General features: G+C 54.3%; 63 protein-coding genes, 1 other RNA gene and 1 pseudogene (2 of these 65 cut by a window edge). 33 read left to right on the top strand and 32 right to left on the bottom strand.

What is annotated here, in order from left to right:
• The 10 genes from EUU23_RS02635 to EUU23_RS02680 form a co-directional block, all read right to left on the bottom strand.
• Positions 1-735, bottom strand: partial view of a type I secretion system permease/ATPase gene (locus tag EUU23_RS02635; RefSeq protein WP_218939487.1) — the 5' end (the start) only. 918 nt of this gene lie to the left of the window's left edge; only the first 735 of its 1,653 coding nucleotides appear in the window; the start codon lies at positions 733-735; the stop codon falls past the left edge of the window.
• Positions 736-938: 203 nt separating this feature from the next.
• On the bottom strand, positions 939-1,625 hold the full coding sequence (locus EUU23_RS02640) for a calcium-binding protein (protein ID WP_160352567.1): 687 nt from the start codon (positions 1,623-1,625) through the stop codon (positions 939-941).
• A gap of 170 nt (positions 1,626-1,795) precedes the next feature.
• Complete coding sequence (locus EUU23_RS02645) at positions 1,796-2,563, bottom strand: sulfotransferase family protein (protein ID WP_160352568.1); 768 nt, start codon at positions 2,561-2,563, stop codon at positions 1,796-1,798.
• The gene (locus EUU23_RS02650; RefSeq protein ID WP_160352569.1) at positions 2,560-4,017 is read right to left on the bottom strand and encodes an oligosaccharide flippase family protein; all 1,458 of its coding nucleotides are present in this window, start codon (positions 4,015-4,017) and stop codon (positions 2,560-2,562) included. Before EUU23_RS02650 ends, EUU23_RS02645 begins: the two co-directional genes overlap by 4 nt.
• Positions 4,018-4,027: 10 nt before the next feature.
• A complete protein-coding gene (locus tag EUU23_RS02655) occupies positions 4,028-4,897 on the bottom strand; it encodes a glycosyltransferase (protein WP_160352570.1) in 870 nt (289 codons plus the stop codon).
• Between the two features lie 104 nt (positions 4,898-5,001).
• On the bottom strand, positions 5,002-6,462 hold the full coding sequence (locus EUU23_RS02660) for a hypothetical protein (protein WP_160352571.1): 1,461 nt from the start codon (positions 6,460-6,462) through the stop codon (positions 5,002-5,004).
• The gene (locus EUU23_RS02665; protein WP_160352572.1) at positions 6,392-8,035 is read right to left on the bottom strand and encodes a glycosyl hydrolase; all 1,644 of its coding nucleotides are present in this window, start codon (positions 8,033-8,035) and stop codon (positions 6,392-6,394) included. Before EUU23_RS02665 ends, EUU23_RS02660 begins: the two co-directional genes overlap by 71 nt.
• Positions 8,032-9,171: a glycosyltransferase gene (locus tag EUU23_RS02670; RefSeq protein ID WP_246156049.1), complete on the bottom strand. Its 1,140-nt coding sequence runs from the start codon at positions 9,169-9,171 to the stop codon at positions 8,032-8,034. The genes EUU23_RS02665 and EUU23_RS02670 overlap by 4 nt, the downstream gene beginning before the upstream one ends.
• Positions 9,122-11,347, bottom strand: coding sequence for a GumC family protein (locus EUU23_RS02675; RefSeq protein ID WP_160352573.1), 2,226 nt, complete (start codon positions 11,345-11,347; stop codon positions 9,122-9,124). Before EUU23_RS02675 ends, EUU23_RS02670 begins: the two co-directional genes overlap by 50 nt.
• 15 nt (positions 11,348-11,362) lie before the next feature.
• Positions 11,363-12,634: an outer membrane beta-barrel protein gene (locus EUU23_RS02680; protein WP_160352574.1), complete on the bottom strand. Its 1,272-nt coding sequence runs from the start codon at positions 12,632-12,634 to the stop codon at positions 11,363-11,365.
• A 74-nt stretch (positions 12,635-12,708) separates the two neighbouring features.
• On the opposite strand from EUU23_RS02680, the gene EUU23_RS14260 reads away from it, so the two are divergent.
• The 10 genes from EUU23_RS14260 to EUU23_RS02730 all read left to right on the top strand — a co-directional run bounded on the left by EUU23_RS14260 (position 12,709) and on the right by EUU23_RS02730 (position 19,774).
• The gene (locus EUU23_RS14260; RefSeq protein ID WP_160352575.1) at positions 12,709-13,221 is read left to right on the top strand and encodes a DapH/DapD/GlmU-related protein; all 513 of its coding nucleotides are present in this window, start codon (positions 12,709-12,711) and stop codon (positions 13,219-13,221) included.
• A gap of 56 nt (positions 13,222-13,277) precedes the next feature.
• The gene (locus EUU23_RS02690; protein WP_160352576.1) at positions 13,278-13,814 is read left to right on the top strand and encodes a hypothetical protein; all 537 of its coding nucleotides are present in this window, start codon (positions 13,278-13,280) and stop codon (positions 13,812-13,814) included.
• Between the two features lie 517 nt (positions 13,815-14,331).
• Complete coding sequence (locus EUU23_RS02695; protein ID WP_179956500.1) at positions 14,332-14,592, top strand: DUF1902 domain-containing protein; 261 nt, start codon at positions 14,332-14,334, stop codon at positions 14,590-14,592.
• The gene (locus EUU23_RS14330) at positions 14,593-14,790 is read left to right on the top strand and encodes a type II toxin-antitoxin system HicA family toxin (protein ID WP_160352577.1); all 198 of its coding nucleotides are present in this window, start codon (positions 14,593-14,595) and stop codon (positions 14,788-14,790) included. It abuts the gene before it with no gap.
• A gap of 260 nt (positions 14,791-15,050) precedes the next feature.
• Positions 15,051-15,743 carry an N-acetylmuramoyl-L-alanine amidase gene (locus EUU23_RS02705; RefSeq protein ID WP_160352578.1) on the top strand — a complete coding sequence of 231 codons (693 nt, stop codon included), beginning with the start codon at positions 15,051-15,053 and terminating at the stop codon, positions 15,741-15,743.
• Positions 15,744-15,749: 6 nt separating this feature from the next.
• Positions 15,750-16,119: RNase P RNA component class A (gene rnpB / locus EUU23_RS02710), an RNA gene on the top strand.
• A 464-nt stretch (positions 16,120-16,583) separates the two neighbouring features.
• Positions 16,584-17,216: a Yip1 family protein gene (locus EUU23_RS02715; protein ID WP_160352579.1), complete on the top strand. Its 633-nt coding sequence runs from the start codon at positions 16,584-16,586 to the stop codon at positions 17,214-17,216.
• A 109-nt stretch (positions 17,217-17,325) separates the two neighbouring features.
• Complete coding sequence (locus EUU23_RS02720; RefSeq protein ID WP_160352580.1) at positions 17,326-17,859, top strand: J domain-containing protein; 534 nt, start codon at positions 17,326-17,328, stop codon at positions 17,857-17,859.
• Between the two features lie 40 nt (positions 17,860-17,899).
• Positions 17,900-18,292 (top strand): hypothetical protein, encoded by a 393-nt coding sequence (locus tag EUU23_RS02725; protein ID WP_160352581.1) that lies wholly within the window; start codon positions 17,900-17,902, stop codon positions 18,290-18,292.
• A 51-nt stretch (positions 18,293-18,343) separates the two neighbouring features.
• Positions 18,344-19,774, top strand: coding sequence for a PepSY-associated TM helix domain-containing protein (locus tag EUU23_RS02730; protein ID WP_160352582.1), 1,431 nt, complete (start codon positions 18,344-18,346; stop codon positions 19,772-19,774).
• An 11-nt stretch (positions 19,775-19,785) separates the two neighbouring features.
• Here EUU23_RS02730 and EUU23_RS02735 read toward each other — a convergent pair whose 3' ends face one another.
• From EUU23_RS02735 to EUU23_RS02785, 11 genes are all read right to left on the bottom strand, one after another.
• Positions 19,786-20,190, bottom strand: a complete 405-nt coding sequence (locus EUU23_RS02735) for a SufE family protein (RefSeq protein WP_160352583.1) — start codon at positions 20,188-20,190, stop codon at positions 19,786-19,788.
• 27 nt (positions 20,191-20,217) lie between these two features.
• A complete protein-coding gene (locus tag EUU23_RS02740) occupies positions 20,218-20,460 on the bottom strand; it encodes a hypothetical protein (protein ID WP_160352584.1) in 243 nt (80 codons plus the stop codon).
• A 33-nt stretch (positions 20,461-20,493) separates the two neighbouring features.
• Entirely contained in the window at positions 20,494-20,751 is a 258-nt protein-coding gene (locus tag EUU23_RS02745) for a hypothetical protein (RefSeq protein WP_160352585.1), read from the bottom strand.
• 2 nt (positions 20,752-20,753) lie between these two features.
• Entirely contained in the window at positions 20,754-21,038 is a 285-nt protein-coding gene (locus EUU23_RS02750; RefSeq protein WP_160352586.1) for a hypothetical protein, read from the bottom strand.
• Between the two features lie 9 nt (positions 21,039-21,047).
• Complete coding sequence (locus EUU23_RS02755; protein WP_160353505.1) at positions 21,048-21,347, bottom strand: hypothetical protein; 300 nt, start codon at positions 21,345-21,347, stop codon at positions 21,048-21,050.
• A 45-nt stretch (positions 21,348-21,392) separates the two neighbouring features.
• Complete coding sequence (locus EUU23_RS02760; protein ID WP_160352587.1) at positions 21,393-21,683, bottom strand: hypothetical protein; 291 nt, start codon at positions 21,681-21,683, stop codon at positions 21,393-21,395.
• Positions 21,680-21,838, bottom strand: a complete 159-nt coding sequence (locus tag EUU23_RS02765) for a hypothetical protein (RefSeq protein WP_160352588.1) — start codon at positions 21,836-21,838, stop codon at positions 21,680-21,682. The genes EUU23_RS02760 and EUU23_RS02765 overlap by 4 nt, the downstream gene beginning before the upstream one ends.
• Positions 21,839-21,862: 24 nt before the next feature.
• Positions 21,863-22,243, bottom strand: coding sequence for an envelope stress response membrane protein PspC (gene pspC, locus EUU23_RS02770; protein ID WP_158898957.1), 381 nt, complete (start codon positions 22,241-22,243; stop codon positions 21,863-21,865).
• Position 22,244: 1 nt separating this feature from the next.
• On the bottom strand, positions 22,245-22,535 hold the full coding sequence (gene pspB / locus EUU23_RS02775; RefSeq protein WP_160352589.1) for an envelope stress response membrane protein PspB: 291 nt from the start codon (positions 22,533-22,535) through the stop codon (positions 22,245-22,247).
• Between the two features lie 4 nt (positions 22,536-22,539).
• Positions 22,540-23,223, bottom strand: coding sequence for a phage shock protein PspA (gene pspA / locus EUU23_RS02780; RefSeq protein ID WP_160352590.1), 684 nt, complete (start codon positions 23,221-23,223; stop codon positions 22,540-22,542).
• A gap of 112 nt (positions 23,224-23,335) precedes the next feature.
• Positions 23,336-23,629, bottom strand: coding sequence for a hypothetical protein (locus EUU23_RS02785; RefSeq protein ID WP_160352591.1), 294 nt, complete (start codon positions 23,627-23,629; stop codon positions 23,336-23,338).
• 64 nt (positions 23,630-23,693) lie between these two features.
• Between EUU23_RS02785 and pspF the strand changes: the two genes are divergently transcribed.
• Positions 23,694-24,731, top strand: coding sequence for a phage shock protein operon transcriptional activator (gene pspF, locus EUU23_RS02790; protein WP_160352592.1), 1,038 nt, complete (start codon positions 23,694-23,696; stop codon positions 24,729-24,731).
• A gap of 299 nt (positions 24,732-25,030) precedes the next feature.
• Here pspF and EUU23_RS02795 read toward each other — a convergent pair whose 3' ends face one another.
• From EUU23_RS02795 to EUU23_RS02820, 6 genes are all read right to left on the bottom strand, one after another.
• A complete protein-coding gene (locus EUU23_RS02795; protein WP_160352593.1) occupies positions 25,031-25,594 on the bottom strand; it encodes a urate hydroxylase PuuD in 564 nt (187 codons plus the stop codon).
• Positions 25,595-25,653: 59 nt separating this feature from the next.
• Positions 25,654-26,283, bottom strand: a complete 630-nt coding sequence (locus tag EUU23_RS02800; protein WP_160352594.1) for an inner membrane-spanning protein YciB — start codon at positions 26,281-26,283, stop codon at positions 25,654-25,656.
• Positions 26,280-27,209 (bottom strand): signal recognition particle-docking protein FtsY, encoded by a 930-nt coding sequence (gene ftsY, locus EUU23_RS02805; RefSeq protein ID WP_160352595.1) that lies wholly within the window; start codon positions 27,207-27,209, stop codon positions 26,280-26,282. Before ftsY ends, EUU23_RS02800 begins: the two co-directional genes overlap by 4 nt.
• Positions 27,206-28,459, bottom strand: coding sequence for a tRNA (N(6)-L-threonylcarbamoyladenosine(37)-C(2))-methylthiotransferase MtaB (gene mtaB / locus EUU23_RS02810; protein WP_160352596.1), 1,254 nt, complete (start codon positions 28,457-28,459; stop codon positions 27,206-27,208). Before mtaB ends, ftsY begins: the two co-directional genes overlap by 4 nt.
• Complete coding sequence (gene dapF, locus EUU23_RS02815; RefSeq protein WP_160352597.1) at positions 28,456-29,262, bottom strand: diaminopimelate epimerase; 807 nt, start codon at positions 29,260-29,262, stop codon at positions 28,456-28,458. Before dapF ends, mtaB begins: the two co-directional genes overlap by 4 nt.
• Before the next feature lie 71 nt (positions 29,263-29,333).
• Positions 29,334-30,989, bottom strand: a complete 1,656-nt coding sequence (locus tag EUU23_RS02820; protein WP_160352598.1) for a putative bifunctional diguanylate cyclase/phosphodiesterase — start codon at positions 30,987-30,989, stop codon at positions 29,334-29,336.
• A gap of 276 nt (positions 30,990-31,265) precedes the next feature.
• On the opposite strand from EUU23_RS02820, the gene ffh reads away from it, so the two are divergent.
• The 11 genes and pseudogenes from ffh (at position 31,266) to EUU23_RS02875 (ending at position 38,716) form a co-directional block, all read left to right on the top strand.
• On the top strand, positions 31,266-32,753 hold the full coding sequence (gene ffh, locus EUU23_RS02825; protein WP_160352599.1) for a signal recognition particle protein: 1,488 nt from the start codon (positions 31,266-31,268) through the stop codon (positions 32,751-32,753).
• A gap of 46 nt (positions 32,754-32,799) precedes the next feature.
• Positions 32,800-33,237 (top strand): annotated as a pseudogene (gene rpsP, locus EUU23_RS02830) (30S ribosomal protein S16); the annotation flags it as partial.
• Between the two features lie 224 nt (positions 33,238-33,461).
• Positions 33,462-33,941 (top strand): ribosome maturation factor RimM, encoded by a 480-nt coding sequence (gene rimM / locus EUU23_RS02835; RefSeq protein ID WP_160352601.1) that lies wholly within the window; start codon positions 33,462-33,464, stop codon positions 33,939-33,941.
• A gap of 31 nt (positions 33,942-33,972) precedes the next feature.
• The gene (locus EUU23_RS02840) at positions 33,973-34,242 is read left to right on the top strand and encodes an AbrB/MazE/SpoVT family DNA-binding domain-containing protein (RefSeq protein ID WP_160352602.1); all 270 of its coding nucleotides are present in this window, start codon (positions 33,973-33,975) and stop codon (positions 34,240-34,242) included.
• Entirely contained in the window at positions 34,239-34,616 is a 378-nt protein-coding gene (locus EUU23_RS02845; protein WP_160352603.1) for a PIN domain-containing protein, read from the top strand. Before EUU23_RS02840 ends, EUU23_RS02845 begins: the two co-directional genes overlap by 4 nt.
• A gap of 4 nt (positions 34,617-34,620) precedes the next feature.
• Entirely contained in the window at positions 34,621-34,899 is a 279-nt protein-coding gene (locus tag EUU23_RS02850; protein ID WP_160352604.1) for a hypothetical protein, read from the top strand.
• Positions 34,896-35,735: a tRNA (guanosine(37)-N1)-methyltransferase TrmD gene (trmD, locus tag EUU23_RS02855; protein ID WP_160352605.1), complete on the top strand. Its 840-nt coding sequence runs from the start codon at positions 34,896-34,898 to the stop codon at positions 35,733-35,735. The genes EUU23_RS02850 and trmD overlap by 4 nt, the downstream gene beginning before the upstream one ends.
• Positions 35,736-35,742: 7 nt before the next feature.
• Entirely contained in the window at positions 35,743-36,135 is a 393-nt protein-coding gene (rplS, locus tag EUU23_RS02860) for a 50S ribosomal protein L19 (protein WP_160352606.1), read from the top strand.
• A gap of 101 nt (positions 36,136-36,236) precedes the next feature.
• Positions 36,237-37,262 carry an aspartate-semialdehyde dehydrogenase gene (locus tag EUU23_RS02865; protein WP_158898929.1) on the top strand — a complete coding sequence of 342 codons (1,026 nt, stop codon included), beginning with the start codon at positions 36,237-36,239 and terminating at the stop codon, positions 37,260-37,262.
• Between the two features lie 15 nt (positions 37,263-37,277).
• On the top strand, positions 37,278-38,060 hold the full coding sequence (locus tag EUU23_RS02870) for a dimethylarginine dimethylaminohydrolase family protein (protein WP_160352607.1): 783 nt from the start codon (positions 37,278-37,280) through the stop codon (positions 38,058-38,060).
• Positions 38,057-38,716 (top strand): 2-hydroxychromene-2-carboxylate isomerase, encoded by a 660-nt coding sequence (locus tag EUU23_RS02875; RefSeq protein WP_160352608.1) that lies wholly within the window; start codon positions 38,057-38,059, stop codon positions 38,714-38,716. The genes EUU23_RS02870 and EUU23_RS02875 overlap by 4 nt, the downstream gene beginning before the upstream one ends.
• Here EUU23_RS02875 and EUU23_RS02880 read toward each other — a convergent pair.
• From EUU23_RS02880 to EUU23_RS02890, 3 genes are read right to left on the bottom strand one after another with little or no spacing between them, the layout of a single operon-like run.
• A complete protein-coding gene (locus EUU23_RS02880; protein ID WP_160352609.1) occupies positions 38,713-40,269 on the bottom strand; it encodes a DHA2 family efflux MFS transporter permease subunit in 1,557 nt (518 codons plus the stop codon). The two genes, EUU23_RS02875 and EUU23_RS02880, sit on opposite strands and share 4 nt — an antisense overlap.
• Positions 40,244-41,290: an HlyD family secretion protein gene (locus EUU23_RS02885; RefSeq protein ID WP_160352610.1), complete on the bottom strand. Its 1,047-nt coding sequence runs from the start codon at positions 41,288-41,290 to the stop codon at positions 40,244-40,246. The genes EUU23_RS02880 and EUU23_RS02885 overlap by 26 nt, the downstream gene beginning before the upstream one ends.
• Complete coding sequence (locus EUU23_RS02890) at positions 41,283-41,723, bottom strand: MarR family winged helix-turn-helix transcriptional regulator (RefSeq protein WP_160352611.1); 441 nt, start codon at positions 41,721-41,723, stop codon at positions 41,283-41,285. The genes EUU23_RS02885 and EUU23_RS02890 overlap by 8 nt, the downstream gene beginning before the upstream one ends.
• A 128-nt stretch (positions 41,724-41,851) precedes the next feature.
• On the opposite strand from EUU23_RS02890, the gene EUU23_RS02895 reads away from it, so the two are divergent.
• The 4 genes from EUU23_RS02895 to EUU23_RS02910 are packed head-to-tail and all read left to right on the top strand — an operon-like array spanning position 41,852 to position 45,585.
• Positions 41,852-42,613: an alpha/beta fold hydrolase gene (locus EUU23_RS02895; RefSeq protein ID WP_160352612.1), complete on the top strand. Its 762-nt coding sequence runs from the start codon at positions 41,852-41,854 to the stop codon at positions 42,611-42,613.
• Positions 42,607-43,170, top strand: a complete 564-nt coding sequence (locus EUU23_RS02900) for a GNAT family N-acetyltransferase (protein WP_160352613.1) — start codon at positions 42,607-42,609, stop codon at positions 43,168-43,170. The genes EUU23_RS02895 and EUU23_RS02900 overlap by 7 nt, the downstream gene beginning before the upstream one ends.
• The gene (locus tag EUU23_RS02905) at positions 43,170-43,697 is read left to right on the top strand and encodes a hypothetical protein (RefSeq protein WP_160352614.1); all 528 of its coding nucleotides are present in this window, start codon (positions 43,170-43,172) and stop codon (positions 43,695-43,697) included. The genes EUU23_RS02900 and EUU23_RS02905 overlap by 1 nt, the downstream gene beginning before the upstream one ends.
• Positions 43,698-43,752: 55 nt before the next feature.
• Complete coding sequence (locus tag EUU23_RS02910; protein ID WP_160352615.1) at positions 43,753-45,585, top strand: M2 family metallopeptidase; 1,833 nt, start codon at positions 43,753-43,755, stop codon at positions 45,583-45,585.
• A gap of 18 nt (positions 45,586-45,603) precedes the next feature.
• On the opposite strand, the gene EUU23_RS02915 is transcribed toward EUU23_RS02910, so the two are convergent.
• Together EUU23_RS02915 and EUU23_RS02920 are read right to left on the bottom strand one after the other, a co-directional pair.
• Positions 45,604-47,049, bottom strand: coding sequence for an AMP nucleosidase (locus EUU23_RS02915; protein ID WP_160352616.1), 1,446 nt, complete (start codon positions 47,047-47,049; stop codon positions 45,604-45,606).
• Between the two features lie 107 nt (positions 47,050-47,156).
• A complete protein-coding gene (locus EUU23_RS02920) occupies positions 47,157-47,636 on the bottom strand; it encodes a peroxiredoxin (RefSeq protein ID WP_160352617.1) in 480 nt (159 codons plus the stop codon).
• A gap of 258 nt (positions 47,637-47,894) precedes the next feature.
• Here EUU23_RS02920 and EUU23_RS02925 point away from each other — a divergent pair, with 258 nt between their 5' ends.
• From EUU23_RS02925 to addB, 7 genes are all read left to right on the top strand, one after another.
• Entirely contained in the window at positions 47,895-48,383 is a 489-nt protein-coding gene (locus EUU23_RS02925) for a hypothetical protein (RefSeq protein WP_160352618.1), read from the top strand.
• Positions 48,384-48,495: 112 nt separating this feature from the next.
• Positions 48,496-49,890, top strand: coding sequence for an adenosylhomocysteinase (ahcY, locus tag EUU23_RS02930; protein ID WP_179956502.1), 1,395 nt, complete (start codon positions 48,496-48,498; stop codon positions 49,888-49,890).
• A 116-nt stretch (positions 49,891-50,006) separates the two neighbouring features.
• Positions 50,007-52,367 carry a PAS domain-containing sensor histidine kinase gene (locus EUU23_RS02935; RefSeq protein ID WP_160352619.1) on the top strand — a complete coding sequence of 787 codons (2,361 nt, stop codon included), beginning with the start codon at positions 50,007-50,009 and terminating at the stop codon, positions 52,365-52,367.
• Positions 52,364-52,795: a tRNA (adenosine(37)-N6)-threonylcarbamoyltransferase complex ATPase subunit type 1 TsaE gene (tsaE, locus tag EUU23_RS02940; protein ID WP_160352620.1), complete on the top strand. Its 432-nt coding sequence runs from the start codon at positions 52,364-52,366 to the stop codon at positions 52,793-52,795. Before EUU23_RS02935 ends, tsaE begins: the two co-directional genes overlap by 4 nt.
• A complete protein-coding gene (locus EUU23_RS02945; protein ID WP_160352621.1) occupies positions 52,779-53,771 on the top strand; it encodes an aminoglycoside phosphotransferase family protein in 993 nt (330 codons plus the stop codon). The genes tsaE and EUU23_RS02945 overlap by 17 nt, the downstream gene beginning before the upstream one ends.
• The gene (locus tag EUU23_RS02950) at positions 53,768-54,496 is read left to right on the top strand and encodes a nucleotidyltransferase family protein (RefSeq protein WP_160352622.1); all 729 of its coding nucleotides are present in this window, start codon (positions 53,768-53,770) and stop codon (positions 54,494-54,496) included. Before EUU23_RS02945 ends, EUU23_RS02950 begins: the two co-directional genes overlap by 4 nt.
• Positions 54,483-56,110 carry the 5' portion of a double-strand break repair protein AddB gene (gene addB / locus EUU23_RS02955; protein WP_160352623.1) on the top strand. 1,348 nt of this gene lie beyond the right edge of the window, so only the first 1,628 of its 2,976 coding nucleotides appear in the window; the start codon lies at positions 54,483-54,485; its stop codon lies beyond the right edge, outside the window. The genes EUU23_RS02950 and addB overlap by 14 nt, the downstream gene beginning before the upstream one ends.

Here is a 56,110-nt window from a genome sequence, read left to right on the forward strand (position 1 = left end):
GCCAGATGCATTGTCATTGATGACCAGCCATGCGCCGCAAGCAAGTATCAGCGACTGGAGAAGCATCCTGAACGTCTTGCTGAAGGTCCGCATGGCGCTTAACCGGGCTGAGATTCCCGCATTTGTGCCGTGGTACACTTCATTAAACCGATTCCAGCCTGCCAACGCATATTGCCGCATGCCTAGTGCATGTATGACCTCCGCGTTTCGGCGACATGATTCCAGATATGTGCCGCGTTCGGCACCGCGTCTTGTCGATATGTCGATCTGCGACATCGTCATCCGGTCGGTAACAACGGTCAGGATCACCAATATCACCGCACCTGCAAGGCTTACCAATCCCAGCAAGGGATGGAACGCAAATAATATGGCCAGAAACAACATAACCCAAGGTAAGTCGAAAATTGCCATCGGCCCAGGGCTTGCCAAGAACTTTCCCAAAAGGTCGAGGTCGCGAGAGGGGAGGGGAGCATCGCGTCTCTCAGTTCCGCGCAATTTTGACGCATGCATAATGCCGAATACGCGATCCGACAGCGACTTTTCGAATATCGCTCCACATTGGGCCGTCAACTGATTGCGTAAATGCTCAATAATCGCTTGAAAGGCAAATGCGATAATCACCAATATGACCAAGCCGACCAAGCTGGGGACGCTTCGACCGGGCAGCACTTCATCATACACCAGCAGCATGAATATCGCGCCAGACAGCATCAGGACATTCAGCAAGGCGCTCATGCCCAAAAATATTGCAAGCACACCCTTCCGGCCCGAGATAGCTGCATAAAGCTCAGGTGAATATGTTAAACCAAAAGTAGATCGGCGCTTTACTTGGGTCACAGGAGCATGAAGCTCTTTCGTCTTGAGAAATGGCAACGCAGCCATTCACTTCCCATTGCTATCAGGCCAGGACCGGATGAAGGTCCTGGCCTGCATAAGCATTAAATGATCAAATCGGAGAGTGATACACCAGTCGCTTTGTTCAACTGAATCTCAAAGTCGACGACTGAATCGCCGTCAGTATCGATTGCGATCACGGTGCTTGCGCCGCCTGCAAAGCTTTGGAACGAGATTTGTGACGCGTCCAGGTTTAACGAAGCCAAATTGATCTTGTCTTCTCCAACCGAAAAGTCGGTGATGACATCGCGAAGTCCGGCGCCTGCTTCGGAATCACCAGCTCGGAAAAAGAAGATATCGCCCTCGGTTCCGCCAGTCATGACATCACGGCCAAGGCCGCCGGTTAAACGGTCGATTCCTTCGCCGCCAGTCAAGACGTCATTGTCGTTACCGCCAAGCATATAGTCTTCGCCATTGCCACCGTTGAGAATATCCATTCCATCGCCACCGGCCAATCGGTCGCTATCGTCGCCGCCGAACAATTTATCGTCGCCAACGCCGCCGCTAAGATTATCGTTGCCGAAGCCACCAATCAAAGTGTCATTGTCAGCACCGCCGAACAATTTATCGTCGCCATTGCCGCCAATCAACAGGTCGTTACCATTACCGCCAATTAAAACATCATTGCCTTCGCCGCCGGAAATTCTGTCATCGCCAGCAAGTCCATTGATGATGTCGTCTTCTGGAGTGCCAACAATAATGTCGTCACCGCCGGTTGGATCATTAGCCATATTCGAGTTCCCTTGTTAAAAATAAAGATAAAAATTCGCGTGTATACATGAATACAAATAATTCTTGACAAGCATCGCCACAACGATGCCAATTCGCTAGATATTTTTGCGGACCCTGTTTTAACTTCACCTCGGGGTGATAGTTCAACTATTCGTTAACCAGAATTTCGTTACATCTGCGTGACAACAGACAGAGCATGTTGATACAAACTGTCTAATTCCGTGATCCTACTTTCAGGCAAATTTATGTTATGCGCGACATCGGTAGAAGTTGTTGAAATATTATCAGAAATAATTTTATTATACTTGTGAGATGTAAGCGGATCACCGGCTCCATGGCCTAATTTATTCTTAGGCTGTTCATATTTATTGGTCAAAGCTGGTTCAAGGCCGATCATGTTTGATATCTGATCTAACATATTATCCGTATCTGATGTCAATTGCTGAAATGAAATTCCGATTTTTTGACTGAAAGGGAATTTTTCCCAGTTACGTATCAGGGTAGATAATCGCTCTTCATAGTAATCTGCTATGAAAACATCGTTGGAATACTCGTTTGAGCCTATTAATTTGAACAATTTGCCTATGGATTTTATTGTATTTATTGGTTCTCTAATGATAAAAATCGCATAGCTGTTAAAAAAATGATCACTTACATCTGAATCATATCGGGAGTGTAGAATTTTATCGAATAGATATTTAGAACTGGAGAGATGGCCATTTCGTTTGATTTGATTAAGGATTAGCAATCCAAGTGCGGACCGGTCTTTGTAGCGAATATGCGCTTCACCATAGCCGCTGATTTGTTCGTGACTGCATAATATATGCGAAAGCGCGGTCGACCCGCAGCGCATATGACCCAATATAAACACCGCTTTGTCAAACTGACATCGACGATCAATCAGGGCAGTTGCGCCGCCGGCCAACTGCTTGATCATGGGGCAACCCGGCTCGGCTTCGCATCCGGCAAATGACCGAGGCTTCCAATTGCTGTCAAAATCCTGGTGCGGACAATAAAAGCACCCGTCATGGAACCCGTGGCCGCCGCAATCAGACCCCAGAATACAGCCTGTTCTCTTGGTAAATCCGGAAGAAGCTGATCGAACAATGTTAACGCCAAGACAGTACCAATTACAGGCGGAGCGCTGGTTTTAATCATATCAAATATTGCTTCAGCGCCAGCTTTTGACAGTTTTAAAACCATTGCGCCGTAAATCAGGCTCATCGTTGCGGTGGCACACCCAACTGCAATCGCAACCCACACCGGGCCGAACGGTGCCACAAACCATGAAAGCATGATAACGGCGAGTGCAACGCATATCTGAACGCGCAACATCTGTTTCTGCCGGTCATGGCAAACCAGGAATGAGGTTGTGACAGCGTCCAGCAACATAAATGATTTAACGGCACAAAAACTGACTACGATCGGAACGGCGGGGGTCCATTTTTCACCCAAAGCCAGAGGAACTAGATCGTCAGCAAGAAATGCAAGAGTGATTAGGCCCGCCCAACCAATTGCGCCAACGCCGGAGAGCATTGTGAGCCAAGAGGAATCGAGGCTTTTTTCCCGGACGAGCCGCGCCGAAAGGTTTGTTTGGGAAATTTTTTGTAATGGCTGGGCAAACAGATCGGTCAGCGTGGATACGATCCGGCTGGACGCGCGATATAGACCCGTGGCAGCCGGAGATAGTAAAATACCCAAAACCACGTCAGCGCCATAGGTCGACGAAAAATTCAGCAAAACCGCATAATATCGCTCTTTAGACCAGAGGAACACTTCACGGACATGTGTCCAACCATGCCCCAGGGCAGGGCGATGGGTCGTGCCAATGGCATATAAAATGAATAATATCAGCAGACGGGCATAGGTTTGTGCAACAAGTGATACGACGCCATATCCTTTCAGGAGCAAGAACACCGCCAGCGCGGCACCGATGCAATCGCCGATCAATGTACTAAGATAATAGCGTCTAACCCGCAGATCGCGCAACAATACAGCTTCATACCAGGCGGTTATCGCGACCAGGAAAATCGAAGGCGCTAGTAACGCAATAAGTCTGCTGACATCATTTGTTTCAAACATCCGAAAGGCGATCAAATATACAAGCGCAAGAAGGCATGAAATGGCGGCAGCTAAAATAATATTTGCCCTGAGGCACGTTGAATAGAGCGATGGCGTATGCGGTGTTTTGAGAAGATATTCATAAGGGCCAACATAAAATAATGCACGCGCGACAATCAGGAAGAGTGAAGCCAAAGCATAGGAGCCAAATTCTGATATTGAGAGTTGGCGCGTTGCCACAATAGTGACACCGAATAATAGAAACTGCACAGTTGCACGGGATAGGAAGCCAATTCCACCGCTGACTATGCCTTCTTTGTTTGACGCCATGGCAATTCGCCTAGAGTTGTAAAATACGCTGCGGATGGAGCCGACCTGCACACAGATCGTAAAATGCCACCGCATTGCCCTGCAGGCGGCCAAATCGGTCTACATGTGGTTCGGGATAGAAACTGCGCGCGAGATTGGCGATGAAGTTCCTGCTCATCAAGCGCCACGCAAGTTTTGGAGGAATGGTCTTTTTGTGCAGCAGATAAACGGGGTTTGCGATTTGCGAATAACCAAGTCGTTTCCCCGATGTCCTGCCACCTTTCATTCCAAGATGCACACCAGTGAGCAGATTGGTATAGATCAAAATACCATTGCGTCCCAGTTGGAACGAGAAGTCGACATCTTCTTGCCAGCCATAAAGCGGCAAGGTTTCGTCGAACCATATATTTTCAGCAGCCGACATACGGACACACAGATTGCATCCATAAAGGGCGGGCAGGGACCGTTCTTGTATGATGTCGGCCGGTTGATGTGCGTCGACCATTGCCGCGCCCTGGTCGAAAGAAATTCCAGAGCTTTTGATGCCATCGGCCAAAAGCTTCCCAGTCGCGCCGACAAGATTTGGACGAAGTGTGAAAACTTCTTCCAATGCCTCCAGATAATTATGCGCCGGGACGAAATCATCATCAAAAAAGACCACAATGTCGGCACGACCAGCGATATGGCGCAGTCCCGCATTGCGTTGCCTGGGCAATCCTTTTTCGGCAAAGATAATTTCTAACGGCAATTCCGAATTCTGCTCCAGTTCGCCGACATCAGCAGATGTTGACGCACTAATTACTATGCCATCGGGCTGTCGTGTTTGCTTCGCCAGTTGATTCACCGTTCGCTGCAACAGATCAGCACGCCCTACAGTCGCGACAATTACAAAGACCCGCACTTTTTATGCCCCATTTTTCGAATCGTGTGTCCGTTTTGCCGATTGTTGTTACAAAACCGCGTCTCACGGGCCGATTTGGGACGAGTGGAGTTTAGGGTCGGGGCCTAAGAAACCTGGTGTTCTGGAGGAAGGCGTCGCAGGGCCAGAGCGAACCCGCTGAAAAAGCCCCAGATGAACCCCGGGTCGGGCGAGGCTGCGGAAAATGTTGCCGGTATCAGCATAACGATGGCAGCCCACGACGCAGCCACGCCCGTCGCCCGACGCGTGTCATCAACACGCAGATAAGTGGAGCGGTAATGCGGTTTGAAAACACGGATAAGATGCGCGAGCAAGGCCGCGGTGCCGATCAATCCGGTTGATCCGATGACTGCGGTGACGATACTGGAAGAACGAAAACTTCCTGGACCAACGCCCAATCCACCGGTAGCCCAAAAGGCTTCAATTCCTTGTTTCGCCCAAAAACTGCGCTGCAATGCCGATGCACTCGACGCCTTGTCCAAGGTAAATTTAGCGACAAAGTCGGCAAAAGATGCCGCTGCGTCAGGATTGAATGCCAATAGAGCAAGTATTGCCGCAATGCCGACCATACCGCCGGAGAGCAAAAGCAAGGCTTTCCGCATGGAAACAGAGCCTGGAAAAAAGAGCATTCGAAACCCGATGATCAATCCATAAGCCGCAAGGCCGATATAGGCTGTGGTCGATGTGGAAATAAGCAGGGCGACAACCAGCAATGCCGCGCTTCGACCTGTCCATTTCGGCTCGACATTGCGAAGCCAAAGCTCTGTCACAAAAACGAGCCAGGCAAAGCCATAGGCTGCGAAAACCGCCGGCTCTGGCCAAATCCCGTTCATTCGGACAAAGCCGTCAAAGGATTGATCGAGCTGTGCATAGAAACCGTTGCGGAAAAATTTAAGCACAGATACCCAGGCTGTCCCTGCCAGCAGCACGCTAGAAAGTCCAAGCAAGGCATGCACCGCGCACACGATAGCTGCGGTGCGGGCTATCGCAATTTCGGATTTTTGTCCCTGACTGGCGATATGGCCCGCTAGTGCCGCAATCAAGGTGGCTAAAAGATAAACCGCAGACGTAATATTCTGGCTACTGAAACCGAGTGGAAAGGCGGCGAAAATATATCCGTTCGGAATGGGTCTAAGGGGTGTAACTGCGATGGTGCCTGCAAAAATATTGGGTAAAATGAACGCTCCCGCGACGCCATAGAGAATGAATATCGCCAAAAAGGACAAGTCCTTTGCCGCGATCTGGAATTTTTGGGCCTGTCCCGGACCGGGTAAAACGGCCTTTAAAAACAGGAATCCCAATGCAAAAATGGCAGGCTGTATCGTGGATCCCCCCAAAGCGGTCAGGATGATGGCGGCTGATCCCCCCATAAGCGAAAACAGCAAAGTCATACGCAGCATCGCCAAAATGCCAGAGCGCCAAAGAAGAATAAGCGCTATCCCTGCTACAAGCGCTCCAAAATGTGTGGGAAGCATTTCAGCAGTCCGTTGCGTCGGCGGCAGAAAGAGAAATCCTGAACCGATATGCCATTCGGTCACCCCCAGCATTTGCATTGGGGTTTATGACAAGATCGACATTATCGCCGGATTTAAGCGCAACCGCAACGTGCGACGTCCGCTTTCCAGACAATATTCCCACAGATCCCGACCAAAGTGGTTTTCCGTTTTGCTTGATTTCGACTGTCACGCCGTCTCCAAATTTCCCAACAGGGTTTAGGCAAAATGACGCTATAGCGTTAACCGAACGATCCGCCGTGTAACGAACCAGAGCGCTATATTGCCCTGCTGGACCGATGCCTGCGGGGTTTACGATCATTTGCGGCACGGTCTTACTGCCGAGATAGCTTGTCCATTTCCAATCAATCGGGACCAACGGAACAATTGCACCAGTCTTGCTGATGGCAAACCATGATAGCGGCCCGCTTGCAAAACCATATTCACTGTCTGCCAGAATTTCGGCCCGACCAAATTGGATGTTTGCAATGCCATCAACGATGATCGGCATATCAGATAATTCAAGAACGGTTGGAATGAGGGCACCTTCGGCATTACGAAAACGCGCATTGGGTCCGGCGATGATCGTGCGGCGCGAACCCCATAATATATGGGTGGAAGGTCCGAAACGAAAATGGAATAGCGTGGGATCGCCATGATCAACACGGATTGCATTTCCGAGCGGGGCAAGGTGATTTGCTGCATAAGCAAACGCTCGTGAACCGGGCTTTTCTTCACCCTTTAACGTCAGCAGTCCCATGGTTGGAAACCATGATTGGTCGATCAAGGCATACCAGTAGTTATGCCTTACCCCGGCACCTTGCATCAATGAAAGCATTTTTAGAAAAAATGGAGCTGCATCGGTTGGGCGTTCAAAGTCGCGGCTGAATTCGGTCACCCAAATGGGCCGGATTTTGCCAGCAGCGAGCAATGCATCATTTAGACGCCCTATTTCCCAATCAACAGCTTCGGGTTCTTTGCGATACGGGTGAATGGCAACACCATCCATATAGTCTAGCGCCCCTGCCGCAAATAGTGACTTTAGGAAACCTGTTCCGATCGCGTTTGTCGAACCACCTAGAATTGCGATGCCCGGGTGGCCGGGTTTGACACGTTGATATACTGCCTTCAACAAAGCAGTATGCGAAGCAGCGCGCGCCGTTGCGGCCGGGCCTGTCATTCCTCCACGGCCATTAATCTCATTGCCGACTTCAATGGCAATCACGCATCCTGAATATCGGTCGGCAATCGCTTTAACAAAATTTGCGAATGCTGATTGGGCATTTGGCGAATGCGCCGTGAGTTTATTGTCATATAGCGGATTTCGAGGTTCCAGGCCGAGCAGCACTGTCATATCGGCAGCACAGGCGCTCGTTACATGCTGTGTCTTTTTGCTGGAGAAATCATAGACACCAGGACTTTTCTCGATATCGGGCCAATGCAAAGAGTCACGGATGGATCCCACGCCGATTGATTGGGCTCGTTCGATCAGCGAAATGGGCCAGCCTTGACTAAAATGCGTGGTGACGCCGAGGGGGCCCGGCGCATTTTGTGCCTGAACACTCTGCACATGCGCGCTTGCCGATAGGATGAAGGTAAGCAGCAAAACGAAGCGCGATATGGTCATCCGCTGGCCTTCCGGACTGCCTGGATAAAGCCTCTGTCGAAATTGTCAGGCGAAAAACGCGATGCATTCTCCACGGCTTTATCTGGATCAAAATGAGGTATCCAGGCTTCAAAAGCCTCTACAGCCTCCATTATCGATTCCGCACTTTGGGTTTGAAAGAACAGACCTGTTTCTTCTGGAATGATGGAGTCATTTATTCCTCCGCGGCCGAAGGCGATTACCGGGCGCCCACTGGCATTCGCCTCTACCGGAACGATGCCAAAATCTTCCTCAGCTGCAAAAACCAACGCTCTGCAATTCGCATAGGCTTGTTTCAAATTCGCGAAATCTAAGCGTCTTTTGATAGTAATATTGGGCCCTGCGCGCTTTTCGACCATGGCGGCCATATCGCCATCACCCACCATCAGTAAAGGCAAGCCAAGGCGGTTAAATGCATCGACCACTATGTCCGGCCGTTTGTAAGCTATCATTTGCCCGACCCATAGAAATTGCGCGCTTACACTATTCGATTTTCCGAATTCATCGGTCGCAACAGGAGGGTGTACAACATCAGAATCGCGCCGCCACGCCCGGGCAATACGCTGTTTGATGAAATGGGAATTTGCAACAAAATGATCTACCCTAGCAGAGGATATGGTGTCCCATTGCCGTAAATAGTTAAACAAAGGCGGCATCATCATCTTCGTAAGCCGGCCTGCTGAGCTGCGATAATCGTGATAATGGTCCCACAAATACCGCATGGGCGAATGGGTGTAGCATATATGCAATGCATCTGGCGCGGCGATTACACCCTTGGCTGGACCAGATTCACTGCTAATAACAAGGTCGTAGCCGCGTAAGTTCAGTTCCTCTAAAGCCATTGGCATAAGTGGAAGATATTTCTGATAATGGCGTCGCGCGCCGGGAAGTTTCTGAATAAAGCTAGTATATACCGGCCGGGCGCGGATGATGGCGGACATCGCCTCAGGCACATAGACATGTGTAAAGATATCGGCATTCGGGTAAAGGTGAAGTAACCTCTCTAATACTCTTTCACCACCTCGCATCCCCACGAGCCAATAGTGTATTATCGCAACGCGGCGCGTGTCAGCGACGTCGGTAGTAGTTTTTATATTTGTCATAATAAAATGCCGCATCGCCATCGCCAAATTTGACTTGTTTTTTCATATCAATCCGGTTGAGCGTGATCCCGATATCTTCGATTATATGGAGAGGTAATAGTTTTAACGCGGCGCGCACCGCAGTATCGGATGTTTTGCGCCAAAGTGTAGAAATGATCACATTGTCGACCAATGACGTGATTTCGCGAGTCTCGGCGACAGGAAGTATCGGAGCGAGATCGAGCACAATAAGCGAGAAATGTTCCCTTAGGACCGCAATCAACTTGTGGAAATTGCCTTTTTCAAGCAACCGCTCACTGTCCGAAAATGAATTCGTAATAGGCAGGATCATGGCATTGCTGTCAGGATCCTTGAACATTGCATCGCCCAATTTGGCTTCACCATGGATCATCTCGCGAAGGCCCGGGCGCGATATGTTTGCATTGAACCGCTTGCTTAATGTGCAGCGTACAAGATCACAATCTATGACGATCACAGCTTCACCAGCGAGCGCAGCAGCGCGCGTAATCGAAGCGGCAAGTGAGGTTTTCCCTTCACCAGGAAGGGCCGATGTTACCGCAATGACATGGCTGCGAGCCTTGTTGCTTTGCCGGACAGATGCCAGCAATCCACGCACTGATTCTGCATAGGCCGAGCCTGGATCGGTTATGAAAGACTGGGCAGGATCATTACCTTCAACATCCACGGACACGAGCGAGGGAATTCCGCCAAGATAGCGTATGCCGAGCCGCCCCTCGACTTCATCTCCCGTCGTCAGTCCGGAATATGCCGTTTCAACAGCAATCGCCGAACCGGCGCCCAACAAAGTCCCAATAACCAAACCGAGAGCAAGGTTTAAGATCATATTGGGACTTGAGGGCCGCTCGGGAACTTTTGCCGATGATAGCAATCGCGCTTCCGGGCGTTCGGTTCCCGACTGTGCCAGAACTTCGCGATACCGACTTAAGTAACTTTCATAAAGGGTTTGGGATGCCTGTGCCTTCCGGTTCAGATCGTCCAGACCTACCAATGCAATGTTGTTCGCTGCCAGCGCTGCGCGTGCGGAACTGAGGTTGCCCTGAAGCGAACCAACTTGTTGTGATGTTGCCGAGGCACTTGAGGCATAGCCGGAGTTTACACCTGATTTCACACGGTCAATTTCAGTCGAAATTTGACCGTCAATATCGGCCATTTCACGCCTTGCTGTTACAAGGTCCGGATGATCATCCAGATATCGACCCGATAGATCCGCTATTCGTACACTGATGGTGGCGCGTTGTGCCCGGAGAGATTGAATAACAGGGGAATTGACTGCCGCTGCTGCACCTGCTCCGCTGGCATTGTTCGCTCGGCCGCGGTCGGCTGCTGCCGCTGCGCGAGCGGTGGCGAGTTGTTGGCCATAAGCTGCCGCTTCTTGCTCGGCGAGCTGAGTGGCCTGTGCACTTAATAAATTGTTGCGGACCCGAAAATTTTGCACCGCACCGAAATCTGATTGGGCTTGTGAGCGCAACTCTTCGATACGTGTTCGCAGCAGCGCCAATGTCTTTTCATTTTCGGCGCGCTTGGTCCGCACCGCGCTTTCTGAATAGCTGGCGGCAAATGCGTTGGCTATCTGTGCGGATCGTTTCGGGTCAGGGTTGGTATAGGTGATCCGGATGGCGTAGGCCGTTTCCATTCGATCGGCCTTTAATGAGCCGAGCATGGCATCTGCCAGACGTCGTTTCAGATTGTCAGCGGGCAAAGCTGGGGGCTTGATTCCCAGCAAGTCCTTGATCGAGGCGGTTATACCACTACCGCCAATTATGGTGTCGACAAATTCACGGTCCTGTACCAGTTTCAACCGATCAATGACCTGCGCTGCCATTTCCTGCGATTTGATGATTTTGAGTTCGGTGTCCACTTCTTCGGAGCGTTTCGGGCTTTCGCTTTGTACCTCACTGGAATCAGGTACAATTTCTCCAGAAAATTTGTTCATGACGACATCAACTGTCGCTTGATACAATTTGGGTTGCTTCAAAGTGAATAGAAATGCGATGACAACTGCGGTGCCGACTATCGTCACGAACAGCCTGAAGCGGCGACGGAAAATACTGAGCAGAAACCGAAGGTCCAATCGGTCGGCCGCCACAGCTTGTATCGGTGCGCCAGGCAGATTTGCTGGCGTCGCGCGGACTGCCAATTCATTACCGAGATAGCGATCAGGTAAGTTCATCTTATCCATCCGCTTTTATAACGACGCACGAAGCCAAAGCCCCGCCTCCATACCACTGCCACCGCTGAGTTGCAGCTGATTGGTCGACGATCGATCACGCAGACGTGAGAACAGCCCGCCCGTCATCCGGTTGTTGAAGATATAGCGTCCTTCCAGACCAATAAGTGTTGCGGTAGCATTGGTATCTATTTCGCGATAATTTTCGTCGGATCTTGCCAGAGTGAAAACAACATCGAAATTTCGCCGAATTTCGTAAAAAAGCTGCAACGCTGTTGTGTCGACAATGATTCCCGCAACTGTCGGAATGCCGCTATTTACGATCGTTCGGCCGCTCGAAACCGACAGGCTCATTAACGGTGTCGGATACCAATCTACCTTTGCCTTCCAGATCGGACCACCAAAGTCCTTGTAGATCGACGAAATATAGTCACGTTTCACATAGCCTGCGGATATTTCCGCGCTGATCAGTTTGCTTAATTCGGTCCGGGTCCCTGCGACGAACTGTCCGCCTTTGGAGCTTTGGTCGCAACAGGACGGCGCATTGGGGCTGTCGGCATTGCTGTAGGTGCCGGTAGCAAATATCACCCCGCCATTTGGCAGGGCATATTCAGCTTTTGCGGCAAGCGCGACAATATTGCTGGCGCGAAACTGCTGGTCTTCGATTCGCCCATTTTCAAGCTTGATATCCGCATAGCTGCGTTTGGACGCGGTGGCAGATGCCGTTAATCGCAATGCCCCGGTTTCTGCCCGAGCGGCGATCTGCGCTTCAATCTGGTCATATTCTGCGGGACTACCCTCCGTTATTGTCTCGCCGGCCTGACCTCGCGGTTCATTGCGTCTGTCGAATGCAATGCGCGCAAAAATCGAAGCTTTTTTGGCAATGGCGAGACGCCCATTGGCCTCTATTCCAAAAGTTTCACTATTTTGGCTGGTTATCGATGCGAATCGCGCAACAGCAGCCTGCGCTCTGATGACATAGCCTGCTTGTTCAGTTCCGCCTGCGGCATTTATTGTCGGTGCCAACACCACAAAAACAGACCCGCGTTTCTGCGTCGCGCGATTCAGAACATTGCTGTCGCTTTCCACTTTTACCGTCAATGACGGCTGAATTTGGATGCCGCCTGCGGTTATGCCTTCGGACGCCATGCCTGCCGGTTGTCGCGAACCTGCAACATTGCTGCGTAAAAGAGGGCCTGACGGTTCGGATTGGAAGGGTTCGCGCGTTTGTGCAAACGCAGTTCCAGAAACAAAGATCGTCGCCAAAAGGGTAAGGCGAAAGAGAATCATGACGTCCCGTGCTAGAAAAATGGTCGCGGCTAGCTCGTCGACGCTAGAACAAGTAATTGTTGCATGTTGATGACATGCGCGAACTGATTTTCTTGGCACTGGCCAATCATTTGCCGCGATTGCGTGCTTCTGACCGGATAAGGCACATATTTTACGCTTTGGCAGGATTAAATATCAAAGGTCGCTGTGTCATTTGGGGACCATTGACGATCCGGCCCATCGGCGGCGCAAAGAATATTTCGATTGGCCGCGGTACCTTTTTCAACAGCAATACCCGTTTCGGCACACCCGGTGCGCCAGTATCGATTGGCCAGAATGTTCAGGTCGGGCCCAATGTGTCTTTCGAAACAGTGAGTCACGGGCTGATCTATGTTAAAGGACGAGGAAGAGGCGACATCGTCTTGCCGATTAACGTTGAAGACGAGGTATGGATTGGCGCAGGTGCCATCATCACAGGCGGTGTTACCATTGGCAAAGGTGCTGTGGTTGCGGCAGGCGCGGTCGTGACGAACGATGTTGCGCCGTTGACTGTCGTCGGCGGTGTTCCCGCGAAATTTATCAAGGCTATCGACCCAATAACGGCCTGACGTAAAATTGTGCACATTTCATTTTATTGTCATAGCACCGCGGCATGGCATGGCGCATGCCCAAACTGATCTTTTCATCGCTACTCGCTTTTGCAATGCTTCACGCCCCCGCATCGGTGACGGGTGCGACCGGCGGCGCTTCCTATGCTGAAATGTTGCCGGCCCGAACGCTGCACTGCACCTTGGCTCGCGCGCTAAATCTGGACCCATCGCGGGCGCAATCTCGTGACGAAATTCAATATGAAGGGTCGTTCCCTTTTTCGCTTCACTTGCCCTCCATTCCGAAGCGGCAGACTCCGCCGCCTGATCCGACATCCGCACCAGAACCCGTTGATCCGGCAACGGCCATCATCAATGACCCGGCTGGCTTGGCCAAAGACGGTAAGCTGGCCTTTGACCGCGTCATAGACCTTTGGCCCGTCCGGGTGGAGATGGCGCGCTCGATTAGTCCTGCACTTTCGCGCATCATCATAATCAGTGATATCGATACATCCGCAGGTTCCGCCAATCTGTTCATGGCCCCTGCAGCCGATGCAGCGTCGATGGACATGAATAAAGTATATCTGGGTTCCTGCCGCATCGTCGGGGGATAATCTGGACTTTGTTAATTCGGCTGAAGCTTGCACGCGCCTTTTCATAAAGTGGAAAACCGCATGTTTTCCGCCTGGCCCGCATACCGAAAGCCGCATGAACGCATCGATTTTCGTGCCTCTTTGCAAGAATATATCCTACAGAATTTTGCTATTCCCAATGTCAAAGAGCGCCGCCTTTTCCATAGAGAAAAAGGGTAGGTCAAAATTGGCAGAAGCAATCCAACAATTCAATGCCACGCGACCATAGAGGTGACAAAGTCAGGGCCGCGTGAGGCGTCGTGGCGCGACGACAGCCGCGGATATAATCCTAAGCAAGTTGCTTTGGTTGGATTGGCTGCAATGGCATCTGGTGTTACCTGTCAGCGGGCGACATCATCGCTCGATTGTAGCGACAAAATATACTGTTATTTTGTTGTTTGATTTTTTACCATTGGCACATATATCTGCCCTGTTCGTTCACGCCTGTGACAGGGGCTTTTGGCTATAAACAGTCAAAAATATAGAGGCGTAAATTTAGATGGTAAAAGCACCGGACTCCGTAATGGTTAAAGCTGAATTTGACGATATTGCAAAGGTTTGGGTCGCAACAAGCGAAGATGTTCCCGGTTTGGTTTCTGAACATCAGGATTTGATGAAACTATTAGATGACGTCGAAGGGCTGATTCCTATTTTGCTTGAAGCTAACGGGATGCTACCCGCCGATCACGAAGCTTTTGACATGCCAATTTGCATCGCAGCGCACGGCCTAGCAAAACGCAGGGTTTTGATTCCTGCTTAAATGGCCGACTACCGCCGGAAATTGCTGAAGAAACTGAAGGCAAATGGCTGTGAATATGTTTCGCAGGCGAAAGGTAGCCACGAATTGTGGCAAAGCCCAATTTCCCGAACGCGATTTGTTGTGCAACACGATCTTCGTTCAAAAATTTCGGCGAACAATATTTTAAAGCAAGCTGGCATCGTCGGTGATGATTTTTAATGACCAGTTAGGTCCCCATCTTGGGATGGGGACCACTTAACCTTCTCAACCAATACCTTACGCGAAGACAAAGGGGCTGTGGTGTCTTGCGGTATCGACGGCGTAGCTTCTCGCACTATTTGTCCAGCGCGGCGAACTGGCCATGGATGCATGCGCCATAAAATGCAGAATGTACCTCAATATTTGCTGTTTTCCTATCAGGCGTCCGCGGCGCGCGCTGTGACATTGCGCCGGGATCGCGCTTTGCCTATGACGGGGCGATGACGATGCTTTGGACACCTTCGCCCAATTTTGGTGAGCGCACTTTGCCAATTACGATGCTGATATTGCATTATACCGGGATGCAGTCTGGCGCGGCGGCCATTGAATGGCTTGCAAATCCTGCTTCCAAAGTATCCGCCCATTATGTCGTCGATGAAAACGGGCAAGTGGTGCATATGGTGCGCGAAGAACAGCGGGCGCAGCATGCAGGTGTATCTTTTTGGCGCGGCATAACCGATTGCAATAGCGCCAGCATCGGCATTGAAATCGTCAATCCGGGCCATGAATTTGGCTATCGCGCATTTCCCGAAGCGCAGATGGATTCGGTTACCCGCCTGGTCGCGGAACTTGTCAGAACCTATCATATCGAACCTCGAAATGTCGTGGGGCATAGCGATGTGGCGCCTGCGCGCAAGGAAGACCCGGGTGAATTGTTCGATTGGGGACGTTTGGCAAAACTTGGCTTTGCCGTACCGCGTCCGACCGAAAAACTGGTCGATCCGGGCTGGACCGATGCCGCATTCCTGCTTGCACTGGAACGCTATGGCTATAGCGTGGCCGATGGCCGTGCCGCCGTGGTCGCGTTTCAGCGCCGTTTCCGCCCAGAAAATATCGACGGCGTGATCGATGGCGAATGCCGTGCAATATTGTGGAGCCTGCTCTTGGCCTATGAAGGCGGGGGTGCTACATAGGCAGGGCCAGAGGGTTGGGCGACCGCCGCTTCACGGGTAACTGTGTTGGGGAGGAAAGTCCGGGCTCCAGCGAGGAACGGTGCCGGATAACGTCCGGCTGAGGTAACTCAAGGGAAAGTGCCACAGAAATCATACCTCCGCATTGCGATGCGGTAAGGTCGAAATGGTGCGGTAAGAGCGCACCGCGTTGCTGGCAACAGGAACGGCACGGCAAACCCCACCGGGAGCAAAACCGAATAGGGGCGGCACATGGCATCCTCCTGCCAGTCGCCCGGGTTGGTTGCATGAGCGGCGCAGCAATGTTCCGCCTAGATGAATGGTCGCACAATCGCCTTCGGGCGGTGGACAAAACCCGGCTTATAGACCCTCTGGCTTTTTACCCCATGCCCAATAGGCCATGGCAAAGATGCCGATTACTGCCGCTTCGGTAAGCATGGGCGGTCCGACACGGGCTACATAGCCGTCGATGGCCACACTCACAAAACGCCCCAATAACGCACTGCCGACAACCAACATGGCCGCAAGCAGCCACGTCCGGCTTTGCTTTGCCGCTGCAATCAAGGCCAGCAATGCAATGGCCAGAAACAGGCCGCCGACATCGGCCCGCACATTTGCGCGCCCGATAGCGCCTATCGCTTCGATGCCGCGTCCATCGGCTATTTCCTGAAGATTGAACCAATGCGGGTTGACGCCGAGCAAGGCCATAATGCCGATCAATGTCACAAATATTCTCATTAAAAACCGCATCTTCGACTCCTTTACGCTAACGTCAACATTTACATAAGGCCATGATTATGTTCTGTCTTGCTCTTGGAGACTATTTTACTGAGGGGTAAAGCAATGTCGATTGTGGATCGTGCGAAAAATATCATCCTGAAGTCTGTCGATGAATGGAATGTCATTGCAGACGAACCTGCAACGGTTGGTGGAATTTTCACCGGCTATGCAATGATCCTGGCCGCAATTCCGTTAGCGACCGGAGTAATCACCGGCGCACTTGGCATGTCAGCTGGAAGCTTTGGCGGCTTGGGCGGCGGAGCAATGGCTATGGGCTTTACCGCCGTAGCTGGCATGGCCGTCATTGGCTATGTTCTGTCGATGGTCACATTATATTTGATGTCCATTATCGTAAACAGTGTTTCACCCAGCTTTAACGGCAAATCTGACTCGACGCAGGCAACAAAACTTATGGCATATGCGTCAACACCCACTTGGGTTGCAGGTTTGGTAGCTTGGGTCCCGATTTTGGGTGGTCTGGTTTCATTGGCGGCAATTGCCTATGTGGTTTACCTCATTTATCTGGGGCTGAAGCCTGTTCTGGGTGTGCCGCAGGAAAAAGTGGCCGGTTTCACGGTCGTCATCGTTCTGATTTACATCGTTTTGACACTTGTTGTTTCTGGTATCATCCTCGGGCTTTTATTCTCGACTTTCTTTGGCAGCGCGATGATGGCCGGGGCGATGTCCGGCGCATAAATTGCGCGTTAGGATGGGATGTTGGGGCAGTCGCCTTTTTGGAAGTGTATTTAATAGAACCTCATCCTAGCCTCTAGCAATATTGCCATGCCGTCGCTAAGTCGGCGGCATGGTTCGATCCACACGGAAAAATGACTGGGGATTCCCCCGCTGGCGCGGCTATGGCAGCAGCAGTGAAGCACAGCAGGTGCGGCTTTGCGACCGCTATGGCTGCAATAAAGCCGGCAACTGCCCCGCACCCAAATCGCCCAATAATCCGGACCGCTGGATGTTTTGTGAAGATCACGCCGCCGAATATAATCGCGGCTGGGACTATTTTGAGGGGTTGACCAAAGAAGAGGCGGAACAGCGCGAAGCCAATGAGCGGCGCGATGCATCGGGTTATAAGGAAGCCGCCCATTATGGCTGGGCTGGGTCTGGCGATGGCAGCCGGACGCGTGACGAGATGCATGCGCTCGATATATTGGGGCTCGATAGCGATTCCAATTTCGAAGATGCCAAAAAAGCCTGGCGCAAAATCGCCAAGGAAACCCACCCTGATGTAAACCCGGGCAATGCCGATGCGGCCAAAGCTTTTCAGGCGGGGCAGGCGGCCTATGACGTTCTGCGCGTCGCCGAAGAGCGGCGGGAATGGAAGGGATAGGGGGCTTGCGCGACCAAAAGTACGGGCGCATAGGGCGCGCGTGATTCATCGTTTTTCGCCTTTACGAAAACTGTCGGCGGCGCTGATTGTGCTGGCGCTGGCCGTGCGGGTCGCCATTCCGTCCGGCTTTATGCCATCCAGCGAGCGCGGCTTTGCACTGACCATCTGTACCGGCATGGACACGCAGACGGTCTGGATGGACAAATCGGGCAAGCTGCACAAGGATGACCCGGCCAAGGGAAAATCGGTCGAGCATCAACCCTGCGCCTTTGCTGGTGCCGCGATGGCTGGCGATGCGCCAGCCGATACGGCCTTTGTCGCCATGCCGCCCGTTGCAACGGCGGTTCCCGTTTTTGCGATGCGCGAGATTTCGGTAGGTCACGGCCTCGCCGCGCCGCCGCCACCGGCCATAGGTCCACCCTCCTACATCTAAACCATCGGGCTGCTTTGCGGCCCTTCTCCCGTTTAGATTTAGGAAGAACTCATGAAGATCAGAAGCCTTTTGCGTGCCACCGAGGAAAAACACGCGAACGATCAGGCATTGCCCGTGCCTTCATCTTATCGATCAGTGTGGCAATTGCATTTTTATGCAGGGCTGTGTGTCGCGCCTGTCTTGCTGCTTTTGGCGATAACGGGCAGCCTTTACTTATTCGACCGAGAGTTTGAAAATTGGTGGGATCGTGATTTTGCCAAGGTTAAAATCGAAGGCAGGCCGACGTCGCTTGCCATGCAGGAGGCGGCGGTCAAAGCAATTGACCCTGCCAGCGAGGTGAAGCGCGTGGTTCTTCCTTTTGCTAAGGATGATACGTCCAAATGGCTCCTGCAGGGTTTGGACGGCCGGAAACATGAGGTGCATCTCAACCCCTATACCCTGGAAGTAACGGCCATCCGGAACCCGCAAGATGCACCGATGGCGTTCATCCGGCGCATTCACGGAACCTTGCTGGGCGGAGAGGTCGGCAGCCATATTGTCGAGCTGGTGGCGTGCTGGACTTTGGTGATACTGGTGACCGGGCTTTGGATGTGGTGGCCCAGAAACTGGAGTGTGAAGGGGGTTTTGGTGCCGCGGATTGGCGCAGGTGGGCGCAGGATGTGGCGCGATTTGCACGCTGTTCCGTCGGCATTCATTTCGGTATTTGTTGTGTTGCTTGTGTTGACAGGGCTGCCTTGGTCCGCCTTTTGGGGGGTGCAGCTTGCGAGGATCGGGGAATATGCCCCCTTTGTCGCACCGACCCCGAATTTTGCAGCGCACGCACCCGTCGCACATGCCGAGCACAAATCAGGCGCGGTTCGAAAGATGCCCCCCGCGCATGATCATATGGATCATATGCAGCATATGGGAAATGCCGACGATCCGGCAAAAACGAAAATCCCCTGGGTCATTCAAAATAGCCCGATGCCCGAAGGCGGTGCGCCAAGCGTTGGTATCGCAAACGTCGAACCGCATCTTACGATGCTGGACCGCGGGCAATTTGGCGAAGGTGTACGTATATTTTATCCTGACGGTCCGGGCGGGACGTTCATGATCAACTATATTCCCGACAAAGCCGAAGGGCAGCGGACAATCCATGTGGATCCCGCAAATGGCAATGTGATCGATGATATCGGCTGGGCGCAATATAGTGCAGGCGGCCGTGCAATCGAATGGGGCACCATGTTCCACATGGGTCGGCAATATGGGTGGGTAAACCAGCTTGCCAATTTACTGGTGTGCCTTGGGCTGATCGGTGCCGTCATTTCTGCTCTGGTGCATTATTGGAAACGCCGACCAAAGGGCGAACTTGCCGCGCCGACCGTTCCTAAAGAGGCGCATTTGCCGCAAGGCCTTAAATGGGGGCTGATCGCTATGGCAGTCGTCTTTCCACTCGTCGGCGCTTCAATGGTGCCGATACTGGCCTATCGCTTTTTGAAATAAAGACGTTCCGTTCAGCTAGCGTAGCGCGCGGCGGTTTCGCGGATCAGCGCGATCATATTGGGGATGCCCTGCGTCCGGTTTGAACTGAGTTGGTTTTTCAGGTCGAACGGCGCAAGGGCACTTTCGATATCTGTTCGGCCAATTTCGGATGCGGCCTTGCCTTCGACGGTTTTCAGGACAAGCGCGATAATGCCCTTGGTAATAGCGGCATTGCTGTCGGCGAGAAATGTGAGCTTTTCTGCATCAGTGACGGGGTAGACCCAGACACTCGCCGAACATCCGCGCACCAACGTCGCATCGGTTTTAAGCGCGTCGGGCATGACCGGCAATTCTTTGCCAAGGTCGATCAGCAAACGGTAACGGTCGTCTGCGTCCAGAAAGTCATATTCTTCAAAAATGTCATCAAGCGCGGTCATGTCGCGCCCCGCTTATGGCGGCAGGCTTCAGATATCAATCCCTGCCGCAATAGCTTCCAGCTTTTTCACTCGTTCTTTCAGGTCGGCGACTTCAATACGCGAGGTAGCGGACGGGAGGGGCGCGTCACCGCCCTGCCGGGCAATGTCCAGTTCGGCATGCTTCAGCGCAATCCAGTCGCGCCAGCCACGCAGGCTGAGCGTGGACACTACGGCCACACAGGTCAGCATGAATGCGCCGATTATGATATAGAAATTGGGATCCTGAGACATGGGGTTCCTTCCTTTCAGTCAGCGGGGGACCGTTTAGCGGTCCCGCAATTGTTCGATTTGCCGGTTAATGTCATTGGCGGCGTTGTTTTCCGTAGCGATCCGTTCGAGAACCTGAATCCTGTCTTTCAGCGTTCGGATTTCCTCGTGCATCCGCAAGGCGTCGGGTTCGCCGAGCATCCTTTGCTGGCCGCCGCCCAATTCCATTTCCTTTTGCTTGTGCCTCGACCAGATGGCGAAACCGCCGAGGAGGAAAGGAGCCAGCGGGATTAAAATCCAGATTTCATCGAACATCGTTACACCTCCTCTTTTTCTATGCGCGTAACCGGGGTCTCGCGCAGATTTTCTATCGCATGGGCGACTTCATACCCACTGTCTGTGATGATCCGCTCCAACACTTGTACGCGTTGTTCGAGCCGACCATTATTCGCGGCATATTGGGCCGCTTTTTCGGCAATCAACTGTGCTTCAAGCTCAAGCTTTCGTTGGCGGTATGCAAACCAGGGTTTCACAAATACGCCGCCAAATATGGCCAATAGTCCACAGCTGATGCCGAGTATGGGAATGATAATGCCGTCCATTTTCCGCTCCTAATTTGAAGGGCCGCGAAGCGCTTCGATTTCCGCCGTCAGCCGGTGGCTGTCGTCGACCACAATCTTTTCGACATTGGCCAGGCGATCCTTGATCGACCCTAATTCGGCGCGCAGCTGGGCATTTTCCTGACTGAGCAGTTTGACGCGCTCTACTGCTTCCTGATCATTTTTTGGATAGACTGCCTGACCCCATGCACCATCCAGCGGATAGCCATTTTTGATACGCATCCATGTTGTGACAACCCAACCAGCAACGCCGACGACGGTGATTAAGGTTACAGGCATCGCCAGCCGCATCAGGCCCTCGATCAAAGTCGGATCCATTTTTCCCTCCCCTTGCGCCTAGCGCAGTTTTTCAATTTCTTCCGACAGACGCCCGGCCTTGTCGGTGACGATGCGTTCCAACACGGCGATACGCTCTTCGAGATTGCCGATTTTTCCATTCAGCGTCTCATTCTCGCTGCTGAGCAAATTGATCTTGCGATCGGCGTCAACATCGACCTTTGGCGTCGTTCCGCCCCATTCATTTTCGAGCGGATAGCCGTGACGGGCCCGGATCCAGTTGTTGATAATCCATCCAGCCGTGCAGATCATGACGATCGCGACGATGAATGAAGATCCTCCAAAACTCATGGCAAATCCTTCCAAGGCAGGCGGCGGGTAACCGGTTTAATGTCCGAATTGCGATATTCGACCCGCCAGTTGCGTTGGTCGGCATCCCGTTTTTTCTTGGCGAAGTGCCGGTAAGCAAACCAGGCAATCAGGCCAAGGACGATAAGGGTGAACATGCTATTTCCTCCCAATAACCGCGCTTAGCGCAGGCTTTCGATTTCGTCGGCCAGCTGTTTGTTGTTGCTGACATAATAGAGTTCGACATCGGCCAGGCGGTTGTCGATTTCCCGGAAGCGTGACCGAATGTCGCGCGTTGTGCGGGCAGGGGATTGCCGGACGCCTTGCCAGAATTTCTGGTCGTCATTGTCGACATAGAGGTGGATCGGCTTTTTGTTGGCGAACCAGGCGGCGCCAAAATAGGCGACCAAGGTCCAGGGGAAACCACCCGCCAGTGTCAGAATGACTGCGCCGAGACGGACCCAGAGAACATCCACACCGGTATAGTCGGAAATCCCGGCGCACACGCCTTTCCATTTGGCATTTTGCTTGTCGAGATAAAATTGTGTGTGTTTGCTGCTCATCTCAACGGTTCCTTTCCAGCCGGCGGATATTTTCTGCGGTATAATCTTCTGCGTCATGGTCGATGCGGCGAGGTGTGAAATTGGGGTTATCCTGTCCGACAAGACGTTCCACCGTGTCCATGCGATCTTCCAGGCGGCGGGCCAGTTCGTACATTTCGCCCAGCAGCCGTTCGTCATCATTGGTCAGCGTCGCCGCCGTTTTCCATTTGGTGAGATGGTGGAGAATGAGCCAGGGGAGGCCGAGAAAGAGGATGCCCACAACAATCGGCACCATGATGATTTCACCGTCCATAATCTCAGCCCTCCTTCTTTGTTTCTTGCTTCATGGCTTTTTTCATCGCCTCCAGTTCGGCGTCGACGACATCGAAGGATTCGAGGGCGGCGATTTCGTCACCAAGAGTGCGGGGTGCGTCGCTGCCAATGGCCAGTGAGTCTGCATAGCCCTGGGCTTCGTCGACCCGGCGTTCCAAAACATCGAAGCGGGAAAAGGCCTCACGAACCTTGTCACCATTATACATGGTCCGCAGCTTGACCTGATTTTCCGCGCTTTCGAGGCGGGTCATCAGCGCATTCTGGCGGCTGCGGGCGTCGGCGAGCTTTTTCTGCAGCTTGTGAATATCCTGCTCTGATGCTTTCAGGGCATCGTTGAGAACATCGACTTCGGCAGTCAGCTGGTCCTTCATGTCTGTGGCTTTGCGCTTTTCGAGCAAAGCTGCCTTGGCAAGATCTTCACGACCCTTCGACAGCGCCAGATGCGCCTTGTCCGTCCAATCCGCCTCAAGAGTGTTCAGCTTGTCGATATGGCGACGCAGTTCTTTCTGGTCGGCGATCGTGCGCGCGGCAGAGGCGCGGACTTCGACAAGGGTTTCTTCCATCTCGAGGATGATCATACGGATCATCTTTGCCGGGTCTTGCGACTTGTCGAGCAAGTCGGTGACGTTGGCGGCGATGATGTCGCGGGTTCGTGAAAAAATGCCCATAGGGTAACTCCGGTTATGACTTGTTCTGTACGCGTCTTCAAAAATGGGGGCGACCGGGGACCTCTTAGGGGGAGGGGGGGAGCCGAGTGACCCCGGTCGCGGGCTTACGAAGTCAGGCAAGATAGCTGACGACGTTTGGCCGTTGGGAGTGGGTGTATGCATTGACCTGATTGTCTTCCTGGTGATTGAACACCGAAATTGCATAGCTGGTAAAGATCATGGACATGGACAAGGCCACGGCCACCCAGAGACGGCTTTCGCTTTCTTTGAAGCTTTCCTGTGCTTTGTTTTCGGTGCTCATGTTGGTCTTCCCTTTATTTGCTTTGCCTGCTTGTGCCGGCTTGCAAACAGTATTGCAGGGAGCGTGCCAATTCCATTTTTTCGCGGAAATTAGCCAGTTTTTCATATTTCTCACCCATATCGCCTAGTAAATATTGCTATTAGGTGGTGAAATATGCCAATCTTTAAAAATGGAGCGTGATAGCCATCAATTTATCGGACAATCGTCTGCCTTTCTGGACGCGGTGGAGCGCGCCAGCCGCGCCGCACCGCTGAACCGGCCGGTGCTGGTGGTTGGCGAACGGGGGACGGGTAAGGAATTGATCGCCGAACGTCTGCACCGCCTCAGCTCCCGCTGGGACGGGCCGCTGGTGACCATGAACTGCGCTGCCCTGCCGGAGACCCTGATCGAAGCGGAATTGTTCGGGCATGAGGCAGGCGCCTTTACGGGTGCCACGCGCTCTCGCGAAGGGCGCTTTGAAGAGGCGGATGGCGGGACGCTGTTCCTCGACGAGTTGGGCACGCTCAGCATGGGCGCACAGGAACGGTTGCTGCGCGCGGTGGAATATGGCGAGGTGACCCGTATCGGATCCTCGCGTCCCGTGCGGGTGGATGTCCGCATCGTTGCCGCTACCAACGAACATTTGCCCAATATGGTCGAGGCGGGCAGATTCCGCGCCGACCTTTTGGACCGGCTCTGCTTTGAAGTCGTCACCTTGCCCCCGCTGCGGGTGCGGGAAGGTGATGTCGAGGTGCTGTCCGATTATTTCGGTCGCCGCATGGCGGCGGAACTGGGCTGGGATGGCTGGCCCGGCTTTGGCGAGCTGGCACGGCGGGCAATGGACAACCATCTGTGGCCGGGCAATGTGCGCGAACTGCGTAATGTCGTCGAACGTGCGGTCTATCGCTGGGCTGATCCGGGGCAGCCCGTCGACTATATCCAGTTCGACCCGTTCGACAGCCCATGGCGGACCGGCATTGCCGCAGCCGCACCGACCAACGCGCCGACGAGCAAGGACAACGAAACCGCCGAGCCGCGCTATTCCACCGATTTGAGTCAGATGGTGGACGTCTCCGACTTTCGCGAGGCGACCGAGAAATATGAAAAGGCTGTGCTGGAACAGGCGCTGGCCAAATGCCGCTATAACCAACGCCAGACCGCAAAGGCGCTCAACCTCAGTTATGACCAGTTACGGCATACATTGAAGAAACATGATTTGTTGGGGTAACGGTGGTTTGGGGTTCGGGGTAACGGCAGAGCGCGTGAGTTTGTGTAAATATAGAGGCCGAGTGAGCACACCCTCCCCCGGCCCCTCCCGCTTGCGGGAGGGGCCGGGGGAGGGTGTGTTGGCAAGGTTTGAATAGTTCACGCAAAGGCGCGAAGGTTTTTAAGAGGGCAGGCGCGCATATTGCCGTTGCTTATGCCGAAGCATGCGGGACATTTTTTACGGGCAACCGCCCCCTTGATAATCTTCGCGTCTTCGCGTGAAATCTTTGTCCCCCTCCCGCTTGCGGGAGAGGGGATAGATCAGCCGCCGTTGGCGCTGACCATGCAGTAGAGCATCGGAATAGACAGCAACGTGTTCAGGCGCGATGTCATCATCGCGGTGGTGGCCGCCTTTGCCTTGGTTGCATCGTCAGCTTCGACAATGCCCAGCGCCTTTTTCTGGTTCGGCCAGATGATGAACCAGACGTTGAATGCCATGATCACCGCAAGCCACATACCGATACCGATCAGCTTGAACGGGTCTTGCAGTGTAAAGGCCTGATGCGCGTATCCAGCGAGAACTGCAACAATGATACCGGTAAGCACAGTCAACGCGGCACCCCAGCGGAAGAAAAACAAAGCGGACGGTGCGATATGTTTGGAAATGCCAGGCTTCAATTCAGCAGGAATTTTTGGCATTGTCGGGATTTGTACGAAATTGAAATAATAGAGCAGGCCGATCCACACGATGCCGAAAAATGTGTGCAGCCACCGTGTTACAGACTGCGCGGTCAGTGCGTCGCCATCAACGCCAAACATCACCGCCACCGCCAGCACCAGTCCCGCGACCAGCACCAGATGAAGATTTCCAAAAAATTTTGCCATTTCAAATCCCCTATGATTTACGTCTATTCTGTCCCTAGCCTAGCCAAGCGATGGTCTGGTTACAAGTCAGGCTTGTCATCTTCCTTCGTTTCATCGCCGAGATTTAGCCCGTGCCGCAACAGCATCGGGATATTTGCCATCGCGAATAGAAATGAAAGTGCGGGCAAGCCGAATGTCTTGACGGTGATATATTGGTCGTTGGTCAAAAGCGGGATGAGAATCTCGTTGAGAATGGCCAGCCCCAGAAAGAACAGCCCCCAGCTTAGCGAAAGCTTCAACCAACCATCATCGCTCAACCCGTCATACGCCTGTTCCAGCAAATATTTCAGCGCAGGTTTCGACCGCGCCCAGCCGATGAGAATAATGGCCGCAAACAGCAAATAGACTGCTGTCGCCTTGTGCTGGATAAAACCGAAATCCCGAAACCAAAGGGTCAGTGCGCCAAAGCCAATGACGAACACCGCCGACATTTTCATCATGGGCGAAATATGCCCCGTTTTCCATTTGGACACGATCATCGCGACGACGATCGCCACCATGAATGCCGCTGTTCCGACCAGCGGACCTTGCACGGGATCAGTATCGGAATGGCCAAAGCGCGATGCGAGAAAGAATAGCAGCAAAGGGCCAAAATCGAGCCCGAAACTGAGCAAGCCCGAGGGCTTTTTTGCCGTTGGTTCAGATGTCATTGCGCGCCGCCGCTAATCGCGCGGGCGAGGTCCTGCGCGTTGAAGGGGCGCAGGTCATCGATGGTTTCCCCGACGCCGATGGCATGGATCGGCAGGCCGAACTGCTTGGCTGCGGCAACCAATATACCGCCGCGCGCGCTGCCATCCAATTTGGTCATGACGAGGCCGGTGACATTGGCGACTTCCTTGAAAATTTCGATTTGCGACAAGGCATTTTGCCCGGTCGTGGCATCCAGAACCAGAACGACGTCATGCGGTGCCTCAGGGTTAAGGCGCCCCAGGACACGCCGGATTTTGGCGAGTTCGTCCATGAGCTCGCGCTTGTTCTGCAGGCGTCCAGCGGTGTCGACGATCAGGACATCAATACCTTCTGCGGTTGCGCGCTTGACCGCGTCGAATACGACCCCTGCGGCATCGCCGCCCTCGGGGCCGGTGACAATCGGTACGCCGATACGGTCCGCCCAGACCTTCAACTGTCCAATGGCCGCGGCGCGGAATGTGTCGCCGGCGGCAAGCATGACGCCATAATCCTGCTCCAGGAACAGATGGGCCAGCTTGGCAATCGTCGTCGTCTTGCCCGACCCATTCACACCGATTACAAGGATAACTTGGGGCCGCGGAAAGGCATCGATGTCGAGGGGTTCGGCGACGGGTGCCAGAACGGCGGCAATCTCATCCTCGACGATCTGCCTGATACCTTCGGCATCAATGCCCTTTTCAAAACGTCCGGCGGCAATTTTTTCGCGGATTTGCACGGCCATTGCCGGGCCAAGGTCCGATTCGATCAACGCATCTTCAATCTCGTCCAGATCCTCTGCATCCAGCTTGGCCTTGGTGACCAGACCGGTGATATTATCGGTCAGCTTGCTTGATGTCTTTTTGAGGCCGCCAAACAGCCGGTCTTTCCAACCTGCATTCTCGCTCATGCAATGACCTCTGCGTGCAACATACCGTCCTTTGTCTCTAACATGCGGGCCGACACGATGCTGCCTTCGGGCATTGGCCTGTCGAGACCCACATAAGCAAAATTTTCGGCATGACCAGCACGACCACCTTTTTCGACCGCAATTTTCTGTACCGAACCCGTCAATGTGCCGAGCCATACGCTGCGTTCGGCGGCGACCGCTTCGCGCAGCGCCTTGGCACGCGCCTTGATCTGGGCAGCCGGAACTTGCGGCATTTTCGCGGCGGGCGTTCCCAATTTGGGGGAATAGGGGAAGATATGCCCATGCACGATCTGGCATTGGCGGACCAGATCGAGGCTGTTCTGGAACATCGCATCATCTTCGGTTGGAAATCCGGCAATGATGTCGGCACCGATGGCGATTTCAGGACGCAAGGCTTTCATCCGCGCAACCAGGTCGATGGCCATTTCACGGCTATGCCGGCGCTTCATCCGCTTCAGGATCATATTGTCGCCAGCCTGCAGCGACAGGTGGACGTGCGGCATCAGACGCGGTTCACCCGTCAGCAGCGCAAACAGGCGCTCGTCAATTTCAACGCCATCGATGGAGGAAAGTCGTAGCCGTTCCAGATCAGGCACAAGCTTCAAAATCCGCTCCACAAGCAAGCCCAGATTGTCCTTCCCGGGAAGATCGGGGCCATAGCTTGTGACGTCCACGCCAGTCAGCACGACTTCTTTAAAGCCTTTGTCGACCAGCGCGCGGATATGACTGACCACGCTGCCCGCCGGAACCGAGCGGCTGTTGCCACGGCCAAAGGGAATGATGCAGAAGGTGCAGCGATGGTCGCAGCCATTTTGCACCTCGACAAAGGCGCGGGTCTTTCCCGAATAGGCGGTGACCAGATGCGGCGCGGTCTGCTGCAACGTCATGATGTCGGATACGACGACGGGACGATCGGGGCTCTTTACGATCTGGTTGAGCAGAATGGGATCCTGTTTTTCGGCATTGCCAAAGATGGCAGAAACTTCGGGCATATTGCGGAAGGTTTCTGGCTCCACCTGTGCGGCGCAGCCTGTGACCATGATGCGGGCATCGGGGCGTCGTTTGCGCGCTTGCCGGATTGCTTGCCGGGTTTGGCGCACGGCTTCATTTGTCACCGCGCAGCTGTTGACGATGACGACATCGTCCTGATCCGCCAACTGTTCGGCCAGCGCATTGCTTTCCGCCAGATTGAGGCGGCAGCCCATACTGATAACTTCAATCTGGCTCACCCGAAATCGTCCCAATCGGCTTCGCCCGCGAAAACATAAGTCGCCCCGCCGGTCATTTCGATCAGCCCGCCAGGTTCCCAGCCAATGGTCAAACTGCCACCTGCCTGATGGACGGTGACAGGTGACGCCACCTTGCCTTGCCGGATGGCGGCGACGGCCGTGGCACAAGCGCCCGTGCCGCAGGCCCGCGTTTCACCGACGCCGCGTTCCCATACGCGTAAGAACACGGCCCCGTCCCGGACCGTCGCGACATTGACATTTACGCGTTCAGGGAAGGCGGCGTCATGTTCGATCTGCGGCCCCAGATGCGCCAAATCGACTGCGTCTATATCGTCTACAAAAAAGATGGCGTGGGGGTTTCCGACATTCACCGCCATAGGGCTGGCCAGTTCGTCCCAGGCCATGGGCATGGCTGCGCTATCCATTGCGAAGGCAAGCGGAATATCCTGCCAGTCGAAACGGGGCGGTGGCATGTGCAGCGTGATGCTGTTTTCGTGATAGGCGCCGTCAATCATACCGCCAGCGGTTTCGATCATTGCATCCTGCCCGAGCAGCGATACGACACAGCGCGTCGCATTTCCGCAGGATTCGACTTCGCTGCCATCCTGATTGAATATCCGCATCCGGACCGTCGCCACGTCGGAAGGTTCCAGCAGGATGAGTTGGTCGCAACCAATCCCCGTTTTGCGGTCCGCCATGGCGCGCGCGCGCGCGTTCGTCATCTCCACAGGGGAGATGCGGGTATCAATGATCACGAAATCATTGCCCAAACCATGCATCTTGTGAAATTTGCCACGCGTCATGCCGCGCGATTTAGGGGCAGTGTGCGCTCAAGTCCAGAATTCATCCAACGTCCGGCGGGACATCGGTGCCATCAGGACGCCTTGCGTTCCTCAACATTCACATAAGGTGTTGATGTTACCTCGGCCTGTCGGCGACGGGCGGGCAGTAGGTCCTTTTGACTTAGCAAATTTCGGACCTGATCGATATTCATCGGCTGGCCAAAATACCATCCTTGACCTTTTGAGCAACCTAAGGCCCTCAATCGCGAGAGGATATTGTCATTTTCGATACCTTCTGCGGTAATCGGGACGTCAAGGCTGGCACCTAATCCGGCAATGGCGCTGACGATAGCGGCGCTTTCGGCATTGTCGAACATTGAGGATACAAAGCTGCGGTCTATTTTGATGCGGTCAAATGGCAAAGCACGTAAATGCGCCAGCGAACTATACCCTGTACCAAAATCATCCAACGCTATCCGGATACCCTGGTTTTTGAGGCTGCCCACAATTGACTGTGCCAGACTGAGGTTTTTGAACAGCGAGCTTTCGGTAATTTCCACCTCCAAGCGGCTCGCCGGAAATCCGGTTTCGACGAGAAGCTTCACGATCTTTTGAGCGAGCCACGGGTCTTTGAGTTGGACAGGCGAAATATTGACCGAAATCGTCAATTTGGGATCCCAGTTTTTTGCCTCGACCATCGCCTTGCGAATGATGCTCATCGACAGATCGCCGATCATGCCGGTTTCTTCAGCGATCGGAATGAAATCATCGGGTGGGATTAAGCCACGCACCGGAGATACCCATCGGGCAAGCATTTCAAAACCCATCAGATCACCGGTGACAAGATCGATCTGCTGTTCAAAATAGGGTACAAATTCATCATTTGGAATCGCGGCCCGAATGTCACCTTCGAGCGAGTTGCGCGAACGCAGTTCGGTTTCCATTCCATTTTCAAACCAGCTATAGCAATTGCGGCCATTTTTCTTCGCCGCATACAATGCGATGTCCGCGCGTCGGATCAGCATATCGATTGAATCACAATCCAGTTCAGGCCGACTAATGCCCACCGAAGCGGTTACTGTCTGTTCCGAGTCCGAAATCGCGACGGGGCGGGCGAGTGCATCGACCAAATCTTCTGCAATACGGTCGACTGCCTCGGGATATTCAGGTTCAAAGACTACGCAAATCCCGAATTCATCTCCGCCTAAACGGGCAATGACGCTGCTTGGCGGGATGACGTCGCGCATTCGATCTGCTACTTCGCGCAACAGAAAGTCGCCACAATCATGACCATAAAGATCGTTGATTTTCTTGAAGCCATCGAGATCAACCATCAAAAAGGCGATGGATTTTCCGCGGCGAGAGGCCCGCGCGCTCAGTTCGGCGGTTTTTTCCTTGACGGCGCGACGGTTGAACAAATTGGTCAACGGATCGGTCATCGCCAAATGCTGCGCGCGCACCTCGGCTTTACGGTACACATCAATTTCATCGCTCAGCGCGCTTGTCCGACGCCATATTAACAATATCAATGCGATATTCAAAAGGAGTGCCGTGACCATAACCTGGTCGGCACCCGGGCTGTTGCCAATAAAGGTCCGAACGGTCTGTGCGCCAACTTGACCGCCGATCGCCACAAACATGGAAATCGCGCCAAACATCACAAAGCCATAGATAAAGCGGCTGCCGATCTTAACATGGGTCAAGATTGCGGGCGCGCTGCTTGAATTGCCTGCTGGTTGTAGTTCCATAGACTTACGAGTTCCAATCCGGCTGGTTAATGCGCCGAAAAAGGTCAACATTTGATTAAATCCGGCGCATAACATTGTGTTTTCAGTTTAGCGGCGCGTTCGTCATCAAAGAAACTTGCATTTCGCAGCCGATCCGACTAATGGGGCGCACAGCGGGCGAGAGTCCGCATTTGAATTTATGGAAAATCAATCTTTTCCAGGCTGGTCGGCGAAGTTTCGCTCACCGGCTTTTTGTTCGTTTATGCCCGGAAACGGGCGTTTTGGTAAGGAAGACGCATGTTTGACAAGCTGAGCGACCGGTTAGGGGGGGTGTTTGACCGCCTGCGTGGTCGCGGTGCGTTGAACGAGGCCGATGTCCGCGAAGCCATGCGCGAAGTGCGCGTCGCTTTGCTGGAGGCCGACGTTGCCCTGCCAGTGGTCCGCGAATTTGTGGACAAGGCGACCGAAAAGGCTGTGGGCCAGTCGGTCCTGAAATCGGTCACGCCCGGCCAGCAGGTCGTCAAGATCGTCAACGATGCGCTTGTCGAAATGCTCGGTGCAGAGCAAAGCGACCTGAATTTGGCTGTCGCGCCGCCGGCGATCATCATGATGGTCGGTCTGCAAGGCTCCGGTAAAACCACCACGACCGCCAAAATCGCGAAGATGTTGAAGGCGAAGCAGGGCAAAAAAGTCCTAATGGCTTCGCTCGACGTCAACCGCCCTGCCGCTCAGGAGCAGCTTGCAACGCTTGGGACGCAGACCGAAGTGGCGACCTTGCCCATCGTGCAGGGGCAGCAGCCGGTCGACATCGCCAAGCGCGCGATGCAGGCCGCGAAATTGCAGGGCTTTGACGTTCTTTTGCTCGATACCGCCGGACGTCTGCACGTCGACCAGCAGTTGATGGACGAAATGCAGGCGGTGGCGAAGGTTTCGGCGCCGCAGGAAATCCTTCTGGTGGTAGACTCGCTGACGGGTCAGGATGCCGTCAATGTCGCCAAGAATTTCGGCGAGCGTGTTGATCTGACCGGCATCGTGCTGACCCGTATGGATGGCGATGCGCGCGGTGGTGCGGCGCTGTCGATGCGCGCCATTACCGGCAAGCCGATCAAATTCGCCGGTGTTGGCGAAAAGCTGGATGCCCTTGAGGCTTTCAATCCCGAACGTGTGGCTGGCCGCATCCTCGGCATGGGCGATGTCGTCGGGCTGGTCGAGCGGGCGGCGGAAATTGTCGACAAGGACGAAGCCGACAAGCTCGCTGCGAAAATGGCCAAGGGTCAGTTCGATATGGACGACCTGAGGACCCAATTCCGCCAGATGACCAAAATGGGCGGTTTGGGCGCGCTGGCGGGCATGATGCCGGGCATGAAAAAAGCCAAGGCGGCGATGGACGCCAGCGGCATGAACGACAAGCTGCTGATCCACATGGACGCCATCATCGGCTCCATGACGCCAAAGGAGCGGGCGAAGCCGGAATTGCTGAACGCCAAGCGGAAAATCCGCATTGCCAAAGGCTCCGGCATGACGGTGCAGGATGTGAACAAGCTGATCAAGATGCATCAGGAAATGGCCACCGCCATGAAGCGCATCCGCAAGATGGGCGGGCTGAAGGGCCTGGCCGCGATGTTCGGCGGCAAGGGTGGCGCAGATCTGGGCGGAGCGATGGAGGGTATGCACGGCCTGCCCCCCGGCGCGATGCCGCCGGGAATGGGCGGTTTGCCCGGGTTGGGCGGCGGCGCAGGAGGACTTCCCCCTGACCTCGCAAGACTTCTTAATAAAAAGAAATAAAGTTTTAATTTAATGTATTTTTATACCAGAAAGGTGAGTTAGTTTTATGGCATTATCCATGCGTTTGTCACGCGGCGGTTCCAAGAAGCGCCCTTATTACAAAATCGTCGTAGCCGACGCCCGCGCACCTCGCGACGGCAAGTTCATTGAACGGATCGGCAGCTACAACCCGCAACTTCCCAAGGACAGTGCGGAGCGCATGATCCTTGACGCCGAACGCGCTAAGCATTGGCTGGCCGCAGGCGCGCAGCCTTCGGACCGCGTTGCCCGTTTCCTTGACCTTGCAGGTGTCAAGGAACGTAAGGTAAAGACCAACCCAAACAAGGGTGAGCCTGGCCAGAAAGCCAAGGATCGCGCTGAAGATAAGGCGACCAAGGCAGCTGAAGCGGCCGAAGCCGCTGCTGTTGCTGCCGCTGCGCCTGCACCTGAGCCAGAGCCTGAAGTTGTAGAAGAAGCCCCTGCTGCAGAAGAAGCGGCCCCGGCTGAAGCGGTTGCTGAAGAAGCTGCACCCGCAGCCGAAGAAGCACCTGCCGCTGAAGAAGTTGCACCTGCGGCTGAAGAAGCTGCACCTGCAGCCGAAGAAGCTCCGCAAGAAAAGGCAGAAGGCTAATGCCTTCTCCCCTCCCGCCTGCGGGAGGGGGCGGGGGAGGGTCAGTCTCGTCACGGCACTCACCCCCCCCTAACTCTTCCCGCAAGCGGGAAGGGGACTTGGCCGTTACCACCGTTACGCTGGCCGCTATTTCTGGCGCGCATGGCGTGACGGGTGAGGTGCGGCTGAAGCTGTTTGCAGACAGCATCGACAGCCTCAAACAGCATAAAAGCTTCAATGACGGCGCCTTGACGGTCAAGTCATTGCGCCCCACCAAAGACGGCGCCATCGCCCGCTTTGCCGAAATCAACGATCGAAACGCCGCGGAAAAGTTGCGGAGCACCGTCCTGACTGTCCCGCGGGAGGCGCTACCTTCTTTAGGCGAAGGTGAATATTATTATAGCGACCTGCTCGGGCTGCCGTGCGTGTCCACCGATGGGACGGATCTTGGCACTTGCATTGCCGTCGAAAATTTCGGCGCGAGCGATGTGTTAGAAATCCAACGCCCCGACGGGAAGAAATTCATGGTTCCAATGACCGCCGATGCCGTCCCTGAATGGGGTGAGCGCATCTTGATTGACGCGGATTTTGTAATATAGTATATACATTGTGTATATACGGAGAGCCTTCATGGGTACTGAATATTCCGCGAAAAGTTTTAAGTCGGGCAACTCGGTGGCTATCAGGATGCCTGCTGCGTTAGGCGTCGAACCAGACCGTGAATGGACAATAACGGAGGATGACGGCGAACTGCATATTCGCGCTAAAGTGCCTGCAAAAAAGAAAATCAATGTAGATAAATTCTGGGGCAAGGCAAAAGGTCTGCGTGTGCCAGAGCGGCGCGACTTTGATGAACGCCCAAGCACGATTGCAGCGCGAATGGCAAAAGAGGCAGAGTGATCCGCTTCCTTCTCGATACAGATTGTTCTATCTATGCAATGCTTGGTACGTACCCCGAGTTACGTTTGCGCCTAGCAGAGTGTAACGTCGGTGAAGTAGCAATTTCGGCGATAAGTTTTGCAGAGATTATAATGGGCGAAAATCTCGGATATCCGCCGGATCGTGAGGTTATAGACGATTTTTTGAGCGTCGTGCAGATTATTCCATTTGATGAAGCCGCAGCTCGAGCATACGCGAACTTGCCGTTTAAACGTGCCCGCTTTGATCGGCTGCTGGCGGCCCATGCGCTTAGCATCGGGGCTACAGTCATTTCAAATAACGAAAAAGACTTCGCCGATGTGCCGGGGTTGAAGGTTGAGAATTGGACGGTTTGAAGCTGTGAAGGACATTATTTTCTTTGCAGCAGGCTTAGCGTTTACAGTTGCTTTACCCACAGTTATTACTTGGACACTCGCATTCTTTGGAATCGGTGGTGATGGCAGGCGAAGAAAGCGCGTAGCGCTTTCGGCGGTATTGGGAATGTCGCTAGTAATCATAGGAAACATGACAGGCGGCTATTCTTGGCAAGATTTGGTGGGCAACTGCATTGCTGCTGGAACTTTGGTTTTTGTGCTATTGGTAGGCCTTGAGGTTGTTTTCGGTTGGTCGCGTAAATGACATTCCAAACCCAAATCCTCACCCTCTACCCAGATATGTTCCCCGGTCCGCTGGGCATTTCGCTGGCGGGGCGTGCGTTGGAGGAGGGGAAATGGACCTGTTCGCCCATCCACATACGCGACTTTGCGACCGACAAGCACCGCACCGTTGACGACACCCCTGCAGGCGGCGGGGCAGGGATGGTTCTGCGGGCGGATATTCTCTCGGCCGCGGTTGAATATGCCCAAAAAGAAATGGCCAAGAACTTAGAAAAAATCCGTTCGCCTCGAGCGAAGTCGAGAGGCCTTTCGGCCACGCATGGTGTCTCGACTTCGCTCAACACGAACGGAAATGGAGGTGTGGCCCCTATACTTGCCATGACCCCGCGCGGCGCACCTATCACCCAATCCCGCATCCGAGAACTCGCCTCTGGCCCCGGCGTCACCATAATCTGCGGGCGTTTCGAGGGTTTCGATGAACGTCTTTTCGACGCCCACCCCGAAATCGAACAGGTCAGCATGGGCGATATCGTCCTGTCCGGCGGAGAAATTGGGGCTTTGATGCTGTTAGATGCTTGCATTCGGCTGCTTCCCGGCGTAATGGGCGCGACTTCCAGCGGTGATGAAGAGTCCTTTGAACAAGGATTGCTTGAATATCCGCACTATACCCGACCCAATGATTGGGAAGGGCGGATGATCCCTGAAGTGTTGCGATCGGGGGATCATGCGAAAATCGCCGCCTGGCGGAAACAAAGGGCGGAGGATGACACCCGGTTACGCAGACCGGACCTTTGGGGGCGTTACAAGGACGCCCGGGTTCGGCCTGCCTCTGACGTGCAACAGAAGAATAAGGATTAAATGGGGCATGAACCTCATCCAGACATTAGAAGCCGAAGCCATTGCGGCATTGGCAGCAACCAAGACCATCCCGGCCTTCCGCGCTGGTGACACCATCAAGGTCGGCGTGAAGGTTATCGAAGGTGACCGCACGCGTATCCAGAATTACGAAGGCGTGTGCATCGCGCGTTCGAACAAGGGCATGGGCTCCAACTTTACCGTTCGCAAAATGTCGTTCGGCGAAGGCGTTGAGCGCGTATTTCCTTTGTACAGCCCGAATATCGACAGCATCGAAGTTGTCCGTCGCGGCGTCGTGCGTCGTGCTAAGCTGTATTATCTGCGCGGTTTGACCGGTAAGAAGGCACGTATTGCCGAGCGCCGCGACCCGCGCCCTATTAAGACCACCGAGGCTGCTGAATAAGCAGGGGCTCCGCGGCGTTCTTAAACCGAACATGAAAGGCCGGGCTCCCACAAAGAGCCCGGCCTTTTTCTTTGTCCAAACCAAATCTGAGGAAAATTCACATGGGTTATCGTATCGTAGTTGCGGGCGCGACGGGCAATGTTGGCCGCGAAGTCGTCAACATCCTTGCCGAGCGCGAATTCCCCGCTGACGAAGTCGCCGTACTGGCATCTTCACGCAGCCAGGGCATAGAAATCGAATATGGCGACACCGGCAAAATGCTGAAGGTCCAGAATATCGAGAATTTCGACTGGGCCGGTTGGGACATGGCGATTTTCGCGATCGGTTCCGATGCGACCAAGAAATTCGCGCCCATTGCGGCGGCGGCTGGATGCGTTGTAATCGACAACAGCTCGCTTCACCGGATGGACCCGGACATTCCCCTGATCGTGCCGGAAGTGAACCCGGACGCGATTGACGGGTACAAGCGCAAGAATATCATCGCCAACCCCAATTGCTCGACCGCGCAGCTTGTGGTCGCGCTGAAGCCTTTGCACGATTATGCGAACATCACCCGCGTGGTGGTATCGACCTATCAGTCGGTGTCCGGTGCGGGCAAGGAAGGCATGGACGAACTGTTCGAACAGAGCCGCAACATCTTTGTCGGCGACAGCGCAGAGCCGAAGAAATTCACCAAGCAGATAGCGTTCAACGTCATCCCGCACATCGATAGCTTCCTGGAAGACGGCTATACCAAGGAAGAATGGAAGATGATGGTCGAGGTCAAGAAGATCCTCGATCCGAAGATCAAGCTGACTGCCACCTGCGTCCGAGTGCCTGTCTTTGTTGGCCATAGCGAAGCTGTGAACATCGAATATGATCGTGAAATGTCGGCAGCCAAGGCAAAGTCGATCCTGCGCGAAGCGCCGGGCATCATGCTGGTCGATAAGCAGGAAGATGGCGGCTATGCCACACCAATCGAAGCCGCTGGCGACGATGCAACCTATATCAGCCGCGTGCGCGAAGACCCCACCGTCGATAACGGACTTGCCTTCTGGTGCGTGTCCGATAACCTTCGCAAGGGGGCGGCCTTGAATGCCGTGCAGATCGCCGAACTGTTGGGACGGCGGCATTTGAAGAAGGGGTAATTCCGGTCATCGTGCATGTTTGACTATAGCCATGCCATCGTCCGAAGCCCCGCTGCGTCCGTCGTGGCAGGGCTGCGGGCAGAGGATGGGCCGGACCCCGATTTTGAAGCGCTCTGCGCCGAACATGCGGCCTATGTCCGCACGCTGGAGGGACTCGGGCTGCATGTGACGCAGCTTGCGGCGTCGGAAGAGTTTCCGGATTCCATCTTCGTGGAGGACCCCGCGCTGGTCTTTGGCGAAGGGGCGATTGTACTCAACCTGGCGGCACCGAGCCGGGCAGGGGAGTCTGCGTTGTTGGCGCCTGTCCTCGAAGATCGGTTTGAAAAGGTCCTGCACATGCAGGGGCCGGGCCATGCCGACGGCGGGGATATTTTGGTTGTGCGGGATCGTGTTCTGATCGGCCTTTCCAACCGCACGGATCGTGCAGGCGCGGAGGAGCTGATTTCGCTTTTGGCGCGTCTGGGCAAAAAGGGCGAGATTGCTGAAACGCCGCCCGGCATTCTGCATTTCAAAACAGGCTGCAGCCTGATTGATGAAGAGACGGTATTTGCCCTCGCACCCATGGTGAATTCGCCTGCTTTTGCGGGCATGCGTGTGGTTGAGGTCCCGGAGGGCGAAGAAAAGGCTGCAAACAAGCTGCGTATCCGGGACAGCATTTTGATGGGTGCCGAGTTTCATAAAAGCCGCACCATCGTGGAATCCTTTGGCATCCCGACCATCGGCTTGAGTGTCGAGCAGATCAGCCGCATCGATGCAGGGCTATCGTGCATGTCTTTGCGCTGGAGAGAGAAAATATGACAATGACCGCCGACCTGTTCTGGTCGTTCCGCAGCCCTTACAGCTACCTCGCCACGCGGCGCTATCGTGCCCTGACCGAGGAATATGACCTGGCCGTCAATCTTCGCCCGGTCTATCCGCTGGCGATCCGGGAACCGGCCTTTTTTGAACGCAGCCATCCCAACTGGCTGCGCTACACCTTTACCGACATGTTCCGCGTGGCGCAGTTCCACGGCATTCCCTTTGGCCCGCCACGGCCCGATCCCATCGTCCAGAACGTGATCACGCGGCAGATCGCGGACGAACAACCCTATATCTTCCGCCTCACACGCCTGGGTCAGGCCGCTGCACGTCGGGGGCAGAGCCTGGCCTTTTGTGACGAGGTGTCGCGGTTGATCTGGGGCGGCGCGGAGAATTGGCATGAGGGCGATCATCTGGCAGGCGCGGCGACGCGCGCTGGCCTCGACCTCGCGGAACTGGATACCGAAGCCGAGCGGGATGCCGAGGCGTTAGACGCAGAAATCGCCGCCAATCAGGCAGCGCTCGAAGCCGCCGGTCATTGGGGCGTACCTACTTTGGTGTTCGATGGCGAACCGTTTTTCGGTCAGGACCGTATCGATATGGCGGTCTGGCGGATGCAGCAAAAGGGTCTGACGCCCCGCGAAAATCCAGCCTAGTCCGCCATTGCCGGTTGCGGTCCGACCGCTGGTTTCCCGGGTTTGAGCAGAAAGATAAGCGGGCTAATCGCTATCAGCAGGAACATCATCAGCTTGAAGTCATCCAGATAGGCGATCATCGTCGCCTGCCGGTTAATCTCCAGGTTAATCAATTGCAGCCCCGCTTCACCCAATGAACCCAGACGGTCTGTAGTCGACAAATCAAGCGTCGGGATGGAAGTCGCGGTAACATGGCCAGCCAGATCCGCATGGCTTGTCTGTATGTTGCGCGCCAGCATCGTTGTCATGATGGAAATGCCGAAGCTGCCACCCAGGCTGCGGAACAGATAGAGCAGCGCCGATCCATCGGTACGCAGACGCATCGGTAGCGTGGAAAAAGCAACGCCATTGAGCGGGATAAACACAAAGCCCATGCCAAAGCCCTGGAACAGGCCGGTGTAGACAATCAGATGCCAGTCCATATTCAGGGACCATTGGGTCATCACCCACATCGACACCGCGGTCATGACAAAACCACTGAAGATGATAATCCGTGGGTCGATCTTTCCGGTGAGGCGCGATGCGATAAACATTGCAAGCAGGATCCCGACCCCGCGCGGGGCGAGCAAAACGCCCGTGTCGTAAACGCTGTAGCCGTAGAGATTTTGCAGCATCGGCGGAAGCAGGGCAAAGATTCCGAACATCATCATCCCCACCAGCAACATCATATTGAGCGAGATGAAAAAGTTGCGGTCGGTTACGAGCAGGCGTTCGAACATTGGCCGGTGGGTCGTTAGCTGATGCACCATGAACATCCACAGCGCAGCCACAACAACCAGCAGCTCGACAATGATTTCCCAGCTTTGCAGCCAGTCTTCCTGTTGGCCTCGGTCAAGCAGAAGCTGGAGAGTTGCCAGACCGATTGCCAACATTGCAAAGCCGAAACGGTCGAGTTCGCGCCGCACAATGGGGCGCGAAGGCAGCAGCCACCATAAAAGCGCCAAGGTTGGAATTCCGATGGGCAGATTGATATAAAACACCCAGCGCCAGTTATAGCTTTCGGTCAACCAACCACCAATCATGGGCCCCAATATCGGCGCGATCATGATACCCATGCCCCATATCGCCATCGCGCGGGGTGCCTCGGACGGTTTGTTGATGTCTAGCATGATCGTTTGCGACAGCGGACCGATAAAGGCAGCGCAAATCCCCTGAAGAATGCGGAAGGCAACCATTTCGGACAGGCTGGTCGCAATGCCGCACAACATGGATGCCAGAATGAATCCGGCCACTGCCCCCAAAAACAGTTTTCGGCTGCCAATGCGGTCGGCGAGCCAGCCGGTAATCGGCATGGCGACGGCACTGGCGACGATATAGCTGGTGAGGACCCAAGTGATGGTGTCCATTGTCGCGCCAAGGCTGGTCTGCATGTGCGGAATGGCGACATTGGCGATTGTTGAATCGAGTATCTGTATAATCGTCGCGCCCATGACCGCGAGCGTCAGAAGGGGTTTATTCGCGACCGGATAAGCCGCGATGTCGCCGGGATTATTGATCGGTGTCGATGCGGACATGTGCCGACAGCCCCGCGATCATTTTGCGCTTTGGTGTGTCGGTAATCCTTATGCGAACCGGCACCCTCTGTGTCACTTTCACCCAGTTGCCATTGGCATTTTGTGCAGGGAGAACGGAAAATTCGGACCCTGTTCCTGCGCCAATGCTGGAAACCTTGCCGCGCACTTTCAGGTCGGGATAGGCATCAAAGGTGATTTCGGCAGGCTGTCCAACCCGCATTTTGGCAAGGTCGGTTTCCTTGAAATTGGCTTCGATCCAACTACGGTCGCAGGCGACAATGGTGACGCCGGGCAAACCCTGGACCATCATCTGTCCAACCTGCAACCGGTCGGCCTGACTGACAACACCAGCAAGGGGTGCGCGCACGACTGTCCGGGAAAGATTGAGCATGGCCTGTTCGCGTTGTGCCTGACCAGCTTTGACAGCCGGGTTGATTCCGGGCGCTGCGGAACCGGTTGCAAGGGCCGCGCGCGCCTTGGTTGCTTCGGCCTGCGCCGAGGCAACACGGCTTCGCGCATCGGATAATGCATGTTCTGCGGCTTGCAAACGGGCGCGGGTCGTAAACCCGTCTTGCATCAGCTTTGACTGCCGCTGATATTCTTTTTCGAAAAAGGCGACATCTTCGCGGGCGCTGTCAATGTCCACACCGGTCGTCTGGAAATCGGTTTCGAGCGCCGTAACGCGCACTTGCGCGGCGGCGATGCTCGCATCGGCTTGATCGATGGCAATGCGATAGGGCTCCGGATCGATCCGGAACAGAAGGTCGCCAGTCTGAACCTTCTGGTTCTCACGCACGGCAACCTCGACTATGCGGCCACCGACTTCGGACGAGATCGAAACCTTGTCCTGCTGAACATAGGCATTGTCGGTCGACACATAATGGTCGTTGGCGATGTAATAGCTTACGCCGCCGATGATCAGCAGCAGGGGTACAGAAATCATGACCGCGATACGTGCAAAGCGGTTTGGCTTTTTGCGGACGCTGGTGTTGATGTCCATTTGGGGATCGGCTTCAGCCATGGGCAGTCTCTAATGGTTTGCGGGTCAGGTTGGTGCGGATGGTGTTCAACATGGATTCGAGTTGGGTGCGCTGGGCGTCGTCAAGCCCTGCCAAGGCATCGTCAAATAACGCAAGCGCGGTGGGGCGCAACGCGCCAATGCGGCTTTCGCCCAAGGTCGTCAGATGCAGACGCCATGCCCTGCGGTCTTTGGGGTCGGCACGGCGTTCGACCAAGCCCGATTCCTGTAATCGATCTATCATTCGGCCAAGCGTAATGGGCTCCACATCCAGCATGTCGGCCATTGTCACCTGCGTGCAGCCATCAAACCGCTTTAACAGCGCCAGAACACGCCATTGCGGACGGGTTACACCAACGGCGCGCGCGCGTTCGTCAAAAGACCGCCGCAGCAAGCGGGCGGCGTCGCCAAGAAGGAAACCAAGATCGTCACTCATTCCATCAACATAATAGCTATGCTTATTATATACAAGATATGTTGATAAGGTCGGGCGGAAAAATGGCTTTTCTCGGCAGGCAGGACATGGCAAGCACCGACACATAAAAAATGCCTGAAAGGGGCTGCATGACAATCGCCACCCAGAGTTTTTCCAGCATCGACGGAGTTGAAATCAGTTGGAGGGAAATAGGGGCAGGGCGACCGTTGCTTCTGATTCATGGATATTTCAGTGATGCAGATACCAACTGGATCAAATATGGCCATGCCGAAAAGCTCGCCGATGCAGGGTACCGCGTCCTTATGCCAGACCTGCGCGCCCATGGGTTGAGTGGTAAGCCCCACGATGCGGCGCTTTACCCCAAGGATATACTGGCGGATGACCAGTTCGCCCTGCTGGCGCACCTTGACGTCATGGATTATGATCTGGGCGGCTATTCGCTCGGCGGGCGGACGGTGGCGCGGATGCTGGTTCGTGGCGCCAAGCCGGGACGCGCGATTATTTCGGGCATGGGGCTCGATGGGCTAACCAGAACGAGCAATCGGGGCAGTCATTTCAAGCATATTCTGGACAATCTGGGCCAGCATGAGCGCGGGTCGGCGGCATTTATGGCCGAAGCCTTTCTGAAAACCACGAAGGGCGACCCGGTGGCCCTGCGCCATATTTTGGATACATTTGTCGATACTGAAGAGGCGCAATTACGTGAATTTGATTTGCCCATCGCCATCATCTGCGGTGTTGATGATCAGGACAATGGTTCTGCAGTCGAACTTGCAAATGCTTTTCCGCACGGAAGGTTATTTGAGATTCCCGGTAATCACATGAGTGCGGTTGTTAAACCGGAACTCGGGCGAGCGATGGTTGGCGCGTTGACGGGAGAGGCATGGTGAACCGTCCGCCATTTGACATACAACCCATTCTTTCGGGCGAAAAAACAAGACTGCGTCCTCTCGCTGAAGATGACTTTGACGCATTGTTCGTCGTCGCCTCGGATCCCGCTATCTGGGCGATGCATCCATATCCAGATCGGCACAAGCGAGAGGTGTTTGAAGATTTTTTTGACGAGGCGATGATGTCGGGTGGCGCATTCGCGATAATCGACCAGACTGACGGAACGATGATCGGCAGCACGCGATTTGCCAATTACGATGCGGACGCTGACGAAATTGAGATAGGCTGGACCTTTTTTGCATGTTCGCATTGGCGCGGAGGTTATAACCGTGAGGTTAAGGCCCTGATGCTGAACTATATATTCCCGCATGTCGGAAACATCATATTTCAAGTCGGTGCACGTAACTTTCGATCGCGCACTGCGGTGGAGCGGCTTGGTGGAAGATTGGTGAAGGAATATGTTCGCGAACATCAAGGTCAGCATAGGGACTATGTCATGTACCGACTAACAGCAGTTGACGCCCGGGCAGGCGCATTGGGAAAGGTGATTTCATAATGCCGGAAAGCAGAATCGAACGTCTTTTCTGGCGCTTTTGGTTGGCCGGCTTGCTCATTCTTGCAGCGATGATCGCCATGAATCCGTGGTTTACCAATGCGGTTTCTCCCTGGGGCATCAGGGACCATCAATCTGCCGGCAACGCCCTTCGAGTGGATGCCATTCAGGCGGCGTGGCAAGCGGCAGGCGTGATGAATCTGGCCCGTTTGGGCATGGCCATCGATCTTGTCTATATCGGTGTTTACTCATTTGGGGCCTATTGCGGCGGGCGGTTATTTGCACGTTCGGGCAAAGCATCCATTCGCCGATTGGGTTGGGTCATAGTTGGTGCATCCTTCATCGTTGGCATTGCCGATTATGTCGAAACAATTTGCCAATTTGTCCAGGCAATGACCTTTGCCGGGAATGACCGGCTGGCTTATATCGCGGCGGTCGCGCAGCCAGTAAAGTCAACCGCCTTCCTCACCACCTTTTTTGGTCTGCTAGCCGCTTTATTCCTTCGACGAATGGCGCGTCGCGTATCTTGACGGCAGGGTAAGAAAGTTCCAACATCGTGCCACAATATTTGCTGGGACTAAATATATGAAAAATCTCGTTTCGCTAGCCGCTTTGGCGGTCGCATCTTTTTCTTTACCCTCGATTGCAATTGCACAGGATATGGCAACCGTGTCGACCCAGCCAACGGTTGCGGACGCAGAGTCCTTCCTTGCCCGGGCCGAAAAGGATCTTTTCGATTTCTCGGTCGAGGGAAACCGTGTGGCCTGGATAAACAACACCTATATTACCGACGATACCGACGCGATTGCAGCCAAATATGGTGAAATCGGAACCGAAAAATCGGTGCAATATGCCCTTGAGGCCGCCAGATACCAGAATGTCGCGGGGCTATCGGCGGTCAGCAAACGCAAATTGGATATCCTTCGCGGCGGGTTGGTTTTGCCTGCGCCGACGACACCGGGTGCCGCAAAAGAGCTGTCGGAAATCGCAACCAAACTCAACTCTGCTTATGGCAAGGGTAAGGGAACGTTAAGAGGCCAGCCGATCAATGGGTCGGATATTGAGGCCGAAATGGGCACAAACCGCAACCCCGAAGAGCTGAAGGAAATGTGGGTGAGCTGGCACGATAATGTCGGCGCACCGATGAAAAATGACTATGTCCGCATGGCCGAGATTGCCAATAAGGGCGCAAATGAGCTTGGTTTTGCCGATCTTGGCGCGATGTGGCGGTCCGGCTATGACATGCCGGCTGATGATTTTGCCAAGTTGACGGACAAGCTCTGGCTTGAAGTAAAGCCGCTTTATGACGAACTTCATACTTATGTCCGAACCCAATTGAACAAGAAATATGGCGATAATGTTCAAGGAAAGACCGGGCCGATCCGCGCGGACCTGCTCGGCAATATGTGGGCGCAGGAATGGGGCGATATCTATGATGTCGTTGCACCTGCGGGGTCGGGCGATATCGGATATGATATTGGCGAATTGCTCAAAGCCAAGAAAATAGATGAAGTCGGCATGGTAAAGACGGGCGAAGGGTTTTTCTCTTCGCTCGGCTTTGCGCCTTTGCCCGAAAGTTTTTATGCGCGCTCGCAATTTTTGAAACCCGCCGACCGTGAAGTGGTATGCCATGCATCTGCATGGGATATCGACAATGTTGATGATTTGCGGATCAAGATGTGCATCAAGATCAACAGCAATGATTTTGTGACCGTACATCATGAACTGGGCCATAATTATTATCAACGCGCCTATAATAAACAGAGCTATTTGCATCTGAACGGTGCCAATGATGGTTTCCACGAAGCCATAGGCGATGCGATCGCGCTTTCGATCACACCTGATTATCTGGTTCAGATTGGCTTGTTGGATGCAAGCAAAGTACCCAATGCCGACAAGGACAACGGGCTTCTGTTGCGTCAGGCGATGGACAAGGTTGCGTTTCTGCCATTCAGTGTGATTGTCGATAAATGGCGTTGGGGTGTGTTTGCAGGGGATATCAAACCTGCCGATTACAACACCGCCTGGACCAAATTACGCACCCAATATCAAGGCATTGTCCCACCGGTCGAGCGTCCCGCCGATGCTTTTGATGCCGGGGCCAAATATCATGTCCCCGGAAACACCCCTTATACCCGTTACTTCCTTGCACGGATTTTGCAGTTCCAGTTTTACAAGGCCGCCTGTGACACGGCCGGCTGGAAAGGCCCGCTGCATCGCTGCTCTTTTTATGGCAATAAAGACGTTGGCGCCCGCCTGAATGCAATGTTGGAAATGGGGGCATCCAAACCATGGCCTGATGCATTGGAGGCGTTCACCGGCAGCCGGGAAATGTCCGGCAAGGCGATGCTGGAATATTTCGCCCCGCTGATGAAATGGCTCAAGGCCCAGAATAAAGGCACCAAAAAAGGGTGGTGATCACCACCCTTTAACCGCCTAACGAAAGGGTGGTTCGTTAAAGGCCCGAAGTTTTCGGCTATGCAGGCTGTTGCCAGCATCGCGCAAAAGCTCGCATGTCTGGATGCCGATCTGTAAATGCGCGGCTATCGCTTCTTCGTAGAATCGATTGGCTTGCCCCGGTAATTTGATCTCGCCGTGCAGCGGCTTGTCCGACACGCATAGCAATGTGCCATAAGGAACGCGGAACCGGTAACCCTGCGCTGCGATGGTTGCTGATTCCATATCGATGGCGATCGCGCGACTTTGGGAAAAACGTAAGGCTGAAGCCGAATAGCGCAGTTCCCAATTGCGGTCATCGGTGGTGACGACCGTACCTGTCCGCATCCGCCGTTTCAAATTGGCTCCGCTTGTACCCGATACTCTTTCGGCCGCAGCGGCCAGGGCTTGCTGAACTTCTGCAATGGGAGGAATGGGAATTTCGGGCGGTAAAACCTCATCCAGAATATGATCATCGCGCAGATAGGCATGCGCGAGAACATAATCCCCGATTCGCTGCGTTTCCCGCAAGCCACCGCAATGGCCAATCATCAACCATGCTTCGGGTCGCATCACTGCCAAATGGTCACAAATTGTTTTGGCGTTGGAAGGACCGACGCCAATATTGACCAGTGTAACCCCGGAGCGATCGGGCGCCATCAGGTGATAGGCAGGCATCTGATGGCGGCGCCATGTGCTATCGGCCACCAACTGGGCTGCATTATCGGTGGGCTTGTCGACAAACAAACCGCCAGCGCCGGACAAGGCTGTATATCGGCCATTGCCGACTTGCTTGCAGGCCCAGCTGACAAATTCATCCACATATCGATGATAGTTGGTGAATAGGATATAATTTTGCACATGTTCGGCAGGCGCGCCGGTGTAATGGCGCAGCCGGGCCAGCGAGAAATCGGTGCGGAGTGCATCGAACAATGCAAGCGGCGAATTGTCGTCACCCTTTATTCGCAAAAGGCCGTCGGCAATTTCGTCACCAATGTCGGCAAGCTCTGTCGTTGGGAAATGTCGGGCCAATTCACTGGGGCTCGTCACCCCCAAATCAAGGTCGGCCGAACCATCCAAGACATAGGGGAAAGGAATTTCCTGCCCGCTGCGCCCGACTGAAATTTCAACTTCATATTGTTCCGAAAGCAGGTCGAGCTGTTCGCCCACATAATCGGAAAACATCTCTGGCTTGGTAAAACTCGTCCGATATGTCCCGACTTTTTCCAATTTGCCAAAGGCGAGGTTCGAAACGGTTTCCCGTTCTTTGCCCCGATAATTGATAATCAGTTCAGGATAGCAGAAATCACGTCCTAGCCGTTCATTTTCTGTCGGTACTATTCCGTCTTTTAGATAGCGCGAAAGCGCTGTTTGCAGACGTTTTACCGAGGATTCATATTCGGCGACAAGCTGCCGGATTATATGGCTGGATTCTGTGCTGGGCATAAGATCATGTCGACGAACTTTGCATTTTTCGCAACAAAAAAGGGAGGGTTACCCCTCCCTTGATTGCATCAATAATATAAGTTCACGACCGGGGTCGCGACAGAAGTTTATAACTGACCCAACATATGGTCCGCCGAACTTACATTAAAATCGCCGGGAGCTTCGACATTGACCTGTTCGACAACGCCATCGTTGACGACCAGCGAGAAACGCTGCCCACGCTTGCCCATGCCGAACGCCGATCCATCCATTTCCAGTCCTAGTGCGGATGCAAAATCGCCATTGCCATCGGCGAGCATTGTAATGGCGTCCGATCCACCAGACTTGTTCCATGCGCCAAGCACAAAAGCGTCGTTCACCGCCGTGCAAGCGATTTCATCAATGCCCTTTGCGGCTAGCTCGTCTGCCTTTTCCACAAAGCCCGGAAGATGGCGCGCCGAACAGGTTGGCGTGAAGGCACCAGGCACGGAAAAAAGCGCGATTCGGCGGCCGGCGAAAAAGTCAGCGGACTGGACCGGTTGCGGACCTTCTGCGGTTGCCTTGACCAATTTTACATCGGGAATTTTGTCGCCAACTGAGATACTCATATGCATTCCTTTCAGGGGTGATTTTGATTCATTCTAATCTGTGACGACCATCCATGTGTCAAGCATGTCGAGGCAGGGCGGACATCCGACGTGTCTGCTGAACCACGCATTTCTCAAATTGTGCCATTTTTCGCAAAATTTATCTCTGCCAGTTTTCAATCGGATATGTGGTTTAACTTTATTTACCATTTCCCTTAGCGGTTGATTCATCAGGATCGTCAATTCTTTGCCTGTTGAACAAGCAAAGGGGTTGGGGAAATGATAAGCTTTTCGAAAAAATTGGCTTTTGTTGCAGCTATGGTTGCGCTGTCGTCGCAACCGGCACATGCGTGCTGGACCAATGCCGCGCAGGATGCAGCCAAGATAAAGCATCTCAATACGATGTTGATGGTCACTGCCTTGCGGTGCCGGAACACACCGGACAATTTCCTGCCGCAATATAACCGCTTCGTTACAAAACATAACAGCCTGATCGGGTCGCAAAATGCCGCGTTGAAAGGATATCTGGCCCAGACCTATGGTGCCCGCGGTGCCGAAGGGGCGTTGGACCGAATGTCTATCGGCTTTGCGAACAGTTATGGGAATGGCCACAAGACCATGAATTGCAAGCAACTGAAAGATCTTGCGACGAAACTGTCGTCGGAATCTCATGGCGTTGTGACCATGGCTGCAGCTGCAGATTCTACAGTGGTCGGCCAATCTTGGAGTGGTCCGGTCTGCCCGACACGGATTGCAACGCGCCCCTAGGCCCTGACCCTAATTCGGGGGACCCAGCATATAAAGTAATCTTTATATTTGATTTCGGTGAAGGCCGGGGCTATGGGCAGGGCCATTCTAAACCCTCCCGGAGATCAAGCCTGTGGCTTTCAACGATTATGTCATTGCCGATATCGGCGAGGCCGATTTTGGCCGTAAAGAAATCAACATTGCCGAAACCGAAATGCCCGGCCTTATGGCCCTGCGTGAAGAATTTGGCGCGTCCCAGCCTTTGAAGGGCGCGCGTATTGTCGGGTCGTTGCACATGACGATCCAGACTGCGGTACTCATCGAAACGCTTGTGGCGCTGGGCGCTGATGTACGCTGGGCGACCTGCAACATCTTTTCGACGCAGGACCACGCCGCTGCGGCGATTGCGGCGCGCGATATCCCTGTATTTGCGGTGAAGGGCGAAAGCCTGGCCGACTATTGGGACTATGTCGGCCGTATTTTTGATTGGGGTGATGACACCACTGCGAATATCATTTTGGACGATGGTGGCGATGCGACCATGTTTGCGCTGTGGGGCGCAAAGCTGGAGCGTGGCGAAAGCTTTGCCGAGCCGGAAAACGAAGAAGAAGTCGAATTCCAACGTGCGCTGAAGGCTTTTGTAGCCGCAAAGCCCGGCTATCTGACCGAGACGGTCCGCAATCTGAAGGGCGTGTCCGAAGAAACCACGACGGGCGTGCACCGTCTTTACGAAATTGCCAAAAAGGGCGAACTGCCTTTCCCGGCAATTAACGTCAATGACAGCGTGACCAAGTCGAAGTTCGACAATCTCTATGGTTGCAAGGAATCGCTCGTCGATGCGATCCGTCGCGCCACCGACGTTATGTTGGCCGGTAAGGTTGCATGCGTTGCCGGTTTCGGCGACGTCGGGAAGGGTTCGGCCCAGTCGCTCCGCAACGGCGGCGCGCGCGTAATGGTCACCGAAGTCGACCCGATCTGCGCTTTGCAGGCGGCGATGGAAGGCTTTGAAGTCGTTACGATGGAAGAAGCTGTGACACGGGCGGATATCTTTTGCACTGCGACCGGAAATGCGGACGTCATTACCGCCGAGCATATGATGAACATGAAACCGATGAGCATTGTGTGCAATATCGGCCATTTCGACAGCGAAATCCAGATAGCGGCCCTGTCCAATTATAACTGGACCGAAGTGAAGCCCGGAACCGACCTCGTTGAATTTCCGGACGGCAAACAGATTATCGTGCTGGCAAAGGGCCGTCTTGTGAACCTTGGATGTGCCACAGGGCACCCGAGCTTCGTGATGTCGTCGAGTTTCACCAATCAGGTTCTGGCCCAGATCGAGCTTTGGACGAACGGTGCCAATTACAAGAATGAAGTTTATGTTCTGCCTAAGCACCTTGATGAAAAGGTGGCTATGCTGCACCTTGAAAAACTGGGCGTGAAGCTGACGAAACTCACCGAAAAGCAGGCCAGCTATATCGGCGTGTCCACCGCCGGGCCGTTCAAGCCAGATCACTATCGTTATTGATCCACATTTTTTGCCCTTGGAAAAGCCCGCTGCGGAAACGTGGCGGGTTTTTTTGTTGCGCCGCGTGGCCTTTCGGGCATTAGCAAACGAGTGAAAGCGCAAAGGATAGCGGACCAATGACGGGCGAGGGCCTGCCAATTGCCCTGATAGGCATTTTGATGGCTTTATGGCTTGTAGGGGCCACTGTTGCCATTTGGGTTGGCCTGTCGTTACGGCGGCAGTCGCACAGGATGTTGCGTCAGACATCCCGGTTGGCCCGGCTGCTGGAAACAGCACCTGCATTCCCTGTTGTGGTCAAAGGGGATGGCCGAATTGAGGCCGCGGACCGCTTTTCAAGGTTGATGGGATTGTCAGCACCTGCCTCGACACTTAGCGACCTTGGCGGGCATGACGATGGTGGCTTGAGCAGTACTGACCTTGCCATGCTTGAAGAAAAGGTGCGCGAAACGCAACGAACCGGGAAAGACTTTGTGCTGCCCTTGCCTGTGTCAGGTTCTCCTCGCAGGCTCCTTGTCGTCGGGGGCATTGCCGACACCGTAATTTACCCCAATGGCGCTGCGTTGCTATGGTTTTTCGATTCCACGGACAGCTTGCGGGAATTAGAAGCACGGACTGAAGAATCCGAAAAGGCAAAATCAGCCTTTGCTGCTTTGGCCGGACTTATTGAATCCGCACCTTTGCCTATGTGGCATCGCAGTCCGGATTTGTCGCTGAACTTTGTGAACATGGCTTATGTCGAAGCGGTAGGGGCATCCGACGGATTTCAGGTTGTGCAAGATGGCATTGAGTTGCTGGAGCCTGAAAACGGCAAAACCGCTGCGGCGTTTGCTTCGGAGGCTATGCAAAAAGGACAGAAAATCGAACGCATTGTTTCGGCGACATTGGGCGCGGAAAGGCGGCAATTGAGGGTGTTTGACATACCCTTGGGCACTGACGGTTCTTCCGGCGTGGCGGGGCTGGCGATTGACATTCAAGACTTGACTGCCGCCCGAAACGAATTTCGGCAATTATCCGATGCACAACGGCACCTGTTGAATATGATGTCAGCCGGGGTTGTTCAATTCGGTTCCGACTATTCCTTGATCTTTGCGAATTTGCCATTCCAGCGGCAGTTTGCATTTCGGGACCAGTGGCTAACCGAAAAGCCGGAATTTGCCCGTGTGCTTGACCGGATGCGTGAAAATGGGAAGTTGCCCGAAGTTCGTGATTTTCCGGCTTGGCGGGGTGAGCGGGAAAATTGGTTTCGCAACCCTGAACCGAGTGAAGAAAATTGGTTGTTGCCGGATGGAACGCATTTGCGCGTATTGGCGCAACCGGTTCCTGATGGTGGTCTGTTGCTCATATTCGAAGATCGGACCGAACAAGCTCAATTGGCGAGCGCACGCGATATCTTGTTGCGTGTTAGAACTGCAACATTTGACAATCTGTTTGAAGCAATTGCGGTATTTGCGGCTGATGGGCGTTTGAGCATCTGGAACCGTTTATTTGCCGAAACCTGGGGACTCCCGGATGAAATTTTGATAAAACACCCGCGGCTAGATGAAATTTTGCCGCTGATGTCCAGGCATCTTAAAAAGCAGTCCCAAATTTCGATCATTGGCGAACTGGTACGTATGACCACAGCCAATAGAGAGCAACGTCGCAGTAAAGCGGCATTTGCAGATGAACGAATTTTTCAGATCGCAACCATTCCTTTACCCGACGGCAATGCCTTGTTCACGATGTTGGATATGTCTGACAGTCTGAAGATCGAGCACGCGCTGCGCGACCGCAATGCCGCATTGCAGGAAGCTGACGGCATCAAAGCGAAGTTCCTGGCGAATATGAGCTATGAATTCCGGACGCCGCTGACGTCGATAAGTGGATTTGCCGATTTGTTGAAAGCGGGGGTTGCGGGCGATTTGAACGATCAGGCGAAAGAATATGTTGACGCGATACTAACGTCGGCAGAACGATTGTCGGAACAGATCAATACCGTACTTGATTATAGCCAAAGTGAAGCGGGTGTGATGCCGATTGCCCGCGAGAAAGTGGATGTGCACAAGCTGTTTGTTGATGTGGCTGCAGCGAAAGAGGGTTTTGCGAAGGAACGCGACGTCGTCCTTCATTTGCAGATTGAAGAAGCAAAAGGCACGTTTTCACTGGACCCTAAGCGAATAGGACAGGCGGTCAGTCAAATTCTTGATAACGCCATACGGTATCACAAAGCGGGCGGCGAAGTCCTTTTATACGCCCGCAAGAGCAATGACCTGCTCGAGATCATCGTCTCCGATAATGGCCCCGGCATCAGTGAAGAAAACCAGAAAATCGTCCAAGGCGATGGCAAGAAGGCGTTGCAGCTTTCCGACGATCCCATATTGCAAGGGCTCGGCCTGCCGCTCGCCAAGCAATTGATCGAAACGCATCATGGCACGTTCCGCATCGAGTCCAAACCGGGCGAAGGTTCCACCATCATCATGACGATCCCGAGCCGATGATCCTGAAGACCGAAGAAGAGATGCGCGCTTTTGGCCGGGAGTTGGCGGGCACCCTGCACGTCGGCGACTGGGTATCGATTGACGGTCCCTTGGGCGCCGGAAAAACGGTGTTATGTGCGGGGATATTGCAAGGTCTGGGTTTCAGCGGGGAAGTCGCAAGCCCGTCCTACGCCATCGTGCATCAATATGATCCCCCCGAAGTATCGATTGCCGTCGCCCATGCAGATTTGTATCGGTTAGATGGTGTCGCCGACCTGGAGGAACTCGGCCTTGCGGACGAGCGGTCCGACCGGATCACCTTGGTGGAATGGGCGGGCCGGGCAGGCGCCGAATATACGGTGCCGACCCTCTCGATTGACATACAGCCTCAGCCGGACGGTTCGCGTGCGGTACAGATGAAGACGGAAGAAAATGACGCAACAGATTGACCCTGTCATGCCCGCCGGGCTGGATGAATTTCTGCACCATAGCGGCTGGAGCGCTGCACGGGTGTACCCCATGCCGGGCGATGCCTCGTTCCGCCGTTACTTCCGGGTGTCACATGCCGAGAAGGGGAGCGCCATTTTGATGGACGCCCCGCCACCGCATGAAGACCCGAAGCCTTTCATCGATGTCGCCCAATATCTGACCGGACAGGGGTTTCGCGCTCCCGTCATATACGGGAAAGACCTGACGCGCGGGCTCGTCCTGATCGAAGATTTCGGCGACCGGCGCATGCGTGAACATCTGGATGCGTTCCCGGCTGATGAGGAAAAAATCTACCGGCGGGCCATCGACACCATCATAGCCCTGTCCAAAAGCACCTGTGCCGACCTGCCGCCCTATAACGAAGAGGTCTATCTGCGCGAGGTGCGGCTGCTGACCGAATGGTACATGCCGGCCATGCGGCTCGATTTCGATCCGGCCGAATTTGACGGGATCTGGCGCAAAACACTCGCACCGATTGCCAATGCCTATATGGTGACTGTCTTGCGCGATTATCATGCAGAAAATGTCATGCTCCTCGACGACGGAGATCAGGGTCTGATTGATTTTCAGGACGCCTTGATCGGGCACCCCGCCTATGATCTGGTGTCGCTGCTGCAAGATGCACGTCGCGATGTGTCCGTGGAACTAGAGGCGGAAATGCTGGATCATTATATCCGCACGGCAAGTCCCGGGGACGATTTCCTGTATCACTATGCCCTGGTTGGCGCACAACGGAATACCAAGATCATCGGCATTTTCACACGGCTGTGGAAGCGTGATGGGAAGGAGCGTTATCTCGACTTTTTGCCACGCATGTGGAAACTGCTCGAACGCGATCTGGACCATCCTGGGCTTGCGCCGCTGAAAAGCTGGTTCGACACATATATCCCGCACGAAGTTCGTCGTATCGCCCCCAATATGCTGGCACCGGAATGAGCCATCATGTGAACACCGCCATGATCATGGCGGCAGGCAAGGGCACGCGGATGATGCCGTTGACGGCAGACAGGCCCAAGCCGCTTGTCGAGGTCGCGGGTACTGCCTTGCTCGACCATGTGCTGGACCATTTACGGGACGCTGGCGTCGGCCAGATTGTCATCAACGCCCATTATCGTGCATCGCAGGTCGAGGACCATATGGCGGACCATGCCGCCGATTTTGAGGTCGCCATCTCGGACGAGCGCGATCTGCTGCTGGATACAGGTGGCGGGCTGGTACGGGCCCTGCCGCTCATTCCCGACGACCCCTTCATTTGCGTCAATGCCGACAATTGGTGGACCAATGACGGCAAAAACGCTTTCACCCGGTTGATGGCGGCATGGGATGACGACGCCATGGACGTCCTCATGCTGCTGATTCCCTATGCCGAGGCAAATAATACCCAAGGCCAGGGTGACTTTGATCTGGATGCCGATGGCCGTTTGTCCCGCAGGAAAGCCGATCAGCAGGCCGCCTATGTCTGGACCGGAATCCAGATGCTGTCCAAGCGCCTCATCATCGATCCGCCGTCAGAAGTATTTTCAACCAATGTCTTTTGGGATCGCGCCATTGCCAAAGGGCGTTGCCATGGGTTGGTGCATCAGGGCCTGTGGTTCGATGTCGGATATCCCGACGCAATCGCAGCAACCGAGGCGAAATTGATGAGCCATGCCCAGCGCTGAACCCGCACATCGGGCGACCCGCGTCTTCACGGTTCCCCTCGGCTCGGATTTTTGCGATGCGACAGTAGGTTTTGTTCTGGCGAACTGCGGCGATGATCCGCTTGGCATAACGCGGATGACGCTGCTTTTGCCGAACAACCGCGCGATCAAGGCGATGACCGAAGCCTTTGTCCGCACCGTCTCACCGGGATTACTGCTGCCGAAAATGGTGGCGATTGGTGACCTCGCGCTGGACGAGGCGCTGGGGCCAATTTTGGACCCGCTGTCGGACGATGACGTCGTCTGGCCGGTTATAAGTCCCACAAGCCGTATCCTGTTGCTGGCCGATCTGGTGGTGAAACACCGGCCAGCGGGGCAATCCGTCACCGCTGCGGAATCCCTGCGTCTTGCGCGTAAACTGGCGGAAATGATCGACGAGCTGGAGATCGAGCAGGTCGATTTTGAACGGCTCAAGTCGGTAGAGGCGGTGGCCGAACTTCCGGAACATTGGCTCAGCGCCTACGGTCAGATCAGCGAGATCATTCCAGCCTATCGCACCGAACTTGCCAACCGCAAGCTGCTGGGCCCCGCGGAACGCAGGAATATTTTGCTGGGCAGGCTCGAACAGCGTTTGCGCGAAAATCCGCTGTCTTCGCCTTTGATTGCCGCCGGCATAACGACATCGGCCATGGCTGTTTCCAACCTGTTGCGCCGGATTGCACGGCTGCCCAACGGATCGGTGATCCTGCCGGGTGTGGACCTGAATATGCCTGAGGCGGATTGGGATGCCTTGCGTCCGCCCAAGACCGAAGACGGTGTTCCAAAGCCCCGTCGCAATGCCGAAGTGCATCCGCAATTCCATTTACGGCTGTTGCTTGATCGCATGGCGATTGCGCGGGACGAAGTTGCACCGGTCTCATCCGGTGCGGCGCCCGCGATGGCCGACAGCATCACCGATATTTTCTGCCTTCCGGAACGCAGTACGCATTGGCGGGCACTTCACGCCGACCGAAAAAAAATGGTGCATGTGCGCCTGATCGAGGCCGACGACAGCGCGCAGGAAGCGAAAATCATCGCTGTCCACATGCGGCAACGGCTCGAAAATGCCGGACAACGCGCAGCATTGATCACTCCGGATCGTGAAATTGCAGCGCGGGTGGCGTCGCAGTTGCGCCGCTGGGGCATTTCGGTGGATGACAGCGCAGGTAAGCCCTTGTTGCAATCGCCCGAGGGCGCCTTGTTTCTGGGTCTGGCCAATGCCGTGGCACGGCGTTTTTCGGCGACCGACGTATTGGAGATCGCAAAGCACCCGCTTGTCCGCATGAAAATGGACCGGTTGGATTGGCTCAATCAGGCGCGCTCGCTCGATGCCCGTATGCGCGGGCCAAGTGTTGGCGTGGGCATTTTTGCTTTTGCGGATGAAATTGCCAAGGCGGCGGATGACGCGCTTAACCTGTGGTGGACAGTCTATAGCGGCCAGCTCACATTGCTGGACGATGGTGCAAAGGGCGGGCTTGTCGCTGCGCTCGATGCCATGAAGATGGTCGCCGATACATTGACGGACGGACAGATCTGGAAAGGTGCCGCAGGCCGAGAGCTGGCGGGGGCCTTGGCCGAATTGGGTGAGTGCAACTT

Source organism: Sphingorhabdus profundilacus, from assembly GCF_009769755.1.
In the GTDB taxonomy this organism is placed as follows: Bacteria; Pseudomonadota; Alphaproteobacteria; order Sphingomonadales; family Sphingomonadaceae; genus Sphingorhabdus_B; species Sphingorhabdus_B profundilacus.

Coding starts and splice junctions, on each gene's coding strand:
- EUU23_RS02640 (WP_160352567.1), bottom strand. CDS start 1,625: ATGGCTAATGATCCAACCGGCGGTGACGACATTATTGTTGGCACTCCA.
- EUU23_RS02645 (WP_160352568.1), bottom strand. CDS start 2,563: ATGATCAAGCAGTTGGCCGGCGGCGCAACTGCCCTGATTGATCGTCGA.
- EUU23_RS02650 (WP_160352569.1), bottom strand. CDS start 4,017: ATGGCGTCAAACAAAGAAGGCATAGTCAGCGGTGGAATTGGCTTCCTA.
- EUU23_RS02660 (WP_160352571.1), bottom strand. CDS start 6,462: ATGCTGGGGGTGACCGAATGGCATATCGGTTCAGGATTTCTCTTTCTG.
- EUU23_RS02665 (WP_160352572.1), bottom strand. CDS start 8,035: ATGACCATATCGCGCTTCGTTTTGCTGCTTACCTTCATCCTATCGGCA.
- EUU23_RS02670 (WP_246156049.1), bottom strand. CDS start 9,171: ATGCGGCATTTTATTATGACAAATATAAAAACTACTACCGACGTCGCT.
- EUU23_RS02675 (WP_160352573.1), bottom strand. CDS start 11,347: ATGAACTTACCTGATCGCTATCTCGGTAATGAATTGGCAGTCCGCGCG.
- EUU23_RS02680 (WP_160352574.1), bottom strand. CDS start 12,634: ATGATTCTCTTTCGCCTTACCCTTTTGGCGACGATCTTTGTTTCTGGA.
- EUU23_RS14260 (WP_160352575.1), top strand. CDS start 12,709: ATGCGCGAACTGATTTTCTTGGCACTGGCCAATCATTTGCCGCGATTG.
- EUU23_RS02690 (WP_160352576.1), top strand. CDS start 13,278: ATGCCCAAACTGATCTTTTCATCGCTACTCGCTTTTGCAATGCTTCAC.
- EUU23_RS02695 (WP_179956500.1), top strand. CDS start 14,332: ATGGTAAAAGCACCGGACTCCGTAATGGTTAAAGCTGAATTTGACGAT.
- EUU23_RS14330 (WP_160352577.1), top strand. CDS start 14,593: ATGGCCGACTACCGCCGGAAATTGCTGAAGAAACTGAAGGCAAATGGC.
- EUU23_RS02705 (WP_160352578.1), top strand. CDS start 15,051: ATGACGATGCTTTGGACACCTTCGCCCAATTTTGGTGAGCGCACTTTG.
- EUU23_RS02715 (WP_160352579.1), top strand. CDS start 16,584: ATGTCGATTGTGGATCGTGCGAAAAATATCATCCTGAAGTCTGTCGAT.
- EUU23_RS02720 (WP_160352580.1), top strand. CDS start 17,326: ATGGTTCGATCCACACGGAAAAATGACTGGGGATTCCCCCGCTGGCGC.
- EUU23_RS02730 (WP_160352582.1), top strand. CDS start 18,344: ATGAAGATCAGAAGCCTTTTGCGTGCCACCGAGGAAAAACACGCGAAC.
- EUU23_RS02735 (WP_160352583.1), bottom strand. CDS start 20,190: ATGACCGCGCTTGATGACATTTTTGAAGAATATGACTTTCTGGACGCA.
- EUU23_RS02740 (WP_160352584.1), bottom strand. CDS start 20,460: ATGTCTCAGGATCCCAATTTCTATATCATAATCGGCGCATTCATGCTG.
- EUU23_RS02745 (WP_160352585.1), bottom strand. CDS start 20,751: ATGTTCGATGAAATCTGGATTTTAATCCCGCTGGCTCCTTTCCTCCTC.
- EUU23_RS02750 (WP_160352586.1), bottom strand. CDS start 21,038: ATGGACGGCATTATCATTCCCATACTCGGCATCAGCTGTGGACTATTG.
- EUU23_RS02755 (WP_160353505.1), bottom strand. CDS start 21,347: ATGCGGCTGGCGATGCCTGTAACCTTAATCACCGTCGTCGGCGTTGCT.
- EUU23_RS02760 (WP_160352587.1), bottom strand. CDS start 21,683: ATGAGTTTTGGAGGATCTTCATTCATCGTCGCGATCGTCATGATCTGC.
- EUU23_RS02765 (WP_160352588.1), bottom strand. CDS start 21,838: ATGTTCACCCTTATCGTCCTTGGCCTGATTGCCTGGTTTGCTTACCGG.
- pspC (WP_158898957.1), bottom strand. CDS start 22,243: ATGAGCAGCAAACACACACAATTTTATCTCGACAAGCAAAATGCCAAA.
- pspB (WP_160352589.1), bottom strand. CDS start 22,535: ATGGACGGTGAAATCATCATGGTGCCGATTGTTGTGGGCATCCTCTTT.
- pspA (WP_160352590.1), bottom strand. CDS start 23,223: ATGGGCATTTTTTCACGAACCCGCGACATCATCGCCGCCAACGTCACC.
- EUU23_RS02785 (WP_160352591.1), bottom strand. CDS start 23,629: ATGAAAAACTGGCTAATTTCCGCGAAAAAATGGAATTGGCACGCTCCC.
- pspF (WP_160352592.1), top strand. CDS start 23,694: ATGGAGCGTGATAGCCATCAATTTATCGGACAATCGTCTGCCTTTCTG.
- EUU23_RS02795 (WP_160352593.1), bottom strand. CDS start 25,594: ATGGCAAAATTTTTTGGAAATCTTCATCTGGTGCTGGTCGCGGGACTG.
- EUU23_RS02800 (WP_160352594.1), bottom strand. CDS start 26,283: ATGACATCTGAACCAACGGCAAAAAAGCCCTCGGGCTTGCTCAGTTTC.
- ftsY (WP_160352595.1), bottom strand. CDS start 27,209: ATGAGCGAGAATGCAGGTTGGAAAGACCGGCTGTTTGGCGGCCTCAAA.
- dapF (WP_160352597.1), bottom strand. CDS start 29,262: ATGACGCGTGGCAAATTTCACAAGATGCATGGTTTGGGCAATGATTTC.
- EUU23_RS02820 (WP_160352598.1), bottom strand. CDS start 30,989: ATGGAACTACAACCAGCAGGCAATTCAAGCAGCGCGCCCGCAATCTTG.
- ffh (WP_160352599.1), top strand. CDS start 31,266: ATGTTTGACAAGCTGAGCGACCGGTTAGGGGGGGTGTTTGACCGCCTG.
- EUU23_RS02840 (WP_160352602.1), top strand. CDS start 33,973: ATGGGTACTGAATATTCCGCGAAAAGTTTTAAGTCGGGCAACTCGGTG.
- trmD (WP_160352605.1), top strand. CDS start 34,896: ATGACATTCCAAACCCAAATCCTCACCCTCTACCCAGATATGTTCCCC.
- rplS (WP_160352606.1), top strand. CDS start 35,743: ATGAACCTCATCCAGACATTAGAAGCCGAAGCCATTGCGGCATTGGCA.
- EUU23_RS02865 (WP_158898929.1), top strand. CDS start 36,237: ATGGGTTATCGTATCGTAGTTGCGGGCGCGACGGGCAATGTTGGCCGC.
- EUU23_RS02870 (WP_160352607.1), top strand. CDS start 37,278: ATGTTTGACTATAGCCATGCCATCGTCCGAAGCCCCGCTGCGTCCGTC.
- EUU23_RS02875 (WP_160352608.1), top strand. CDS start 38,057: ATGACAATGACCGCCGACCTGTTCTGGTCGTTCCGCAGCCCTTACAGC.
- EUU23_RS02880 (WP_160352609.1), bottom strand. CDS start 40,269: ATGTCCGCATCGACACCGATCAATAATCCCGGCGACATCGCGGCTTAT.
- EUU23_RS02885 (WP_160352610.1), bottom strand. CDS start 41,290: ATGGCTGAAGCCGATCCCCAAATGGACATCAACACCAGCGTCCGCAAA.
- EUU23_RS02890 (WP_160352611.1), bottom strand. CDS start 41,723: ATGAGTGACGATCTTGGTTTCCTTCTTGGCGACGCCGCCCGCTTGCTG.
- EUU23_RS02895 (WP_160352612.1), top strand. CDS start 41,852: ATGACAATCGCCACCCAGAGTTTTTCCAGCATCGACGGAGTTGAAATC.
- EUU23_RS02900 (WP_160352613.1), top strand. CDS start 42,607: ATGGTGAACCGTCCGCCATTTGACATACAACCCATTCTTTCGGGCGAA.
- EUU23_RS02905 (WP_160352614.1), top strand. CDS start 43,170: ATGCCGGAAAGCAGAATCGAACGTCTTTTCTGGCGCTTTTGGTTGGCC.
- EUU23_RS02910 (WP_160352615.1), top strand. CDS start 43,753: ATGAAAAATCTCGTTTCGCTAGCCGCTTTGGCGGTCGCATCTTTTTCT.
- EUU23_RS02915 (WP_160352616.1), bottom strand. CDS start 47,049: ATGCCCAGCACAGAATCCAGCCATATAATCCGGCAGCTTGTCGCCGAA.
- EUU23_RS02920 (WP_160352617.1), bottom strand. CDS start 47,636: ATGAGTATCTCAGTTGGCGACAAAATTCCCGATGTAAAATTGGTCAAG.
- EUU23_RS02925 (WP_160352618.1), top strand. CDS start 47,895: ATGATAAGCTTTTCGAAAAAATTGGCTTTTGTTGCAGCTATGGTTGCG.
- EUU23_RS02935 (WP_160352619.1), top strand. CDS start 50,007: ATGACGGGCGAGGGCCTGCCAATTGCCCTGATAGGCATTTTGATGGCT.
- tsaE (WP_160352620.1), top strand. CDS start 52,364: ATGATCCTGAAGACCGAAGAAGAGATGCGCGCTTTTGGCCGGGAGTTG.
- EUU23_RS02945 (WP_160352621.1), top strand. CDS start 52,779: ATGACGCAACAGATTGACCCTGTCATGCCCGCCGGGCTGGATGAATTT.
- EUU23_RS02950 (WP_160352622.1), top strand. CDS start 53,768: ATGAGCCATCATGTGAACACCGCCATGATCATGGCGGCAGGCAAGGGC.